Source organism: Rahnella sp. R3(2024) (assembly GCF_042920125.1).
Lineage (GTDB): Bacteria > Pseudomonadota > Gammaproteobacteria > Enterobacterales > Enterobacteriaceae > Rahnella > Rahnella rivi.
Window position 1 is genome coordinate 115,343 of record NZ_JBHGBU010000001.1, and the last position, 57,671, is coordinate 173,013.

At 53.1% G+C, this 57,671-nt stretch carries 53 protein-coding genes (2 of these 53 running past the window's edge); 17 read left to right on the forward strand and 36 right to left on the reverse strand.

Annotation, left to right across the window (positions count from 1 at the left end; genetic code table 11):
• The 16 genes from ABSH60_RS00440 to ABSH60_RS00515 all read right to left on the reverse strand — a co-directional run.
• Nucleotides 1–321, reverse strand: the 5' portion of a protein-coding gene (locus ABSH60_RS00440; protein WP_056770212.1) for an ABC transporter permease subunit. It extends 600 nt beyond the left edge of the window; only the first 321 of its 921 coding nucleotides appear in the window; the start codon lies at nucleotides 319–321; the stop codon falls past the left edge of the window.
• Between the two features lie 76 nt (nucleotides 322–397).
• Nucleotides 398–1,960, reverse strand: a complete 1,563-nt coding sequence (locus ABSH60_RS00445) for a glutathione ABC transporter substrate-binding protein (RefSeq protein ID WP_122095171.1) — start codon at nucleotides 1,958–1,960, stop codon at nucleotides 398–400.
• A 40-nt stretch (nucleotides 1,961–2,000) separates the two neighbouring features.
• Nucleotides 2,001–3,887 (reverse strand): ABC transporter ATP-binding protein, encoded by a 1,887-nt coding sequence (locus ABSH60_RS00450; RefSeq protein WP_217203530.1) that lies wholly within the window; start codon nucleotides 3,885–3,887, stop codon nucleotides 2,001–2,003.
• Between the two features lie 30 nt (nucleotides 3,888–3,917).
• Entirely contained in the window at nucleotides 3,918–4,883 is a 966-nt protein-coding gene (gene dgcA / locus ABSH60_RS00455; protein ID WP_056770202.1) for an N-acetyl-D-Glu racemase DgcA, read from the reverse strand.
• The gene (gene dgcN / locus ABSH60_RS00460) at nucleotides 4,883–5,893 is read right to left on the reverse strand and encodes an N-acetyltransferase DgcN (RefSeq protein ID WP_390972226.1); all 1,011 of its coding nucleotides are present in this window, start codon (nucleotides 5,891–5,893) and stop codon (nucleotides 4,883–4,885) included. The genes dgcA and dgcN overlap by 1 nt, the downstream gene beginning before the upstream one ends.
• 284 nt (nucleotides 5,894–6,177) lie before the next feature.
• The gene (locus ABSH60_RS00465) at nucleotides 6,178–7,245 is read right to left on the reverse strand and encodes a porin (RefSeq protein ID WP_056770197.1); all 1,068 of its coding nucleotides are present in this window, start codon (nucleotides 7,243–7,245) and stop codon (nucleotides 6,178–6,180) included.
• 772 nt (nucleotides 7,246–8,017) lie between these two features.
• Nucleotides 8,018–9,730 (reverse strand): ABC transporter ATP-binding protein, encoded by a 1,713-nt coding sequence (locus ABSH60_RS00470; RefSeq protein ID WP_056770194.1) that lies wholly within the window; start codon nucleotides 9,728–9,730, stop codon nucleotides 8,018–8,020.
• A gap of 104 nt (nucleotides 9,731–9,834) precedes the next feature.
• Complete coding sequence (locus ABSH60_RS00475) at nucleotides 9,835–10,140, reverse strand: hypothetical protein (protein ID WP_122095163.1); 306 nt, start codon at nucleotides 10,138–10,140, stop codon at nucleotides 9,835–9,837.
• Nucleotides 10,141–10,154: 14 nt separating this feature from the next.
• The gene (locus ABSH60_RS00480; protein ID WP_390972229.1) at nucleotides 10,155–10,679 is read right to left on the reverse strand and encodes a hypothetical protein; all 525 of its coding nucleotides are present in this window, start codon (nucleotides 10,677–10,679) and stop codon (nucleotides 10,155–10,157) included.
• Between the two features lie 159 nt (nucleotides 10,680–10,838).
• Complete coding sequence (locus tag ABSH60_RS00485; protein WP_390972231.1) at nucleotides 10,839–11,576, reverse strand: fimbria/pilus periplasmic chaperone; 738 nt, start codon at nucleotides 11,574–11,576, stop codon at nucleotides 10,839–10,841.
• Nucleotides 11,542–12,873: a fimbrial usher protein StbD gene (gene stbD, locus ABSH60_RS00490; RefSeq protein ID WP_217203525.1), complete on the reverse strand. Its 1,332-nt coding sequence runs from the start codon at nucleotides 12,871–12,873 to the stop codon at nucleotides 11,542–11,544. The genes ABSH60_RS00485 and stbD overlap by 35 nt, the downstream gene beginning before the upstream one ends.
• Nucleotides 12,874–12,890: 17 nt before the next feature.
• A complete protein-coding gene (locus ABSH60_RS00495) occupies nucleotides 12,891–15,449 on the reverse strand; it encodes a fimbrial outer membrane usher protein (protein ID WP_390975644.1) in 2,559 nt (852 codons plus the stop codon).
• A complete protein-coding gene (locus tag ABSH60_RS00500; protein ID WP_390972233.1) occupies nucleotides 15,433–16,188 on the reverse strand; it encodes a fimbria/pilus periplasmic chaperone in 756 nt (251 codons plus the stop codon). Before ABSH60_RS00500 ends, ABSH60_RS00495 begins: the two co-directional genes overlap by 17 nt.
• 108 nt (nucleotides 16,189–16,296) lie before the next feature.
• On the reverse strand, nucleotides 16,297–16,851 hold the full coding sequence (locus ABSH60_RS00505) for a fimbrial protein (protein WP_217203523.1): 555 nt from the start codon (nucleotides 16,849–16,851) through the stop codon (nucleotides 16,297–16,299).
• 730 nt (nucleotides 16,852–17,581) lie between these two features.
• On the reverse strand, nucleotides 17,582–19,111 hold the full coding sequence (locus ABSH60_RS00510; protein WP_390972235.1) for an EAL domain-containing protein: 1,530 nt from the start codon (nucleotides 19,109–19,111) through the stop codon (nucleotides 17,582–17,584).
• 21 nt (nucleotides 19,112–19,132) lie between these two features.
• Nucleotides 19,133–19,798, reverse strand: a complete 666-nt coding sequence (locus ABSH60_RS00515) for a response regulator transcription factor (RefSeq protein WP_136376404.1) — start codon at nucleotides 19,796–19,798, stop codon at nucleotides 19,133–19,135.
• 96 nt (nucleotides 19,799–19,894) lie between these two features.
• On the opposite strand from ABSH60_RS00515, the gene ABSH60_RS00520 reads away from it, so the two are divergent.
• A complete protein-coding gene (locus tag ABSH60_RS00520) occupies nucleotides 19,895–20,218 on the forward strand; it encodes a hypothetical protein (protein WP_390972238.1) in 324 nt (107 codons plus the stop codon).
• On the opposite strand, the gene ABSH60_RS00525 is transcribed toward ABSH60_RS00520, so the two are convergent.
• The 5 genes from ABSH60_RS00525 to ABSH60_RS00545 form a co-directional block, all read right to left on the reverse strand.
• Entirely contained in the window at nucleotides 20,209–20,448 is a 240-nt protein-coding gene (locus ABSH60_RS00525) for a hypothetical protein (RefSeq protein ID WP_056770162.1), read from the reverse strand. The genes ABSH60_RS00520 and ABSH60_RS00525 overlap by 10 nt on opposite strands.
• Before the next feature lie 95 nt (nucleotides 20,449–20,543).
• Nucleotides 20,544–21,224, reverse strand: coding sequence for a respiratory nitrate reductase subunit gamma (gene narI / locus ABSH60_RS00530; protein ID WP_056770158.1), 681 nt, complete (start codon nucleotides 21,222–21,224; stop codon nucleotides 20,544–20,546).
• Nucleotides 21,217–21,942 carry a nitrate reductase molybdenum cofactor assembly chaperone gene (narJ, locus tag ABSH60_RS00535; protein WP_122095147.1) on the reverse strand — a complete coding sequence of 242 codons (726 nt, stop codon included), beginning with the start codon at nucleotides 21,940–21,942 and terminating at the stop codon, nucleotides 21,217–21,219. The genes narI and narJ overlap by 8 nt, the downstream gene beginning before the upstream one ends.
• Complete coding sequence (narH, locus tag ABSH60_RS00540; RefSeq protein ID WP_056770152.1) at nucleotides 21,939–23,477, reverse strand: nitrate reductase subunit beta; 1,539 nt, start codon at nucleotides 23,475–23,477, stop codon at nucleotides 21,939–21,941. The genes narJ and narH overlap by 4 nt, the downstream gene beginning before the upstream one ends.
• Nucleotides 23,474–27,238 carry a nitrate reductase subunit alpha gene (locus tag ABSH60_RS00545; protein ID WP_183847290.1) on the reverse strand — a complete coding sequence of 1,255 codons (3,765 nt, stop codon included), beginning with the start codon at nucleotides 27,236–27,238 and terminating at the stop codon, nucleotides 23,474–23,476. Before ABSH60_RS00545 ends, narH begins: the two co-directional genes overlap by 4 nt.
• Nucleotides 27,239–27,622: 384 nt before the next feature.
• Here ABSH60_RS00545 and ABSH60_RS00550 point away from each other — a divergent pair, with 384 nt between their 5' ends.
• Nucleotides 27,623–28,642 carry a transporter gene (locus ABSH60_RS00550; RefSeq protein WP_122095141.1) on the forward strand — a complete coding sequence of 340 codons (1,020 nt, stop codon included), beginning with the start codon at nucleotides 27,623–27,625 and terminating at the stop codon, nucleotides 28,640–28,642.
• A gap of 7 nt (nucleotides 28,643–28,649) precedes the next feature.
• On the opposite strand, the gene ABSH60_RS00555 is transcribed toward ABSH60_RS00550, so the two are convergent.
• Entirely contained in the window at nucleotides 28,650–30,347 is a 1,698-nt protein-coding gene (locus tag ABSH60_RS00555; RefSeq protein ID WP_390972242.1) for a chloride channel protein, read from the reverse strand.
• Between the two features lie 222 nt (nucleotides 30,348–30,569).
• Between ABSH60_RS00555 and ABSH60_RS00560 the strand changes: the two genes are divergently transcribed.
• Together ABSH60_RS00560 and ABSH60_RS00565 are read left to right on the forward strand one after the other, a co-directional pair.
• The gene (locus ABSH60_RS00560) at nucleotides 30,570–31,037 is read left to right on the forward strand and encodes a GNAT family N-acetyltransferase (RefSeq protein WP_390972244.1); all 468 of its coding nucleotides are present in this window, start codon (nucleotides 30,570–30,572) and stop codon (nucleotides 31,035–31,037) included.
• Between the two features lie 146 nt (nucleotides 31,038–31,183).
• A complete protein-coding gene (locus ABSH60_RS00565) occupies nucleotides 31,184–32,293 on the forward strand; it encodes an AI-2E family transporter (protein WP_056770133.1) in 1,110 nt (369 codons plus the stop codon).
• A 56-nt stretch (nucleotides 32,294–32,349) separates the two neighbouring features.
• Here the strand turns inward: ABSH60_RS00565 and ABSH60_RS00570 are convergent, their stop codons facing one another.
• Nucleotides 32,350–34,107: an EAL domain-containing protein gene (locus ABSH60_RS00570; protein ID WP_390972246.1), complete on the reverse strand. Its 1,758-nt coding sequence runs from the start codon at nucleotides 34,105–34,107 to the stop codon at nucleotides 32,350–32,352.
• A 463-nt stretch (nucleotides 34,108–34,570) separates the two neighbouring features.
• Here ABSH60_RS00570 and iraP point away from each other — a divergent pair, with 463 nt between their 5' ends.
• Both iraP and ABSH60_RS00580 read left to right on the forward strand, forming a co-directional pair.
• Complete coding sequence (iraP, locus tag ABSH60_RS00575; RefSeq protein ID WP_056770126.1) at nucleotides 34,571–34,918, forward strand: anti-adapter protein IraP; 348 nt, start codon at nucleotides 34,571–34,573, stop codon at nucleotides 34,916–34,918.
• Nucleotides 34,919–35,061: 143 nt separating this feature from the next.
• Complete coding sequence (locus tag ABSH60_RS00580) at nucleotides 35,062–35,346, forward strand: YqjD family protein (protein WP_056770122.1); 285 nt, start codon at nucleotides 35,062–35,064, stop codon at nucleotides 35,344–35,346.
• 123 nt (nucleotides 35,347–35,469) lie between these two features.
• On the opposite strand, the gene ABSH60_RS00585 is transcribed toward ABSH60_RS00580, so the two are convergent.
• Nucleotides 35,470–36,228 (reverse strand): FCD domain-containing protein, encoded by a 759-nt coding sequence (locus ABSH60_RS00585; RefSeq protein WP_390972249.1) that lies wholly within the window; start codon nucleotides 36,226–36,228, stop codon nucleotides 35,470–35,472.
• Nucleotides 36,229–36,370: 142 nt separating this feature from the next.
• Nucleotides 36,371–37,480 carry a TIM barrel protein gene (locus tag ABSH60_RS00590; protein WP_390972251.1) on the reverse strand — a complete coding sequence of 370 codons (1,110 nt, stop codon included), beginning with the start codon at nucleotides 37,478–37,480 and terminating at the stop codon, nucleotides 36,371–36,373.
• A gap of 565 nt (nucleotides 37,481–38,045) precedes the next feature.
• Here ABSH60_RS00590 and ABSH60_RS00595 point away from each other — a divergent pair.
• The 7 genes from ABSH60_RS00595 to ABSH60_RS00625 all read left to right on the forward strand — a co-directional run bounded on the left by ABSH60_RS00595 (nucleotide 38,046) and on the right by ABSH60_RS00625 (nucleotide 44,282).
• On the forward strand, nucleotides 38,046–39,158 hold the full coding sequence (locus ABSH60_RS00595; RefSeq protein ID WP_390972253.1) for an ATP-binding cassette domain-containing protein: 1,113 nt from the start codon (nucleotides 38,046–38,048) through the stop codon (nucleotides 39,156–39,158).
• Nucleotides 39,159–39,183: 25 nt separating this feature from the next.
• The gene (locus tag ABSH60_RS00600) at nucleotides 39,184–40,233 is read left to right on the forward strand and encodes a PotD/PotF family extracellular solute-binding protein (protein WP_122095133.1); all 1,050 of its coding nucleotides are present in this window, start codon (nucleotides 39,184–39,186) and stop codon (nucleotides 40,231–40,233) included.
• A 9-nt stretch (nucleotides 40,234–40,242) separates the two neighbouring features.
• Nucleotides 40,243–41,070 carry an ABC transporter permease gene (locus tag ABSH60_RS00605; protein ID WP_056770107.1) on the forward strand — a complete coding sequence of 276 codons (828 nt, stop codon included), beginning with the start codon at nucleotides 40,243–40,245 and terminating at the stop codon, nucleotides 41,068–41,070.
• On the forward strand, nucleotides 41,063–41,884 hold the full coding sequence (locus tag ABSH60_RS00610; protein ID WP_056770104.1) for an ABC transporter permease: 822 nt from the start codon (nucleotides 41,063–41,065) through the stop codon (nucleotides 41,882–41,884). The genes ABSH60_RS00605 and ABSH60_RS00610 overlap by 8 nt, the downstream gene beginning before the upstream one ends.
• Before the next feature lie 38 nt (nucleotides 41,885–41,922).
• The gene (locus ABSH60_RS00615) at nucleotides 41,923–43,347 is read left to right on the forward strand and encodes a M24 family metallopeptidase (protein ID WP_056770099.1); all 1,425 of its coding nucleotides are present in this window, start codon (nucleotides 41,923–41,925) and stop codon (nucleotides 43,345–43,347) included.
• 1 nt (nucleotide 43,348) lies between these two features.
• Complete coding sequence (locus ABSH60_RS00620) at nucleotides 43,349–44,005, forward strand: flavin reductase family protein (RefSeq protein ID WP_122095128.1); 657 nt, start codon at nucleotides 43,349–43,351, stop codon at nucleotides 44,003–44,005.
• Nucleotides 44,006–44,084: 79 nt separating this feature from the next.
• Nucleotides 44,085–44,282, forward strand: a complete 198-nt coding sequence (locus ABSH60_RS00625) for a hypothetical protein (protein WP_136376529.1) — start codon at nucleotides 44,085–44,087, stop codon at nucleotides 44,280–44,282.
• 72 nt (nucleotides 44,283–44,354) lie between these two features.
• Here the strand turns inward: ABSH60_RS00625 and ABSH60_RS00630 are convergent, their stop codons facing one another.
• From ABSH60_RS00630 to ABSH60_RS00645, 4 genes are all read right to left on the reverse strand, one after another.
• Entirely contained in the window at nucleotides 44,355–44,804 is a 450-nt protein-coding gene (locus tag ABSH60_RS00630) for a YcgN family cysteine cluster protein (RefSeq protein WP_056770089.1), read from the reverse strand.
• A 106-nt stretch (nucleotides 44,805–44,910) separates the two neighbouring features.
• Nucleotides 44,911–45,567, reverse strand: a complete 657-nt coding sequence (locus ABSH60_RS00635; protein ID WP_390972258.1) for a fumarylacetoacetate hydrolase family protein — start codon at nucleotides 45,565–45,567, stop codon at nucleotides 44,911–44,913.
• 24 nt (nucleotides 45,568–45,591) lie between these two features.
• Nucleotides 45,592–46,776, reverse strand: coding sequence for a lytic murein transglycosylase (locus tag ABSH60_RS00640; RefSeq protein WP_390972263.1), 1,185 nt, complete (start codon nucleotides 46,774–46,776; stop codon nucleotides 45,592–45,594).
• Nucleotides 46,777–46,899: 123 nt separating this feature from the next.
• Nucleotides 46,900–47,172, reverse strand: a complete 273-nt coding sequence (locus ABSH60_RS00645) for a YcgL domain-containing protein (protein WP_056770075.1) — start codon at nucleotides 47,170–47,172, stop codon at nucleotides 46,900–46,902.
• Nucleotides 47,173–47,308: 136 nt separating this feature from the next.
• Between ABSH60_RS00645 and minC the strand changes: the two genes are divergently transcribed.
• From minC to minE, 3 genes are read left to right on the forward strand one after another with little or no spacing between them, the layout of a single operon-like run.
• A complete protein-coding gene (minC, locus tag ABSH60_RS00650) occupies nucleotides 47,309–47,998 on the forward strand; it encodes a septum site-determining protein MinC (protein ID WP_056770072.1) in 690 nt (229 codons plus the stop codon).
• Between the two features lie 24 nt (nucleotides 47,999–48,022).
• Nucleotides 48,023–48,835, forward strand: a complete 813-nt coding sequence (minD, locus tag ABSH60_RS00655; protein WP_056770068.1) for a septum site-determining protein MinD — start codon at nucleotides 48,023–48,025, stop codon at nucleotides 48,833–48,835.
• 3 nt (nucleotides 48,836–48,838) lie between these two features.
• Nucleotides 48,839–49,108: a cell division topological specificity factor MinE gene (gene minE / locus ABSH60_RS00660; RefSeq protein ID WP_056770062.1), complete on the forward strand. Its 270-nt coding sequence runs from the start codon at nucleotides 48,839–48,841 to the stop codon at nucleotides 49,106–49,108.
• A gap of 367 nt (nucleotides 49,109–49,475) precedes the next feature.
• Here the strand turns inward: minE and rnd are convergent, their stop codons facing one another.
• The 5 genes from rnd to ABSH60_RS00685 form a co-directional block, all read right to left on the reverse strand.
• Nucleotides 49,476–50,597 (reverse strand): ribonuclease D, encoded by a 1,122-nt coding sequence (gene rnd, locus ABSH60_RS00665; protein WP_122095123.1) that lies wholly within the window; start codon nucleotides 50,595–50,597, stop codon nucleotides 49,476–49,478.
• Nucleotides 50,598–50,693: 96 nt separating this feature from the next.
• Nucleotides 50,694–52,391 carry a long-chain-fatty-acid--CoA ligase FadD gene (fadD, locus tag ABSH60_RS00670; RefSeq protein ID WP_056770052.1) on the reverse strand — a complete coding sequence of 566 codons (1,698 nt, stop codon included), beginning with the start codon at nucleotides 52,389–52,391 and terminating at the stop codon, nucleotides 50,694–50,696.
• A gap of 229 nt (nucleotides 52,392–52,620) precedes the next feature.
• The gene (locus ABSH60_RS00675) at nucleotides 52,621–53,241 is read right to left on the reverse strand and encodes a Slp family lipoprotein (RefSeq protein WP_390972267.1); all 621 of its coding nucleotides are present in this window, start codon (nucleotides 53,239–53,241) and stop codon (nucleotides 52,621–52,623) included.
• 62 nt (nucleotides 53,242–53,303) lie between these two features.
• Complete coding sequence (gene tsaB / locus ABSH60_RS00680) at nucleotides 53,304–54,005, reverse strand: tRNA (adenosine(37)-N6)-threonylcarbamoyltransferase complex dimerization subunit type 1 TsaB (RefSeq protein ID WP_122095119.1); 702 nt, start codon at nucleotides 54,003–54,005, stop codon at nucleotides 53,304–53,306.
• 72 nt (nucleotides 54,006–54,077) lie between these two features.
• Nucleotides 54,078–55,991, reverse strand: coding sequence for an ATP-dependent DNA helicase (locus ABSH60_RS00685; protein ID WP_056770039.1), 1,914 nt, complete (start codon nucleotides 55,989–55,991; stop codon nucleotides 54,078–54,080).
• 145 nt (nucleotides 55,992–56,136) lie between these two features.
• Between ABSH60_RS00685 and ABSH60_RS00690 the strand changes: the two genes are divergently transcribed.
• On the forward strand, nucleotides 56,137–56,481 hold the full coding sequence (locus ABSH60_RS00690; protein WP_122095115.1) for a RidA family protein: 345 nt from the start codon (nucleotides 56,137–56,139) through the stop codon (nucleotides 56,479–56,481).
• A 63-nt stretch (nucleotides 56,482–56,544) separates the two neighbouring features.
• Here the strand turns inward: ABSH60_RS00690 and ABSH60_RS00695 are convergent, their stop codons facing one another.
• Nucleotides 56,545–57,186 carry a bifunctional 4-hydroxy-2-oxoglutarate aldolase/2-dehydro-3-deoxy-phosphogluconate aldolase gene (locus tag ABSH60_RS00695; protein ID WP_056770031.1) on the reverse strand — a complete coding sequence of 214 codons (642 nt, stop codon included), beginning with the start codon at nucleotides 57,184–57,186 and terminating at the stop codon, nucleotides 56,545–56,547.
• A 201-nt stretch (nucleotides 57,187–57,387) separates the two neighbouring features.
• Nucleotides 57,388–57,671 carry the 3' end of a glucose-6-phosphate dehydrogenase gene (gene zwf / locus ABSH60_RS00700; RefSeq protein ID WP_056770028.1) on the reverse strand. The gene runs 1,192 nt beyond the window's last position, so the window shows 284 of its 1,476 coding nt (coding positions 1,193–1,476); the start codon falls outside the window, past its right edge; the stop codon is at nucleotides 57,388–57,390.

The following is a 57,671-nucleotide window of genomic DNA, read 5'->3' on the forward strand; positions in this document are numbered from 1 at the left end:
TGCGAAGCCCGCCAGCGCCAGCAGCAGCGTTGGCATAAACCCACTTTGAATCACGTTTAACACCGGCTGGCGCGTGCGGTAAGTCGTGCCCAGATCGCCGTGCACCATGCCATCGAGCCAGTGCCAGTACTGCGCGGGCAAAGGATCGTTGAGGCCAAGCAGTTGTCGCGCTGACTCAACCGCCTCGATCGGCGCATCCTGTCCGGCGTAAATACGCGCAGGGTCACCCGGCAGCAGCTTGATAAAGCCAAACACCAGTAACGACACCACCAGTAAAACGGGGATCATTTCCAGTATCCGGCGGATAAAATAGGTCAGCATAAATACGTTTCCCTGAATCTGAATGGGAGAAGTGCTTACTCCTCCCCTTTGCAGGGGAGAGAGTTAATTAAAAAAATTACTTAAACTGTGCCTGATTAAAGATCAGCGAACCGTCAGCAAGCATGTAGACGCCGGTCAGATCTTTGCTCTTTCCGACCAGATTGTCCGGCACGCCAAGGAAGGCCACCGGGGCATCAGCCCACAGCAATTTCTGCGCATCCGCGTAAGCGGCCTGACGTTTGGCGATGTCGGCGGTTTGCAGGCCGGCGGTGATCGCCGCATCCACCTGCTTGTTGCTGTAATAAGAGACGTTATACGCCGACGGGATCCAGGATTCGGTGGCAAACAGCGGGCGCAGCGCCCAGTCTGCATCACCGGTCGACGCCGACCAGGCGCCGTAATACATTTCCACTTTGGCATCCGCCGGTTTCGGGGTGCTCCACAGACGCTGGTTGAGTGAACCGGAATCCATCGGCACCAGTTTCACCCGCACGCCAATCAGCGACAGCTGCTGTTTCAGGAACTGCGCACTGCGGATACGGTCAGTTTTGTTCGAGCTCCACATTTCCACATCGAAGCCCTTCTCATAACCGGCCTCTTTCATCAGCGCTTTGGCTTTGGCGATGTTGTAGCTGTAATCCGGCGTGTTTTGCTTCTGGTAGAACTGAACGTTTTTCGGCAACGGCGACGTTGAAGGCGACCCCATTCCGGCGAACCCGACTTTCAGCCACAGGTTACGGTCAACGGCATAGTTGATCGCCTGACGGACACGCACGTCGGAGAACTCTTTTTTCTGCGTATTAAACGCGATGTAATACAGGTAGATGCCCGGATTTTGCGAAATATCCAGCTTAGGATCGCTCTTCACGGTGTCCACCAGATCGGACGGCAGCGGATAAACGGCTTCCACACCGCCGGATTTCAGTTTCGCCACCTGCGTGGAATCTTCCGGCGTCGGGTACAGCGTCACGGAATCGACTTTCGGCCAGCCCTTCTGCCAGTAGTTGTCGTATTTCACCAGCTTGACGTCTTTGCCCTGCTGCCATTCCACAAACTTAAACGGACCGGTGCCGACCGGATGCACACTCAGATCCTGCTCGTTCGGATACTGTTTCAGCGACGCCGGGCTGTGCATCACCGCAGACGGATGCGCCAGGGTGTTGATCATCGCGCCAAAGGGTTTATTCAGGGTGATCCTGACCTGATAAGGCGTCACCACATCTACGGATTTAATCATGCTGAACAGCGAGTTACGTTTGAGATGATTGGCCGGATCCGCCAGGCGGTCGAGGTTGATTTTCACCGCCTCTGCGTTGAACGGCGTACCGTCCTGGAAGGTCACGTCGTGACGCAGGTTGATCGTAAACTCGGTGGCATCGCTGTTGCTGGTGTAATCCGTCGCCAGCACCGGCACGACGGCCATTTTGCTGTCGAACTGGAATAAGCGTTCAAAAATACCGCTCTGAATGGAATAGCTCAGCGTATCCGTGGTGTCGTGCGGATCAAAACCGGTCACGTCGGCATACATGGAAATGCGCAGGTCTTTCGCCTCAGCCGTAGCGCCGAAACACAGCACCAGACCGGCAGCCATCAGCGTTTTACGGAAAACCCGGGTGTTACCAAGAAATGTCGAATGCATGTACTTCTCCTGTGTGTTGCAAAAAAGAAAAGAAAGATCGTTATGCCTGCGGTTCCGCCACCCAGTGATGCGGGGAAACCTGGCTGTACCTGAGTTTTTCTATCTGTACACCGGCAGGATGCACCGGCGATTTCACTTCCACGTCGTCAAACTGACGCAACGCGCGCTGCGTCGGATCCGCCACCGGCACGGAACTGAGCAGGCGTCGGGTATATGCATGTTGAGGATTACTAAACACAGAATCCCGTGGCCCAATCTCAACAATCTGGCCGCTGTACATCACCGCCACACGGTTGGCGATGCGTTCCACCACCGCCATATCGTGTGAAATAAACAGCCAGGCCACGCCGGTATCGCGCTGCAGATCCATCATCAGATTGACCACCTGCGCCTGAATCGATACATCCAGCGCGGACACCGCTTCATCCGCGATGATCACCTGCGGTTGCAGCGCCATCGCGCGGGCGATAGCAATGCGCTGACGCTGCCCTCCGGAGAATTCGTGGGGGTAACGCCGGGCAAACGAGGGATCCAGCCCGACGCTTTTCAGCAACTGGTTTACCGTCGGGGTGGCTTCGGCCAGCGATTTTTTCAGGCCGTGCAGCAACAAGGGTTCAGCAATGGAAAATCCGACGGTCAGACGCGGATTAAGCGAGGCGTACGGATCCTGAAACACCATCTGAATCTGACGGCGCACCGCCTGAAACGGCGTGTCGCGCATCAGGGTGATTTCTTTGCCCTGAAGATGAATGCTTTCGGATTCGCTGCCGACCAGCCGCAAAATTGCGCGTCCGGTGGTGGATTTACCGCAACCGCTCTCACCCACCAGCGCCAGCGTTTCCCCCGGCCAGATGGAGAAATCGATCTGTTCAACGGCGTGAACTTCTTTGGTAATGCGCGAGAGCACACCGGAGCGGATCGGGTAGCAGACACGCAGTCCGCGCACGTCGAGGAGAGGCGGTGCATCGTAATTGGCGGTCTTCTGGTCGTCATCAGCCAGTAAAGTGTGAGGCTCATCACCTGCAACCGATTGCTTTTCTGCCGCATTTTTAGCCGTCATGACGGCACCTGCCTGCGTACTCAGCAACGGGAAACGGCGCGGCCATTTCAGCCCCTGCATATCGCCCAGTTTTGGCACGGCGGCGAGCAATGCGCGGGTATAAGGATGCTGCGCGTTGGCGAAAATCTCGGTCACGCTGCCCTGCTCCACCACCTTGCCCTGATACATCACCACCACGCGATCGGCGATTTCCGCCACCACGCCCATATCGTGCGTAATGAACAGAACCGACATATCCGTGCCCTGTTGCAGATCACGCAGAATTTGCAGAATGCGCGCCTGCACCGTGACGTCGAGCGCGGTAGTGGGTTCATCCGCAATCAGCAATGCCGGGTCGCAGGCCAGTGCCTGGGCAATCATCACCCGCTGGCGCATACCGCCCGAGAGTTCATGGGGATAACATTTGAGAATGCGTTCGACGTCCGGAATGCGTACCTGTTTCAGCAGTTCGCGGGCTTTGATCAGCGCATTGGCTTTGGTCGCCATGCCGTGATCGAGCAAGCCCTCTGTCAGCTGATCGCCGACGCGCAGCACCGGATTGAGCGAGGTCATCGGCTCCTGGAAGATCATCGACATTTCCTGACCGCGCAGTTTTCGGCGCGCTTCTGCAGACAATGCGGTCAGCGCATGGCGCGTGCCATTACGGCCAATAAAATCGATGCTGCCTGCGTCGATGTGCGCCGAATCCGGCAGTAATCCCATCACGCTCAGGGACGTGACGGATTTACCGGAGCCGCTTTCGCCGACCACCGCCACCACTTCACCTTTATTAATAGAGAAGGAAACGCCTTTCAGCGCCTGCGTTTTGCCTTGCCGGCCGGAAAACGTCACCGACAAATCGTTAATCTGCAAAATGGGCACTGTCATCAATAAACGCCTCCTTTATAAGTTGAACAGTTAAAGCCAGACTTCGCCGTTTTCATAGCGCAATGCCGGTTCGGCGTCCTGCGCCAGCCAGATCGGGCCATCGAGATCGACACGCTCAGCCTGCACCGCCACCGGCAGCGCGGCTTCCATCGCTAACGAGGAACCGAGCATACAACCGACCATGATGCGCAGGCCGAGGTGCCGCGCCTGCGCGGTCATCGCCAGCGCTTCCGTCAGGCCACCGCATTTGTCGAGCTTGATGTTGATCATCTCGTAACGATCCGCCAGCCCGGCAATATCCGCGCTGACATGGCAGCTCTCGTCGGCGCAGACAGGTACAGGATGCAAACAACGCACCAGATCCTGATCATTACCGGCAGGCAGCGGTTGTTCGATCATCGCAACGCCAAATTCGTGCAGTGCCAGAAACAGGCTTTCGAGATCCAGACCCAGCCAGGATTCGTTGGCATCCACCACCAGCGTCGCCTGCGGTGCCGCCGCACGGATGGCCGCCACTTTTTCGACGATCTCGTCACGGTCGAGTTTGATTTTCAGCAATTTCGCACCACCGGCGACCGCCACGGCGGCCGCGGCAGCCATGTTTTCCCGCGTATCCAGACTCAGCGTTTCTGCGGTGATCACCGACACCGGTGCCGCCATATCAAGCAGTTGCCAGACGCTCTTGCCCTGTTTTGCCGCATCGAGACGCCACATTGCACAATCAAGGGCATTGCGCGCGGAACCGGCCGGTAACGCCTGTTGCAGTGCGTCGCGGCTCAGACCCTGCTCAACCTGCGGGCGGATAAAGGCAAGTTGTTCACCCACGCTGTCGGCTGATTCCTGATAATGCGCCGTCGGCGTGCATTCACCGGTGGCGCTGAATTCGCCGTCGGTCAGCGTGACCCGCACCACGGTAACGGCGGTGCGGGTGCCGCGGGAAATCACAAAAGGTTTTGCCAGCGGTAACTCCACGGCACCAAAACTCATCTCAGTCATCAGCCGTTGTCCCTGATCCATTGCGCGATATTTTTGATGCCAAAACGCACCGGATCGGTGGCCGGTACGCCAAATTCTTCGCTGATGTCAGCCAGCGCCGCGATAGCTTCTTCTTCACTCACACCGGATGTATTCAGGGAGAAACCGGCGATCCTGACGTCCGGGCTGGTGAGGCGGGCTGCGGCGAGGTTGGTGTCGAGGCACTGACGCAGCGTCGGCATAAACTGGTGCGGCAGATGGCGCATGTGCGGGCGGCCCAGTTCATGACACATCACTAATAAATGGGCCTGCGCACCGTGGATCAGGCCCATGCTGACACCGGCAAAAGACGGGTGATACAGCGAGCCCTGACCTTCGATGATGTCCCAGTGATTGTCGTCGTTGGCGGGGGCTAACAGCTCCACCGCGCCGGAGATGAAATCGGCAATCACTGCATCAATCGCAATGCCTGCACCGGCCACCAGAATCCCGGTCTGGCCGGTGGCACGAAAATCAGCGTTCAGATCCAGCTCGCGCATGGCCGATTCCAGCGCCAGTGAGGTGTACATTTTGCCGACCGAGCAGTCTGTCCCCACGGTCAGAATACGTTTACCACTGCGTGGAATGCCGGTGCCGGTGTCCAGCTCAGGGCGCATATGGCGCACGTCGAACAGCTCAACATGGTGTTCTGCCGCCAGTTCGACCAGTTCAGGAATATCATTGAGGCCCTGATGCAAACCGTTCGCGACGTTCATCCCGGCGCGGATCGCCGTTTTGATGGAATCGATCCAGTGTTTAGGCAGTTTTCCGCCGGAGTTGGCCGTGCCCAGCACCATGGTTTTCGCGCCCTGCGCTTTCGCGGACGCGATATCCATTTCCGGTAATCCGAGGGACACCGAGTCCGTCGCCAGACGAATTTGTCCGACGCAAGATTCAGGGCGCCAAACGTGAATGCCGCGCGCTGTTTTAGCGGCCAGCGGGTCCATCACATCGCCGAGGAATAACAGGTACGGCATCGGTATTTGCTGCATGTCAGTTTCTCCGTTGAGATTTTTTAGAATGTGTTTTGGTGGTGCGTGCACAGACTATTCCATGCGCAGACACGGGTGACGAATACTTGTTTGGCGAGGGGGTATAACCTGAGGCTATAGGTTTAGTTTATTGAATTTAAAGTGGTTATTAAAAGTGGCTTAGCCGGAGAGGCTGACAGACAAAACGGGGAATTGCAGGCATAAAAAAAGGCAGAGCCAATGAACTCTGCCTTTGCGATTACCTTTTTCAGACACAGAATGGGGTAATAATTTTGTCCACTAACTTAGAAGCGGTAAGTCAGTGCTACAGCAACGATGTCATCAGAGCTTACGCTCAGTTTGTTGTTGTCATCGATCTGGTTGATCATGTAGTCAACATAGGTGTACATGTTTTTGTTGAAGTAGTAGGTTGCGCCGATTTCGAAGTATTTAACCAGGTCAGCATCGCCCACGCCTTCAACATCTTTCGCTTTGGACTGCACGTAACCGATTGACGGACGCAGACCATTTTCAAACTGGTACTGTGCAACTAACTCATAACCCTGAGTTTTGTTAGCGAAGCCGCCTGGGATAGACGCCAGGTTGCGGGTTTCGTTATACATTGCAGAGAGATAAATCTGGTTAGCATCGTATTTCAGAGCTGTTGCCCATGCAGAGGCTTTATCACCGCCACCGATGGCAGAGTTAGCTTGTGCATTGGTACGGTCAGAGGAAGAACCTGCGATAACCGCGCCGATACCTGAACCTGCGATATCTTCATAATCGATGGATGCGCCGTAACCGTCGCCGTTCGCTTTGTTGGACGCGCGACCGTCGTTTTCGTTCTTAGCCTGGTACTGCAAGGCCAGGTTCAGACCGGTGACCAGACCGAAGAAGTCCTGGTTACGGTAAGTGGCGAGGCTGTTAGAACGGCCAACCATGAAGTTATCGGAGTTAGCGGTATCACCACCAAACTCTGGCAGCATATCGGTGAAGCCCAGTGCGTCATATACCACACCGTAGTTACGGCCGTAGTCGATGGAACCGAAGTCTTTCACTTTCAGACCCGCAAAGCCCAGACGGGTTTTGTTGCCCAGGTCGCCCTGAGATTCAGCGTGGTTAGCCTGAATGTTATATTCCCACTGGCCATAACCGGTCAGTGTATCGTTAATTTGAGTCTCACCCTTGAAGCCCAGACGCGCATAAGTGTAATCGCCGTCAGAACTCTTATCGTCGGAGAAATAATGCTTGGCAGTCACGCGACCGTAGAGGTCCAGTTTATTACCGTCTTTATTATAAATCTCGGCTGCATTTGCGGTTGAACCCACTGCAATTAAAGAGACCGCTAAGGCCAGCACACTGCGCTTCATCATTATTTAAATTTCCTTGATTTTTTTATAAAGGATGTCTCATGCCCGCTTTCTTTTATATGACTGGAATATCAGGCTGTGAGTATTTGTACATGTTTTTAGATGCGTCTGTCTGTAAAACGACTTGAACCTTAACACTGCGCACAAAAAGTTAAAATGGAAAAGTTCGGCGATATGAGTCTTTTTTACGTAAAGAGATGTAACATTATGTTTCCATCATAAGCCGCTAACCCACTGATTATATGCGGTTTTCGCATAACGTTTTGCACCAGCACAGTGCATCGCATCAATTTGGTGCAAAAAGGGTCTGAGTTTGTAAAGTAGTTGCAAGCCAGATCACCATTCTCAAACGTTTTTTTCTGTTAACAATCGTTAAGGAATTATCTGAAAAATCGTGCCTGTTGCCTTTTAATAGTGCATAGCAGGATAATTATTTTCATTGAAATTTCATTATCTAAAAAATAGAAAATGCAGCCATAAGAATTTTGTACTACTCAATTTTTTGGCCTTTAGGATTTTTAATAAAGGCGCTGATTAAATTAAAACCAAATTTAAGATAAATATAATTACGCGGGTGATTAAATTGAACGAACTTGCCTATTTCTAAATGACCGTCTGGGTTATTTTATATTCAAAACGGGCTTTTGTTTAAAATAGCGATAGGGGAACACAGAGAGTTGCATGGAGGTTTGGGCGTTTTTCGGGGAGAAATTTTTGGTGAAGTGGCGGTGAATCCTCCACTTCAGCCCTCCCCGTGAGAGGAGGGCGTCAGGAATCAACGGAACTGTGCGGCGTGAAGTTGGGCGTAGCGCCCCTGAAGTGAGAGCAGAGATTCATGCGTGCCCTGCTCGACGATCCCTTCTTTATCTACCACCACAATACGGTCTGCATTCTGGATGGTCGCCAGACGGTGAGCGATAACCAGCGTGGTACGCCCCTGAGAGAGTTCAGCCAGTGATTGCTGGATGGCCTGTTCGGTGGCGGTATCCAGTGCTGACGTTGCTTCATCAAGGATCAGGATCGGCGGATTCTTCAGGAAAATGCGCGCAATCGACAGCCGCTGCTTCTGGCCGCCGGAGAGTTTGACGCCGCGCTCCCCGATCACCGTGTCCATTCCCAGCGGTAACGCCCCGATGACTTCATCTAAACGCGCCCGGCTGGCGGCCAGGCGGATTTCCTCTTCGCTGGCATCGAGCTTGCCGTACGCAATGTTCTCGCGGATTGTGCCGCCAAACAGGAAAACGTCCTGCTGCACAATGCCGATGTTATGGCGCAGCGAGGTTTGCGTCATGTCGCGGATATCGATGCCATCGATGGTGATGCTGCCGCTGTCCAGCTCATAAAAGCGGGGCAACAGCGAGCACAGCGTGGTTTTCCCCGCGCCGGACGGCCCGACAAACGCCAGCGTCTCACCGGCATTAATAGAAAGCGTGATGCCGTTGAGGATTTTTCCGGCGGGCGTGTAGCCAAAGGTCACGTTGTCATAATGAATGTCGCCACGCAGATGGCTGACGTTCTGCGCGCCGGGGCGATCCACGATATCCGGGGCGGTATCGATAAGTTGCGTAAAGCGTTTAAAACCGGCAATGCCTTTCGGATAGCTTTCCAGTACCGAACTGATTTTCGCCACCGGACGGAAGAATACTTCCACCAGCAACAGGAAGCCGACAAATCCGCCGTAGGTCAGCTGATCGTTAATCACATACCAGGTGCCGGCGATCATCACGATGATCTGCACCAGGCGGGTACTGAGATAACTCAGCGTCAGGCTGGCAGTCATGATTTTGTAGGCTTTCAGCTTGGTGATGCGGTAGTTGTTGTTATCCGACGCGAACAGCTTTTGTTCGTGCTCTTCATTAGCAAACGCTTTCACCACCCGGATGCCACCAATGCTTTCTTCTATACGTGCGTTGAAATTACCCACCATGCCGAACAGCCGCCGCCAGGTGTCTGTCATCTGCGCGCCGTAACGGCTGACCATCCAGGTCATGGCCGGAACAATAATGATGGTCATCAGCGCCAGCTGCACATGCACGGTCGCCATCAGAATGAACGCGCCAATAAAGGTCATCACCGCGATAAACACATCTTCCGGACCGTGGTGGGCGATCTCCCCCACCTCTTCCAGATCTTTGGTCACGTGAGTGATGATGTGCCCGGTTTTGGTATTGTCGTAATAACGGAAAGAGAGTTTCTGTAAATGGCTGAACGCCTGACGACGCATGTCAGTTTCAATCCCGACGCCCAGCGCGTGACCCCAGTAGTTCACGATCGCCATCAGCAAGGTGTTAATCACATAAATCAGCAGCAAGCCGACGGTTGCACCGATGATCAGCACCCAGTCATGAGCAGGCAAAAGTTTGTCGATAAAGGTTTTGATCGCCATCGGGAAGCCCAGCTCCAGCAGCCCGGCCAGAATGGCGCATCCGAAATCGAGGAAGAACAGCTTTTTATAAGGAACGTAATAAGAGAAGAAACGGCGGAGCATCAGGCATCCTCATAGAATCGGCCCGCAGCGGGCAAGTCCGTCAGTCTAAATGAAAATAGTTATCGATAAAGATAATTTTAGACTTGCCCGCCTGAAGACCGTTTTCACAGAAGTTTGCGCACGCCGCTCAGAATCACGGTAAACGCCGCGTTAAGCGCCTGCCAGGCGATCTCCGTCGTGATCGCTTCATAGGTGGTCAGCACCGCCACAAAGGTGGATTTTTGAGTCGCCAGCAAAGACTCATATTCCCCCGAGCGGAAATCGCTTTTGCCTTTTTCAATCTCCCATGTCACCTGTAACAGGGCTTCAATCTGCGGAACGGCACTGTTTGCCACCGTATTCCAGTTTGCCCCCAGTGAAGCTTTTGCCGCCGCAATGGCACTGTCTTTTACATCAAAAATATCACTCATCTTTATCACCTTTATTATTTATTCGCTGTGCCTGTGCCATTTTTTAATACCAGCTGATACGTCAGCATTGACTGTAAAATCACGTTGACCTGTTTACGCTGGATATTGATATATGCCGGAGAGTCTTGTTGCGAACAATGCTGCCTTTTATAACGGACCTGATAGAAGATATTTCGCAGACCAAACATCTGCTGATCAATCGCAGGGTTGTTATTTAAGGTTTTAGTGCGTGATTCAATCAGTGTTAAATCCGTTTCCGCGGAATTAAAAAACTGACTGTCAGGTTCTGAAGGGGCGGATATCAGCGAAAGTGCCTGCCCTGCCGCCACGGGCGCGGCCTGACAGGCCACCACCGGGATAACAGGCGGTGGATTATCCGCCATTGCCTGTGCGGTCCAGGCAACAAACTGCCGGTCAGCTTTTAGCTGAAAATCGGTGATTTGATTATCTAACGTGGGATCGTATTGATGTGTGGAACACCCGGCCATTGTCATCACGATAATACACATCGCGACGCGGGCTTTAATGATTGAGTTCAAAATGCCTCTCCTGTGACTGATTCAGAGGGCGGACAGTATTCCATTGTCCGTGCCATCAAAAATTAGTCACAAGAGAGGGGCGACGCAATCAACCGGTTAATCATTTTTAATAAAATGATAAGGCCATTTTTCTCATTGGAATAAAAAAGGCGTGGGTGATTATTTTAATTTCTGGCTGCCCTGCCATCGCGTGCCATTATCATTGATAACGTCATACTCCACTTTATCCGCCAGGGTTTTATCTGCCGTAATTTCCACCCGCTCTGAAGTGAACGGCGCCACCATCACACCGGGTAACGCCGTCTTTCCCGAGCGAAGGGAAGAAAGCGTCAGGTGCCACGGCGTCGGATTTTGTATCAACAGTGTTTTATTGCCCGACTCACGGTCGATGCTGAACTGCAATTTTTGCGCATCATTTTCCTGCAATTCACCGATTTTTTCCGGCCTGACAAACACTTTCATGCGGATTTTTAATGGCAGTACGATCTTTTTCTCACCTATATGCTGTGTTTCGGTATTTGGCGGGATCTGATAGATATTCAGCCAGTAAATACTTTCACGGTCCTGCGGCAGACTTCCTGCTGACACCAGCAGCAGGCGAATATTGCGGATCTCCCCCGGTTTCATTTTGAATACCGGCGGGTTAATCACAACCGGCGTGTGTACCTGATCCGGGCTGACGGTCGGGTCACCGTTGTCAGTCCACACCTGCACTACCACCGGTTCTTTCTCGGAATTCACTAATGACAGTGATTCGGCGATGCTTCCCGAGTTGAACACCACACGGGTCTTTTCCGCATTAACCACCGCGCTGGCGTGAAACGCCGTGCAACAGAGCATAATGCTCGCCGCAACGGTGACTTTATTGAAAACTGACCACCACTTGTAACTGCGCATTGACGCTCCCCGCCGTAACTGTTTCGCCACTGATTGCCTCCAGAGACGCCGTAAAATTTCCGGTGTAGGTTGTGACACCGTCCGTTGAATCGCCCTGACTGGTGGTCAGATCTTTATAGGCGTACCAGCCGCCCGCATTTCCGGTCGTCGCCGTTTTACTCGAAAGCAGGTTTAATGCATTACCACTTTCATCATAGATACGAATTCCCACCCCTGAAGCGACACCTGAACTGCCGTAATGAGTGTCCAGTAAATGAGTTAGCCCGCTGGTTGTGGTCAGACCCAGAGTTGTCGCGGCGGTGACCGCTGTTGACTGATTGACTAAGAAACCCATCGCAACATTTGAGGATGAGGTCGATGACTGGCTCACACTGGAAACAGCCCCATCTTCACAACTCAGACTTATGTCAAAAGTGTTTTGACTTGATTCTCCGCTATTAAGTAAAACAGTGGATATTGTGGGTAGCAGAACGACCGTCGGATAATCCTTGACCAAACACATCGCACCTTTAACAATGGTGACATCATTATAAAGCGCAATTTGACCCGGCCAGTTTGGTGACCATCCGGCATAGTTATTACCTTCTAAGTTACCCTCAACTAATGCGTTCATTCCAGGCCCTACAAAAGTAATAAAACCGGACGCCATATTGTTGGCCCAAGTGTAATAACTTCGAGATGCTGCAGCCGCACTGTTTGTATAGACGGTGGAAGCCGTTTTGAATACTTCTACAAAAACATCGCTGAATGCACTCGCAGGTATATAGATTGACGTACTGTCAGTGATATATTCGTCTTCTGTTATTTCCCGCTTCTGCCAGTAACCGTTGAAATAATTACCTGTTTTTAAATTGGTCAATCTTATTGCCAGACCATTGTAATAGGTATGGTATGCGCCTTCGATATCACTCGTTTCATTCAGACCGGCGAGTGCAGAATAGGATTGCGTGGCATAAAATTCATAAAGTGAACCTGCATCGGCTAAGGCACATTTATAAAGAATTTGATTTGCCGTGAACGCAGTGCTTGCCGCTGCTGTAAGAAAATTGGCCGTCGAGCTGGCCAGTAATGTTCCGGCAGGCATAAAACTGTCGCCTGAACTCATAGAGATAACCGATGGTAAACCAATATTACCACCCGTGCCGCGGCTCGTGCCCACCCAGCTTGTTGCTGTATAACCCGCGGCAATAATCTCACTAGATAATGCTGAAGTACTGGTGACCTTTGAACAAGTTGCATGAGATACAACAGGGAGCATAAGCATCAGTGAAGTTATAAGACCTTTTACACTAGACATTTTTCTTAACCCTAATATTAAATTCGACAATGCAGCGTCAGCTGTAAAAATTCATTATCATCACTCTCTGGTAACTGATAATTAATCCGACACTGCTCTGCATTCGTTTTACCCCATGAAACAAACAGCACGCCGGAACGATCATTAATACGTGCGTAAATCTGCCCGGCCTGACCGACCATGCCTATATTATTCCCGTCTTTATCGGTAACGTCCGCGCCCATCGGGATCATCTGATCGCCATCGAGCGTAGTGTTAATTAATACCTGTTTACCCGAGACGGTTTCAAAATTAACCTGAACAATGGCACCGGAATAAGGCACGACCTGCTGACTTCCGCCCTGAATATCCACACTGGAATTTAGTCCTCTGGGGTCAAGGCTGACGGTATTATATTGATAAGGCGATAACGAAGGCATAATGGCATAACCGAAGCTGTCTATTTTTGCGCCCTGCCCGTTTTTAATCTCTGCCCCTTTGGCGCCTTTGGCTTTGACCAGCGCAAAGGTATCACTGACATAAGGTCCGTAGGTCACACCGCCAGAATGAATAAGCAGCGTACCCGACGTGCCAAATCCATACTGTTTATAACCGGTGCCCTGGGAATAAGATCCCCGGAACGTTCCTTTGGAGGTATTTTGTTGCAGTGACCCACCCCAGGTCATTTCATTACCGTTTTCCTGGTAATTTTCTACACCGCTGTATACAGAATAAGATGAATTACTCTTCTCACCAAAGCTTCCCGATACGTTGGTGGTTGCGGACTCAGAGCTTTTATTTTTCGCCACGTTGAATGCCACGTTAGAACGTGAACTCCCCCAATCCAGCGGCATTGAGAAACCGATGGAAATAGTATTCTCGGTATACTTCTGGCGATTTGTCGTGTCTTCCGGTTCGCTATAAAAATTATTGCGGGTGGTATAACTGGTTCTTTGCCTGCCCACGTTAACGTTATAACTGATTCTTTTGTAGCTGTTGCTGTATCCCAGCTGTAACTGAGTGATACGTGAATTATTGCTGTAGTAATCCGATGTGCTGGCATTGAGTGACAGTGAGCCAAAACTGTCAAAGCCCTGCGCAATCGTGGCACTGAACTGATTTTTCTGGTTCAGAGTATCGGAATAATAGTTTGTCGTACTTTCCGCAGCCCTTCTTACACCCAGCACATCCTGCAAATCACGAAAACCTTTTGTTGAATAGCGATAAGCCGCCAGGGTCAGACTGGTTCCCGTGGTAAAGGTTTTGCTGTAACTGGCTTCAGCCCGCCAACCCGACTGGGTTTTATTATTTTCAGCGATGGCATGTGAATACGTGGTGTTAAGCCCTATCGCACCAAACTGCGTCGCCATCACACCGCCAAGCAAATAAGCTTCATAGTCTTTCGCCAGCCGCACACCCGCATTACCGGTAAAACGATTACTGAGCCCGCGCTGAATAACCCCTTCCACGAACTCATTATCTACATTGTAATAATTGCGCACCTTGCCGAGGGCAAACTCGTAATTCCACATACCAGGCCGGATAGAGTCTGGCACGGCAGAATACGGGACAGTGAAAGTTGACGTCTGCCCGTTCGCCTCAATAATCTGCACCTGCAAATCACCCTGCCCACGGGTGTTGCTCAAATCATCAATGACGAACGGTCCCGGTGACACCACCGTTTCATAAATGGTTTTGCCTAGCTGGCTGACCACAACGCGGGCCGTGGTGCTGGCAACACCCCGCACTTCGGGCGCATAGCCACGTTTGCCCTGCGGCATCATTCGGGTATCGCTGGCGAGTTTGACGCCATTGAAAGACAAGCTGCCAAAGAGGCTGCTGTTGGTATAGCTGTCGCCCAATGTAACGACTGAATCAAGCGATGCCAGTGGCCGTTGCGCATAGGTGCGTATGCTGCTCAGCTTATGCCGGGTGCGGCCATTGGTTTCGTTATATGTCAGGTTTGATTGGTTCCTCAGTTGCCATAAGCCGATGTTGGTACCGTTGTTCAGTCCGCTCCAGAAGTTTCTGGTGGTGTATCCGCCGGTGTTTTTGGTTTCATAATAATTGGTGTTGTGTTTAATGAATAAACCCAATGTCCCGCTGTCCCATTGCGAAACGGGAATATACCCGCGCGGCTGACGGTACAGTGAAGCCTGCGGAATGAGTAATTTCAGGTGCTGCGTTGATTGTTCAAACTCCCATGAAGAGCCTTTAGAAAGTGCAGCAAAACTGACACACTGATCATTAAAAGGCAGCAACGAAACCGCATCGGCTTTAAGTTGAATAATTTTAATCTGGTCTGCATTCAAACAGGGTTGTGCATTTTGACCATCAGCCTTATCTCTGAAGTTAATTTCAACATTCTCTTTGACCAGTTTATTATTAACATACAGATCGACGCGGTAAACGCCGGCATCCAGCACTGGCTCTTTTTCATTTAATTTAGCCAGATTGACTGCAACGCCCGAACCCTCAAGCAAACCCGGATCAAAATAGAATTCTTCAGCCATCGCTGCCGATAAATACGTCGATGCAATACATAATGTTAAAAATGAAACAGAGGGAACAAAAGCTTTATTACGGATTGATACCATATTCATAACTCACAATCGCTCCCTGATCGTTGACATACTCAATGACAGCAGTGTCATTTTTCATTATCTGCATTTTTTTGAATTCCACATTCCCTTGCGAGAACGGCGCGAGCATATCGGCAGTCTGTGAATAAATCTGATTTTTATTTTTTATCTTCACACTGGCAATTGACAGATAAAACGGTGAATTGTTTTTAATCTGCAACGTGGTTCCGGCAGCCTTTACTGAAGAGGTAACACTAATATGTTCAGTTAACTGTCCGATTTTTTGCGCAATCTCTGCCGGGCGATAAAATACCTTAATACGGTTTTTCAGCATCACCAGCATTTTGTTTTTTTGCTGACTGTCTTCTCCGGCAGCATTCACCGGCGGAATTTGCAGAAAATTAAAATAGAATAGTGATTCGCGATCCTGCGGTAAGTTTTTCTGGCCAGTATATGAAATCCTCAAAACCTGCCCGTTATTTGATGCGATTTTAAATATTGCCGGTGAGGCAATAAATGGCGCTTTGCCGGTTACCGGGGTTGATTCATTGTCACCGTCATCCAGCCAGGTCTGAACAACGTAGGGAAAGAGATCTTTATTGCTGAATTCAACGTTCATGGACGGCGCATCGGAGGGATAAATTATCCGGCTACCCATCATAGTGACGCTGGAAAATGCGAATGCAGGTAAAAATAACGACACCGCCAGCATTGTATTTAAAATTTTATTAACTCTTTTTTTGCTACACGACATTGATATTACTCTTATCATTAATATTACGATGTGATTAAAGAAGACATTCTCACTGGAATAAAAATAAGATGGCAGTCTGTCTGCCATCTTATAATCGGTGATGTTTACTTAGAGGTAGCTCACTGCATACTCAACGGAACCCGCAACAGTTCCCGCCTCTGCTGCACCGGTGGCATAATAACGAACGCTATATGTCGCGCTGGAAGACGTTTCCCCTGCCTCGATGGCAAGTTCATTATTGGTACTGGTCCAGGTTGAACTCAGGTCAATAGGCTGGTTTGCTGAGTCAACTAACTGAAGATTAACGTTAGTCGCCGTACCGGTATTTGAAAGCGTTCCAAGGTTCGCCGTATCCACCAGATTGCCAGAGAATACCGCATTGACGTTGGTGACGGTTTCAGCAGTAGAACAACCGGACAGCGCCAGTTCAAAGGTCGTAGCCCCGGCAACATTTCCCAGAGCAGTCAAAGCAGAAGTGGAAACCGTAGGTAATAACACCACCGGCGCTGAATCACTGTTTACAGTTACGGCACATGTTTGCGTGGAAACTTCACCCTGAAATGAAATGGTATTATTAGAAACAGCTGACGCCGTCATTGAAAAAGCTGCTACCAATGCACCACAAGCCACTACAATTTTCTTATTCACGTTTTGTCTCTCCATTAGATTAATTTCCTTCTGACGCAACTGGCCTTCAGCCGTTCAATCAGAGTGGATAATCATAATGTCGTGACAAATTTTGGTAAACAATCACATCAAAAACAGATAAATCAGTGAATTATTCCATTTATAATCACGTTAACATCATTTTTGTGCTGAAATTGATGTGAATACAAAAATCACTTAGAGTAATAATCTGCAATTTTTGACAATGTTTTGTTACCAGGTGCGAAACTTACATATTCTTAACTAGGAATATTCTCACTGCAATTAAACACGGGGTAATCTCACGGGTTATTTAACGCAGGTTAAATGGCAGGTTTGAATATTATTTATTCATTCCATCGCTAAATTTTCGATATAAATTATTCACTCAGACAAATACCTGGGTAATGTTATGTCATCAATTCGTAAATATTGATTTGGCACATAAATAATGCGCGATGACTTTTGGCTCCCGCTGATCCTCATCAGGTTCTGCCACCGATGCCTGGAACAAAAAGACGTGGTTTGCGCTGATTAGCCCGCACAGGAAAATGCAGACGATTTTATCGAATGAACTGCCAGGGATTTTAAACACAGGTGCTCACCACATCGCGCCGGTGTACGGCACGCGGATGAAGTTTAAGAGGGTGAAGATTGGAGGGATAAATTGAAGGGATAAAGAGAAATCAGCAGGTGCCGGGTTAAAAGGCGGTTCAGGGGCTGCCAGCCCCTGTCTGTGGGGTTCAGGTCAGAGTTTTTCCACCTCCACCGGCCTGCCATATAACCAACCCTGTCCGACCACTGTCGGCGAATGGCTCAGTAAGAAATCTGCCTGGAGCTGCTCTTCAATCCCTTCCACGATGATGGTTGCGCCGGTGTGAGTGAGCATTTCGAGCATCATTTTTAGCATGTTGAAGCTGACCGATTCTGTGCCGATGGCATCGGTGAATATCTTGTCTATTTTAATAAAATCAAAAGATAATTTGCTCAGATAATCCAGATTGGAATAACCGGTACCAAAGTCATCCAGCGCAATCCGGTAGCCGTACTCTCTCAGCCTGACCAGCGCGTCTTTCAGCACCCGGTGATCTGCCGTCGAACGCTCCGTGATCTCCAGTACAATTTGCTGCCGTTCAACCCCCGCGTTGTCGAGTTCTTCTTCGAGAAACACTTTAAAGTCCGGATCTGTCACATCCGCCGTGGTGATATTAATACTCACGAACAGCGCTTTATTATGGCGCAGATGCGGCCCTATATCTTTCAGCGCGCGGGAGACGACAGAACGGGTCAGCGCTTTAATCTGATGAGTGGACTCAGCGAGTTTGATAAAAATATCAGGCGGGATATTGTCGCCGTGGGTATCTTTCCAGCGGGCTAATGCTTCGTAGCCCATCACCTTGCCCGTCGACATCTCGATAAAGGGCTGAAAATTGATATAGATATCATCATGGCTGATCGCCATTTTGAGTTTATTCTGCATTGAACGGTTATTGCTGACATATTGCACAAGTGCAAATGTAAACATGCCGCCGGCGACCAGACCGGCCAGAATAATAAAGACAATGGCGGTCACCGGCAGGGAGAAAATGCCAATCTGAGTATTTCTTGCCAATACGCAAATATCATATTTTTTGCTGCATTCGGTGAAAAAGGCCCGATGCGACCAGGCCATACGCCCCGGTTTGGTGGCGCCCTCCACCAATCCTGCCGTTTCTCCGAACAACCGGAACACGTGGTTGTGCTGGTGGTTGGTCAGCACCGCACCAAATCCCTTGTATGGAACATAAATGTCGCGAAAAGCCGCCGGTGTGGGGAACAGCAGCACGTTTCTGGATTCCATCATATCGGCGGTAATGCGCGGATCGACAATGCCGCTGAATGACGTCCAGATGCGCTGCCCGTAAAGGGTCACCGCATCAGGCACAGACATGGTCACCGGCTCCGGCAAGCGGCCACGCATCGCCGTACATTTCAGCTGGTGGTCCTGGGTGTATCCAATATCCGAGATAAACACCGAGGTAAACGAAAGATAGCGAATTTCATCAAGAAATCTGTCACTGCAGGGCTCTAACCGTAACGAATTGACATTACTGACAATATTGTGGGATTCATCAGCCACTTCCAGCCCGCGCGCCATGATATGTCGGGCGTAAGAAGCCAGATCGTCGCGGTCATACGCGGCGATAGCGAAATGGGTCATCACCAGAGTGAGTGCGGCCACCAAAACAGTGCTGAACAGAATGAACAGGGGTTGGCCAAAAGGTTTCGCGGTCTTCATTGTGTACCTGAATCTGAAAGGTTATTGGCCCGGTGCGTTCAAGGATACGGGCGGATAGTCGCCAAATTTACTGCCGGCCAGCGCCATCAGCTGACTGAATGCCACATTGTTACTGACTTTCAGTTTTTTCATCATAGCGTGTTTTGTCCGGCTGATACGGCGATAGTCCGTTTTCATTTCTGTCGAGATAGTGGTAATACTCATTTGCTGGCTGAACATAATAAGCACCTGCCATTCGAAGTCGTTCAGCATACCGAAATCGTAATGACGTTTTCGGTCTTCATAAAAAAGAACGCTGACCATACTTTCGGCATTTAATATTTGAGCTGCAGAGGCACGGCAGCCCTCGACGCCTAATTGTTTCATATAAATAGCGTCAGCATTACTTTGGATCAGCAGGGCTGGAATTTCTATTTCGGTGTGAACGATAATATCTATCGCGGGAAACTGAGCTTTGAGTTTCCTGAGGAAGTCCAGCCCCTGAATAATAGACGTATTGGCGTCATACACTTCGCTAAAAATGACATCGATCTTTCTTAATTCCAGCAAAGATTGCAGTGATAAAAAACTTGAAAGTGTGCCCTCAATAATAACCCCGCCCTCTTCTCTTAAAATCTGCGACATGACATCGCTGACCATAGAAAGGGGTTCCATAATTGCCACTTTCTCTCTTCTTTTCCACGCCATCTTTATTCCTTACTTTGATGAAATCCTCGTTTTATTTTATCAATTGATTTTGGGATTTTTGATTTGGGAATATATTTTTAGATTAGGTCAATAATCATGAAAAAACCAGTATGGCCGTGGAATACTTCAGCTAATGTCAGGTATTTGTATTATTTCAGAATAAATCTCTGTCAGGATCCTGACAGAACAGTGAATACACAAAGTGGTAATAGTTTGGCAACTAAGAATAATCTCATTAAAATTAAACCGGAACAGGATCAACGCCACGGGCGGCAGCGCGCAGTGAAAGAGCCGGAGATTCTTAAGAGGCCCGGCGACAGGCGCCTCTTAAGGCCGGTTTGGGTGGCAACCCTGGGATTTGAAATTAAAGCTGAAGTTGAAGTTGAAGTTGAACGTAAACAAACAACAGATCAGATCTGACCTTTCTTCTTTTTATTACGGATCACCAGCCAGCTGATCCCGCCCATTACCGCACCCATAAAAATAAACCAGATGCCAAGCAGCAATTGCGGCGCCATTTCTCCCGGCGGGGTTTCAGGGCTGCCGACGATCAGGCCGTGGAGAGTGGCAACGATGCCGATCACCAGTAAAATCATGCTGTTGCGAAGTAAACGGCGGGCTACGGTCATTGGAGGTCTTGGAGTGGCCATTAATGCGTCCTTGAGCAATAAAAAAAGATAAGGGCGCATCATAGCGCCCTTCGTTTTTATGTCAAAACAGACAGTTCACAATCTGCTGAGGTCAATCAGCGACGATTGCGTACCAGCTGATAGCGGCGGGTGAGATATTCCACCGGTGCGCTCCAGATGTGTACTAAACGGCAGAACGGGAACAGCAGGAACAATGTCATCCCCAGGACCAGATGCACGCGGAAGATAAAGGCCACGCCATCGAGATGCGCCGCCGCGCCGCCACGGAAGGTCACCACAGACTGCGCCCAGCCGACCAGTTTCATCATTTCGCTGCCGTCAGTATGCTGCGCGGAGAAGGGAATGGTGCTCAACCCCAGCGCGCACTGGATCACCAGCAACGCGATGATCATGATGTCACCGAAGCTGGAGGTCGAGCGCACGCGTTCGTTGCTCAGGCGTCGCCACAGCAGCAGACCGCCGCCGATCAGCGTCAGCACGCCACAGGCGCCGCCTGCCCACATCGCCATTTGCTGTTTCACCGGCACCGGCAGGAAGGATTCATACATCCAGTGCGGAGTCAGCATCCCGAAGGCGTGACCCGCGATGATGCCAAGAATCCCCACATGAAACATCGGCGAGGCAATGCGCAGGATTTTCTTCTCAAGGATCTGGCTGGAACCGGCACGCCAGCTGTACTGACCATAGTCGTAACGCAGCCAGCTGCCCACCAGAAAGACCGTGCCACACAGGTACGGGTAGATGTTAAAGAAGAAGTTATTGAGGAAGTCAGTCATTTGCGTGGTTCCCCGCAGGTAGGTCGTCAAGGTTCAGATACTGTGGCGCGACCGCGCCGGCAAAGCGTTTCTGGTGCGCGGCTTCTTCACCTGTCGCACAGCTTTGCTCACCGAGGAACTTGATTTGTTCCTCTTCCCATACCGCATCCAGCGCCGCAGGTGTGTCGTCACGGGCTTCCTGTTTGATCCCGGCGCGCACGGTGTCGGTGGCGATATCACTGCCGGACAGCGCCAGCAGCAGATCAAACAGTTGCGCGTAGTGGCTGTCGCGTTCCTGCATACGGGCGCTCAGCAGCGCGAGGATGGGTGCGATATCACGCAGGCCGTCTCGCGCCTGCGTTTCATCACGGGTGGTCAGATACTCCAGATACAGCGGCAGATAATCCGGCAGCTCGCGGCTGTCGATCTCCAGACCGGCGGCGCGGTATTGCTCCATCAGGTCAACCATCGCCTGACCCCGATCGCGGGATTCGCCGTGCACATGCTCGAACAGCAGCAACGAGGTGGCGCGGCCACGGTCGAACAACCCGGTGTACGCCGACTGCGCATCCAGCAGGTCCTGTTTGCAAAACGATGTGATGTACAGCGCCAGATCAAGGCGCTGTTGAGGGTCCAGTTCCGGGGAGTCGGTCACCGCTTCCAGCAGTTCGATCTGGTGTTCCCAGAGATCGGCTGAAGGATAATCGAGCAGTAATCCTATGAGTCGTAAACTGTTCATTCGCCCTTCCTTTCCGTTTTCGCGCCGATGTCGATGGCGTCGATACGTTTACTGTTGAACAGGTTGAATTTGCTGTCGCTGCCGTGGCAACCGTCACCGAAGCTGAAACCGCAGCCTTTGGCTTCCGGGAAGGCTTCGCGTGCCTGTTCACGGTGGCTGGAAGGCACCACGAAACGGTCTTCGTAGTTGGCGATCGCCAGATAGCGATACATTTCTTCCGCCTGCGCCGCAGACAATCCGACCTGTTCCAGCGCGCTGGTGTCCGTCACGCCGTCCACGGTTTCAGCGCGTTTGAAGTGGCGCATCGCCAGCATACGTTTCAGCGCCCGCAATACCGGCGCGGTGTCGCCCGCGGTCAGCAGGTTCGCCAGGTATTCCACCGGAATACGCAGGCTTTCGACGTCCGGCAGCACGCCGCTGTGCGGCAATGCCCCGGCGTCGGCGGCTGACTGAATCGGAGACAGCGGCGGCACGTACCAGACCATCGGCAGTGTGCGGTATTCCGGGTGCAGCGGCAGTGCCAGCTTCCATTCAATCGCCATTTTGTAGACCGGCGACTGACGCGCGGCGTCCATGACGGAAATCGGAATGCCGTCTTTTTCAGCCTGGGCAATCACTTCAGGATCGTTCGGATCGAGGAAGATGCTCATCTGGCTTTCGTACAAGTCTTTGTCGTTCTCAACCGATGCCGCTTCGGCGATACGGTCGGCGTCATACAACACCACGCCGAGATAACGGATACGGCCGACGCAGGTTTCGGAACAGACCGTTGGCTGGCCCGCTTCGATGCGCGGATAACAGAAAATACATTTTTCTGATTTGCCGCTTTTCCAGTTGAAGTAGATTTTTTTGTACGGGCAGCCGGTCAGGCACATGCGCCAGCCGCGGCATTTGTCCTGGTCGATCAGCACGATGCCGTCTTCGCCGCGTTTATAAATCGCGCCGCTCGGACAGGTCGCCACACACGCCGGGTTCAGGCAGTGTTCGCACAGACGCGGCAGGTACGCCATAAAGGTATTTTCGAACTCGCCGTACATCTCTTTCTGCATGTTGGCGAAGTTCTGATCGGCAGAACGTTTGCTGAACTCCGTGCCCAGATCGTCTTCCCAGTTCGGGCCGCCGACAATTTTCTTCATGCGTTTGCCGGTCAGCAGCGAACGCGGACGCGCCACCGGCTGATGTTTACCGTCTTTCGCGGTGTGCAGATGCTGATAATCAAAATCGAACGGTTCGTAGTAATCATCGATTTCCGGCATGTGCGGGTTAGCGAAGATTTTATGCAGCAGGTTGGCTTTGTTGCCCATGCGCGGCTGCAGTTTGCCGTTGATTTTGCGGATCCAGCCGCCCTTCCATTTTTCCTGGTTTTCCCAGTCATGCGGATAACCCAGACCCGGTTTGGTTTCCACGTTGTTAAACCACGCGTATTCCATCCCTTCGCGGCTGGTCCAGACATTTTTACAGGTCACGGAACAGGTGTGGCAGCCAATGCATTTGTCGAGATTCAGCACCATGCCGACTTGTGAACGAATTTTCATTTGGCTTTCTCCTGTTTGACCGCGTCCTGCACGTAGTCGTTACCTTCGTCATCCAGCCAGTCGATGCGGTTCATTTTGCGCACAATCACGAATTCATCGCGGTTAGAACCGACGGTGCCGTAGTAGTTAAAGCCGTACGCCAGCTGGGCGTAGCCGCCGATCATGTGGGTTGGTTTCGGGCACACGCGGGTGACGGAGTTGTGAATACCGCCGCGCTGCTGGCTGATTTCCGAACCCGGAATGTTCACGATGCGTTCCTGTGCGTGGTACATCATGGTCATCCCCGCCGGTACGCGCTGGCTGACCACCGCACGGGCGCTCAGCGAGCCGTTGGCGTTGAAGGCTTCGATCCAGTCGTTGTCTTCGATGCCCAGTTTTGTTGCATCGTCTTCACTCAGCCAGACAATCGGGCCGCCGCGACCTAAGGTCAGCATCAGCAGGTTGTCGCTGTAGGTGGAGTGAATGCCCCATTTCTGGTGCGGCGTCAGGAAGTTCAGCGCCATTTCCGGGTTGCCGTTCGGCTTCGCGTTCAGCAACGGCTGCGCCGCGCGGGTGTCGATTGGCGGACGGTACACCAGCAGGCTTTCACCGAAGGCGCGCATCCACGCGTGATCCTGATAAATCTGCTGACGGCCTGACAGCGTGCGCCACGGGATCAGCTCATGCACATTGGTGTAACAGGCGTTGTAAGAGACGTGTTCATCTTCCAGACCAGACCAGGTCGGGCTGGAGATGATTTTGCGCGGCTGTGCCTGAATATCGCGGAAGCGGATTTTCTCGTCTTCTTTATTCAGCGCCAGATGCGTATGGTCGCGGCCGGTGTTCTGGCTCAGCGCCGCCCAGGCTTTCACGGCCACCTGACCGTTGGTTTCCGGTGCCAGCGTCAGGATGACTTCCGCCGCATCAATCGCGGTGTTGATCATCGGCTGGCCTTTGGCGGTACCGTCCGGTTTGGTGTAATTCAGTTTTTTCAGTAAATCGACTTCGCTGTCGGTATTCCAGCTGATGCCTTTACCGCCGTTACCGAGTTTTTCCAGCAACGGACCGACCGAGGTGAAGCGCTCATAGGTGTTCGGATAGTCGCGTTCAACGGCCATCAGATGCGGCGCGGTACGCCCCGGGATCAGGTCGCATTCGCCTTTCTTCCAGTCTTCCACGCCAAACGGCTGCGCCAGCTCAGCGGCGGAATCGTGCTGAATAGGCATCGTGACCATGTCGGTTTCCACACCCAGATGGCCGACGCAGACGCGGGAGAACTCTTTGGCGATACCTTTGTAGATTTCCCAGTCGCTTTTTGAATCCCACGCCGGGTCAACGGCGGCTGACAGCGGATGAATAAACGGATGCATGTCCGAGGTATTCATGTCGTCTTTTTCGTACCAGGTGGCGGTTGGCAGCACGATGTCGGAATACAGACAGGTGCTGGACATACGGAAATCAAGCGTCACCACCAGATCCAGTTTGCCTTCGCCGCCCTGCGCCTGCCATTCGACTTCTTCCGGCATCACGCCGCCCTGAATACCGAGATCATCTCCCTGAATACCGTGTTCGGTGCCCAGCAGATATTTCAGCATGTACTCGTGGCCTTTACCGGAAGAACCCAGCAGGTTGGAGCGCCAGACGAACAGGTTACGCGGGAAGTTCTGCGGATTGTCCGGCTGTTCGGCGGCAAAGCGCACGCTGCCGTCTTTCAGGGCTGCGACGGTGAAATCGGCAGGCGATAAGCCGACCGCTTTCGCCTGTTCCGCGATGTGCAGCGGGTTAACGTTGAGCTGCGGCGCAGACGGCAGCCAGCCCATACGCTCGGCGCGCACGTTGTAGTCGATCATGCTGCCGGTGAATTTGGATTTATCCGCCAGCGGAGACAACAGTTCCTGCGGCGCGACGGTTTCGTAACGCCACTGGCTGGAATGGTTGTAGAAGAACGAGGTGCTGTTCATCTGGCGCGGCGGACGCTGCCAGTCCAGACCAAACGCCAGCGGCTGCCAGCCGGTTTGCGGACGCAGTTTTTCCTGCCCGACGTAGTGTGCCCAGCCGCCACCGCTCTGGCCGACGCAACCACAGAAGATCAGCATGTTGATCAGACCGCGGTAGTTCATGTCGAGGTGATACCAGTGGTTCATCCCGGCACCGACGATGATCATCGAACGGCCATGGGTTTTGTTGGCGTTGTCGGCAAATTCATGGGCGATACGCGCAATGTTCTGCTGAGAAACGCCGGTTATTTTTTCGGCCCAGGCTGGCGTATAGGCTTTGATTTCGTCATAGCTTTGCGCGCAGTTTTCGTCGTTCAGGCCGCGCTCAATGCCGTAGTTCGCCAGCGTCAGATCGTAAACGCTCGCCACCAGACCGGTGCTGCCGTCTGCCAGTTGCAGGCGTTTGACCGGCAGTTTGTGCATCAGGATTTCATCCAGCGCCACGCTGTTGAAATGCTCGCTGACCGCGCCGCCGAAGTACGGATACCCGACGTTGACCACGTCATCGTGATCGTCGAGCAGGCTCAGCTTCAGGCTGACCTCTTTATGATCTTTCCCTTCGCGGGATTCCAGATTCCACTGGCCTTTTTCGCCCCAGCGGTAACCGATAGAACCTAACGGTGACACCAGTTCGCCGGTGTTTTCGTCAAAGGCGATGGTTTTCCACTGCGGGTTATTTTCCTGACCCAGATTGTCCACCAGATCGGACGCGCGCAGCATACGGCCTGCGGCATAGGAGCCGTCTTCGCGCGGTTCGAGCATCACCAGCATCGGCATGTCGGTGTAACGACGCACGTAGTCGGTGAAGTACTGGCTTGGGTTATCAATATGGAAGGATTTGAGGATCACATGGCCCATTGCCAGCGCCAGTGCGCTGTCGGTGCCTTGTTTCGGTGCCAGCCACTGGTCGCAAATCTTGGCGATTTCGGCGTAATCCGGCGTGATCGCAACGGTTTTGGTGCCTTTGTAGCGCACTTCGGTGAAGAAGTGGGCATCCGGGGTGCGGGTCTGCGGAACGTTTGAACCCCAGGCGATAATATAAGAAGAGTTGTACCAGTCAGCGGATTCAGGGACGTCGGTCTGCTCGCCCCAGGTTTGCGGAGAAGCCGGTGGCAAATCGCAATACCAGTCGTAGAAGCTCAGACACACGCCGCCGATCAGCGACAGATAGCGCGCGCCGGAGGCGTAAGACACCATCGACATCGCCGGAATTGGCGAGAAACCGATAATGCGGTCCGGGCCGAAGGTTTTGGCGGTATAAACGTTGGACGCCGCAATCAGCTCATTCACTTCCTGCCAGCTTGAACGCACAAAGCCACCGCGACCGCGTGCGGCTTTATATTCTTTGGCTTTTTCCGGCTGATTGACGATCGAGCCCCAGGCATCGACCGGATCGCTGTATTGCAGTTTGGCTTCGCGCCATAACTGGATCAGCTTTTTGCGCATCAGCGGGTATTTCAGGCGGTTAGCACTGTAGAGATACCAGGAGTAGCTGGCGCCACGCGGGCAGCCACGCGGTTCGTGGTTTGGCAGATCAGGACGGGTGCGCGGGTAGTCAGTCTGCTGGGTTTCCCAGGTGACCAGACCGTTTTTAACGTAAATCTTCCAGCTACAGGAACCGGTGCAGTTCACACCGTGCGTGGAACGGACCACTTTGTCGTGCTGCCAGCGGCTACGGTAGCCGTCTTCCCAGTCACGGTTGGTATTCAGCGTCTGGCCGTGGCCGTCAGCGAAGGGTTCAGCTAGCTGTTTGAAATAGCGAAACCGGTCAAGAAACTTGCTCATCCGGGAATCTCCTGTGCAAAGGCCTGTGGCGCTTTGTCATTATGTGAATGGCGGGGAATACAACTACATTGCTCAAGTTGGCCTCAGGGTATGCACCCCACACGCGCGTCTACTTGATTGCGATCAACGCCGCGTCGTCGTATAAAAATTCACATAACGATAAATACCCCTTAAGGGGTATTCGGCCATTTCTTAATAATTGCTTGTTTTTAAACGGGTAATTTCTGAAAAACACCCCAAAAGCCCATCAGGAAGCCGGAGAAGGAAAATTGGGGGTAAGGCGGCGGGAATGTGACGGATTTGTGAAATTAGCGGGTGGCATATTGTATTTGTGCCGATGTCTGGCGTAATGGAGAAACCTGTTTTCTCCGCCAGAAGCCTTTAATGCAGACAGAAAAACCCGTCGTACTCAATTTCAATGATGAAGTCACCGGAATGATTTACGGCTTCGTTTTTCGGCCAAACCGCCCTGCCGAGCGCGTCTCTTCCCAACAGGTTCAGGAAGCCTATCAGCAGATCTGCCATGACCAGGGGTTTGTCTGGATCCACGTCAATCTCAATCACGCCATGGCAGAAAAATGGCTGAAAAAGCATTTTGCGGTCGGGGATGTGTTTTTCGAAGAAATCCGTGAAGGGTCGCGCAGTACGCGCATAGAACGGGTGGATGACACCTTACTGGCAGTGCTCAACGACGTGATTTTTCGCCCCGATGAAACCAGTGATGAAGCCTCCACCCTGTGGCTGAGCTGTCATCAGCAACTGGTGGTGACCGCACGCCACAAACCGGTGCGGCTGATCGAGCGGCTGTTTAAACGGCTTGATCACCTGAACATCGGCTCGCCGACCGCGCTGCTGGTGCATCTGCTGGAAGAACAGGAGGAGTTGCTGGAGCAGATCGTCCGCCGCGCCAATCAGTACGTGGATACCATTGAAGAGCGCCTGCTCAGTCATCACGTCAAAAAGAACCGCGCCAGTCTGGGCAGGCTGCGGCGAATGCTGATGCGTTTTCAGCGGTTGCTGGCGCCGGAGCCGACGGCGCTGTTTCGCCTGCTGAACCGCCCTCCCGCGTGGATCGCGCCCGCCGTGGTGCAGGATTTACGTCAGTTTGCCGAAGAATTTTCCGTGGTGCTCAATGATCTGATCGCACTGACCGAGCGCATCCGTTTGCTACAGGAAGAAATTACCTCGCGCCAGATGGAGCAAAGTAACCGCACGCTGTACGTGCTGACGGTGATCACCGTGCTGGCGCTGCCGATCAATATTGTGGCGGGATTTTTTGGCATGAACGTCGGAGGCATTCCGCTCGCCGGCAATCACCACGGTTTTATCCTGCTGGTGGTGATTGTCGGCGTCTGTACCCTGCTGGCGGGCTGGTACGCCTTCAGGCGCAGCGACGAGAACTGAGGCAAGGTTACAGGAAGTGGCTGGCCTTATTTAACAGCGCCGCCTTGGTGATCACGCCCAGCAGGCGGCGCGACTGTGCATTTTCCAGTACCGGCAAACGTTCGAGCGGCGACGTGCTGAACATCGCCCACGCCTGTTCGTAGCTGGCCTGCTGGAACAGCGTGGTGAACTCCTGTTCGATAAACCCGTCGATCGGGCTGTCAGATTGCAGGCTGCCGTCAATAATGCCGCTCGCCAGCACGTTGGTCGGCACCACGCCGAGGAACCGCTCTTCTCTGTCCACCACGTAAACGTAGCGCGTGCGCTGCTTCAGCCCTTCGCTGACCACCTCGGAGAGTGAGGCGTCCACGTACATTTTCGAGCAGGGCGTCACCAGTGAAGCCACGGTGCTGTACTCAAACTCATTCTTCGCGAGGAAGCGGGCGTTGTGTCGCGTCAGCACCGGGTAGGTCCCGCCCTCTTTCAGACGGGAGGCAACCACGTAGGAAATCGCCGTCGCCAGCATCAGCGGGAACAGCAGCGAGCTGTTGAGGGTCATTTCAAACGCCATCATGATCGACATCAGCGGCGCATGGCTGGTGGCCGCCAGCAGCGCACTCATGCCGATCGCCGCATACAGCCCGACCGGACCGGGATCAAAGCCCAGCCATTGCAGGAAAGTACACACCAGCGCGCCGCCCGCCGCGCCGATCAGCAGTGACGGCGTAAACAGCCCGCCCACCGCGCCGGAGCCGATGGTGATCGCCGTGGCGACAATTTTCAGGATCAGCAAGACCAGCAACGACGTCTGTAAATCGCCGTTGTTGAGGATTAAATCGATCACCTCAAAGCCGTTGCCCAGCACCAGCGGGGAAATCATTGCCACCAGCCCGACACCCAGCCCGCCAAGGCCAAGACGCAGCGCCGGATGCGAAATGGGTTTCATCCACAGGCGCACTTTGTCGATGGAGGAGATAAACAGTGGCCCGAGCACGCCCGTCGCCGCGCCGATGATCAGCACGGTAATGATCGCGCCAAATGACGGGCTGAACGTCGCCGAGGAGTAAAGGTAGAGCGGCGCATAATCGGTCAGCGAACGCACAGTAAGCACCGCGACCGAGGCCGAGATAAACAGCGGGATCAGCCGCTGCACCGCCGTCACGCCAAAGGCAATTTCCGCCACAAACAGCGCCCCCGCAAACGGTGCGTGGTACACCGCTGCCAGCCCGCCAGCCGCCGCCATGGCGATGATATCGGACTGATGGACGCCTTTAAAACGCGAGAAGCGCCCGACCAGACTGCCGCTCAGCGCAGAGAGTTGCACCATCGCGCCTTCACGCCCAATCGACCCGCCGCTGGCGATACTGGCGAGCGACGACAGCCCGCGCAGCACGGTGCTGACCACCGGAATGCCCGGCAGACGCTGGTCGATCACATCGAGGTAATCCGGCATTTTGCCGTGCTTTTCTTCATGGCGCAGCGCCCACAGCAAAATGAAACCGGCAATAATGCCGCCTGCAGTCGTGATCAGCGGCCAGACCAGCCGGGGGTATTCGTTAAAGGCTTTGGTAATGTCGCTGCCGTCGGCAAACATCAGGCCGTTAATGCCAGATATCGCGCCGCGAAACGCAATAGTGACCAGTGCGGCAACAATCCCGGCGGGGATTGCGATCAGCAGGTTAATCCAGTCATCCTTTTGCAGGGAATCAAATGCTTTCAGGCCCATCAGGTTCTCATTATGGAAAGAGGCTGACGGGGAGAATACCATTTCAGCGTGAGTTTCTCATGCCCGCACTTTGCCGGGTGATTTCACGCTTTCGGTGCCGTCTCAGGGGCCGGAGGGAGATTTTCGGCGGGAAAATAAAGGGGTTTTTGAAAGTTGGCCGGTATTCCTATAAAACATCCTCAGTACCTTCAATTCTGATTCCTGTTTAATAAGGGCCACGCCATGATAACCGTTGAGAAAGCAGATTTTTTCTCGCCCGAATCGCAATATTTAATCGAAAAGTTGTCATCAGAACTTGCCGCGATCACCGGTAACAGTGGCAAAAGCCATTTCACGGCAGATTCACTCGAAGAGGAGCGCTCGCTGTGGGTACTGGCAAGAAACCAACAAGGTGAAGCGATTGGTTGTGGAGCGATAAGGCCGTTAACACAACATATCGCCGAACTGAAAAGGATGTTTGCTGACCGAAGTTCACCCGGCATTGGTCAGGCTTTACTCGATTTTCTGGAAACATCCGCAGCACAGCGAGGTTATACCGAACTCTGGCTTGAAACCCGCCACGTTAACGTCAGGGCTGTCCGTTTTTACCTCAAAAATGGCTACGGACAAATTGAAAATTACGGCCCCTATATTGGCCGGGAAGAGGCGGTATGTTTCTCGAAAACATTGCGGCCCGCTCATTTGGCATAAATCGCAGGCAACGCCCCATCCGGCAGAAAAATCCGCCCTCAGCAGGAGGCTGTTGCGCAGATTATCCGCAGCCAGGAACAAATTTTTGCAAAAACGAAGATGCACTCTATGCTTCGTGAGCAACAGAATTATTCAAAGGAATTAAAATGGTGGTTAAAGGTATTTCCAAGGGGTTTTTTCTTACGATTCTGGTCATCGTAACGTTGGCTTTTTTTGATGTTTTACGGCCTTACTACTCTTCCGTTTTATGGGCGATTATTCTGGCAGTGATTTTCAATCCATTAAAAAACCGTCTCAAACTTTACGTCGGCGATCGCAACGGCGTGGTTTCGCTGATCACGGTGTTGATCATTTGTCTTATCGTCTTCACCCCGCTGGCAATTATTATTTCCTCGCTGGCGATTGAGTTCAACGCGGTGTACGTCAAGTTGCAGGGAAATGAAACACAGCTGCCGGTGATCCTGGCGGATGTGATTCATCATCTGCCTCGCTGGGCGCGCCATTTCCTGTCCGATCACGATCTGGACAGCACCACTGAAATTCAGAAGAAACTGTCTGATGTGGCATTGCAGGGGAGCCAGTATCTGGCAGGCAGTGTTTTCGTTATCGGTAAGAGCACCTTCGGGTTTGCGCTCGGTTTCGTCATCATGCTGTACATCCTGTTCTTCCTGATCAAAGACGGCGCTTATCTGGTGAACCTGACGCTGGCTGCCCTGCCGCTGTCGAGCTACGTGAAACACCATCTGTTCATGAAGTTCGCCGCCGTGGCTCGCGCAACGGTAAAAGGTACGGTGGTGGTGGCTATCGTTCAGGGTGCGCTGGGGGGGATTGCGTTTTACATCGCTGGTCTGGAAGGAAGCCTGCTGTGGGGCGCGCTGATGGCGTTTCTGTCCATCATTCCGGCCGTGGGTTCAGCGATCATCTGGGTACCGGCGGCCATCTATTTCTTTGCTTCCGGCATGCTGTGGAAAGGCATCTTTATTGTGGTGTTCTTCGTGGTGATCATTGGTCTGGTGGATAATATTCTTCGTCCGCTGCTGGTCGGCAAAGACACCAAAATGCCTGACTATCTCATTCTGATCAGTACATTGGGCGGAATGGAAGTGTACGGCATTAACGGATTTGTTATCGGCCCGCTGATTGCGGCGCTGTTTATCGCCTGCTGGAATATTCTTTCCGGGCGCGATCATCGCGATAACATTGAAGAGATTGACGAGGATTTTATCGAAGAAGGTAAAAACCATCCGGGAGCCTGACGGTTCCCGGCACTAATCTGAACATGAGCGGCCTGCGTGCCGCTCATTTTTTTTGCTTATCCCGCCGCCCGCTCTTCACACCAGCGTTCGAACAAATCAGGGTTGAGTGGCATCGAGTAGTAGTAACCCTGCACTTCGTCACACCCCAGCCCGCGTAAAATATCCACCGTCTCCTCGTTTTCCACCCCTTCCGCCAGCACTTCATAATCCAGCTGTTTGAGCAGACGGATGACGTTTCTGACGATCACCAGACTGGCGTGATCGGTAGAAATGGTGCCGACAATGGAACGGTCGAGTTTGATGGTATCCATAGGGATTTTGCGCAGCACGTTGATGTTGCTGTACCCCGACCCGAAATCGTCGAGTGAAATCTTAAACCCGCGCAGCTTGAGCATTTCGAGCCCGGAAAGCGCATCCGGGCTTTCGAGCATTTTCTCGGTTTCCAGACATTCCACGCTGAGTAAAGCCGGCGGCAGCGTGTGGCTGAGCATCTTCTCTTCCAGCGCATCGGCAAAACCAGGGCGGGAGAAATCGCTGGCCGCCAGATTGATGGACACCGGCACCCGCAGGTTTTTGTCGACCCACAGGCTGAGCTGCCGGATAGCGTGCTCGATAACCCAGTCGGTCAGCTCACTCATCAGGCTGGTTTTTTGCACCAGCGGAATAAACTGCCCCGGCATGATCTCGCCGAGCAACGGGTGTTTCCAGCGGATAAGCGCTTCGGCGCCGGTGACCTCGCCGGTGGTGAGGGAGATTTTCGGCTGATAAACCAGGTATAACCCGCTGCGCTCGTGCAGCGCTTTTCTCAGTTCGGCCAGCAGCTGGAAATCATTGCGTTTTTTGTCATCGATGTCGGCGTCATACGTCATGAACCTTTTCTTCTGACTGATCGCCTCATGCAGAGCACTGACCGCCCTGCGCAGAATTTCCGCCGGATTGAGCTGCGGGGAGAATTCACCGGAATCACCGATATGAATGTCCAGATTAAGCGGGATCTGATTATTCAGGCTGGCCTGCGTGCCAGTGAGCTTTTCACTGATCGTTTGCAGGCAAGGGGTATCGCTGTCTTTAAGGAAGAAGGCGTAACGCCCGACGGCGACTGCGTATAACAGCCCGTCGAGTTTCAGGCGGGCTTTCAGTTGCAGCGCCATATCCTGCAGCAGGCTTTCCACCGCGCCCATCCCCATGGAACGTGCAACTTCATAGGCAAAGGCAATATCCAGACAGTCGATAATGACCAGCGTACTGTCCGCACCGTTGAGGTAGGACATATCCCGCAGCAAACGCTGGCGGTTAGGCAGCAACGTGACAATATCGACGTAACCGACCGCATGCCAGGTTTCCAGAAACACAGACATCAGCTCGGCAATTTTCTCAAACGTTTCGATTTGCTCATGGGTAAACTCACGCGCCTCGCTGTCCAGCACGCACAACGTGCCGACGATCACCCCTTCACGCGTGCGCAGCGGGCATCCGCCGTAGAAGCGGATATAGGGGGCTTCGTGAACCAGGCGGTAATGCATAAAGGTTTCATCCTGCAGCGTATCGTTGCAGATGAGGGTTTGTTCGCTGCGAATGGTGTGTGCGCAAAACGCATCGCTCAGGCTGGTTTCAGTAAAAGGAACGTTCTGGGCTGATTTAACAAATTGTTTTTCATCATCTAAAACGGACACAAAACACATCGGCACATTGAGCAAGCGACAGGCAAGAAAGGTGTATTTTTGCAGCGTCTCGTCACGGCCTCTGTCATCTGCCTTAAGAGCATCGATCGCCGCATGCCTTTTTGCTTCATTGTTACTTAAATTGGTCAGCATGGTTACACTCTTAAAATCAGAAATTTTTCTAATAATATTCTTATACCCTTTGGCGAACACATTCGACCAATACTGGCTCCACGTGGTTCCAGAGGGATAAAAGCCGTTAATTTTATTTAATTCAGCGGAGAAACTGTTAAGAAAAGCCAATCTTTCCGCTTTTGACACGCGGCAATGCAAGGTTAATGAATACAAGTAAAATAACAAGGAAAATGCCGAAATACTCACATTTCGCGCTTCTGCAGCGCTTGTCCTTATGCATGTCGTGGATTATCTGTTTTAGTATGTGCTAGCCTGCTGTGAGAAATCTGATGTGTCGGGAATAAGATTTTCCTGCCCCGCCAAACAGACTCTTCAAAAAATGATTAACTTATTGATTATCTGAATATTACAGACAGTCGTTGAACCAGGCGAAGAAATAACGAGCGGGTAACACTTCTCTCTCTGTAGGAGCCATAACAAAATGAAAAACATTATATTAAGCATGATCGCCAAAATCTCCCGGATGGAAGCAGACGCTAAGCAATTGACTGCACAGGTAGAAGCGCAGTCACTTCTTTTAAGCGCACTGTTTTTAACGGTGGGTAAAAATGGCGGTCCGCAGGAAATTATTGAGAGCGTAAATAAAGCCATTAATTCCGTGCTCGACTCGGACGATGATGCAATTAAATCCGACGCTTCACTTTTATTCGAGCAATTTCAGGCAATTATTTCGACCACACGCTTAATTGATCAGGCCGACCCGGAACTGAATGCTGAAGCACTGAACACGCTGAACGGTACCAGCCCGGATGCTGTTACTGAATCATAACATTTGATTGCACACGCAGCCCCTGTTTTGCTCACACGTTTGGCATCCGGGCTGCGTTCAGAAAATTCTCGGAATGTGCCCCGGTGAGTGCAAGGACAGAGATTCCCTACTACGCTTTAAGTCTGCAAACAAAGGAGAATACGATGTCATCACAAGATTACGATAAAGACCTGAACAAAGACGCAAACCGTCTGGCTGATAAAGTTGAAAACAAAGCCAATGAATTTGCCGGTGAAGCGCAGAAGCAATTCGGCAACTTTGTTGACTCGCCAAAGCACCAGATTGAAGGCGCTGCCCGTAAGTTGTCCGGACAGGCAAGTGAAGCCCTCTCCGGCGTGGCTGACAAGGTGAAAGATAACCCGCTGTCTGGTCTTATCGCCGCAGGTGCCATTGGTGTTGTGCTGGGTTTACTGCTTGGCCGTAAGTAATAAGCCGTAAGTCGTAAAACTTACGCCTCAGGGCCGGGAAACCGACCCTGATAAAAATCCGGAGACTTCAGGTTTCCGGATTTTTTTTGCGTGCAATCGGGAGAAGAGGCAAAGCAATCAGGCTCAGGAGAAATTTTCCAGCACCGACAGGAAGGAGTGTCTGTCGCCATGCCCCTCGGTGAGGCGCACGCGCCCTTCGATATCGGCCAGATGGTGATCCATCAGCTGCCGGGCTTTGTCCAGATCTTTTTCTTTCAGTGCCGCCACAATCATGCGGTGATGATCCGCCCCACAGTCGTCTTTTCTTTTTTCCTCATACAGCGACATCACCAGCGAAAGCCGCGCCACGATTTTCGCCAGCATTTCCGTCAGTACAGGATTTCCCGCCAGCTCTGCCAGCACAATGTGAAACTTGCCGGAGAGCACGGTTTTGGATTTTTCATCGCCGTGAGAATGGGTGTGCTCTTCTTCGTCTGCCAGTTTCTCCAGCGCGCTGAGCTGTTCAGGCGTCGCGCGCTCAATCACGAATTCCAGCAACAGCGCTTCAATTCTGCGGCGCGCCTCAAACAGATTTTTGGCTTCTTCAATGCCCGGCTCCGCCACAAACGTGCCCCGGTTCCTTTTGCGCTCCAGAAGATGATCGCTTTCCAGCACCCCCAGCGCGCCGCGCACCACGGTGCGGCTGACGCCAAAATGATCGGCAATCGCTTCTTCGAGTATTTTGGTGCCAGGGGTCAGCGCGCCCTCGCCGATCGCCGCCGCCAGCGTGGCGCGAATACGTTCGGACACATCGTCATTGCTGTCCGACTGGGTCACCGGTTTTTTGGCCGATGTTGCGGCTTTGCGAACCGGTACGCGCGGTTTGCGGGTTGTCTTTTCCACATCTGACCTCTTCTGGGATAAATTCGCAGTAACTGATGATGTTGTAATTATCTCGATAATAATATTGATTCGCCAATACACAATAGCCACGTGCAACCGGCTGCCGTGGCATTGCGTGGCGATCGGCCCGCCACAAGCCGCTTTATGACGCCTGCAACGGGATCCCTTTTTCGACACACAGGGAGCGGATGTGGTGTGCAGATTTTTTGATGAAATGCACTGCCTCGCTGAAACCGTAAGATTGCTGTTCATAGGCAGGGTAGCCATAGTTCAGGGTTTCATAGGTTTCCCAGTCTGCGATTTCACCGGTTTTCACTCTCCGCTCAAACGCGTCCACCATCGATAAATACGCCTCAAGCTCTTGTGGCGACAAATCCGGATGACCGGCGCGCCACAGCGGATCGTCGAGCTGAATACACTGACGCGGATTGGCCTGACGGCGGTTGTCATCTGTCGACTGGGCGATTTCCAGCGAGAGATTCAGCGTCGGGTTGACCTTTGCCAGAACCGGCAGTATCGCGGCAAAATCGACGATGCCCTCACCACACGGGCGCGGCTGGAAGTCAAAACCGCCCGGCGCTCTTGCCACGTAAGCGTCTTTGATGTGCGTCTGACGGACATAAGGCGCCAGTCGCTGCGTGGCCAGCAGCGGATGTTCACCGCGTTGCAGCATATTTGCGGTATCGAGCACCACGCCCACGCAGTCCTCACCCACCGCTTCTATCAGACGTAAGATCTCGAAAGACGTGATTTCGTCATGCGTTTCGATATTCATATGAACACCACAGGCACGCGCCGCCGGTGCGAGTTTTCGCAGCACGTTTTCGATGCCCAGCAATTGCTCGTCCCAGGTGACATCTGTCCGAAAGCGGTCCACGGCCAGCCGCCCGCGATAGGCAGGTTTAAAATTGCCCGGCGACACCCACAATTCCCGGCAGCCGTTTTCGGCGCTGGCTTCCATCATCCTGATCAACCCGGCGATAATGTCCCCGCCCCCTGTCGCACGCAGTTCGGGGGATTCAGCACTGCAATAGGGGTTAATTTTCCCCAGCCCGCTTTCCAGATAGAGCCCCAGATCATCGGCTTTTGCGCGGATATCACGCAGCAACCCCCTGTCGAGATCAGGGCTCATATCTAAAACGCTGCTGAAGAAGATGCCCTCCAGCCCCAGCGCTTTTACGTGATCCAGACTCGCCAGCGGTCCGCGTTTTTTCACTTCGGGTAATTTCAGCCCGTCAATGCCCAGTCTCATTCATAACTCCTAAACAGTGTGGAACGACCTGTCATGTGCTGCAAGGGTCATGCCAGCAAAGATAAAAAGGCCGTGACCATAAGTTCATCCCACTGATTTAATGCGATTTTAGGGTGAAATTAATATTATTATAAACTTTCGTATACTTTTACGAATCATAAATCCCCCACAGAAGATCAACTTACGCAGCGGGTTCCGGTGATGCTGCAAAATCCTAATAAATTATTAACCTACTGAAAAAGAAGGTTTTTCATTCTTTTCTTCTTTTTGGCCGGGAACAACGCTGTTATCAGGGCGCTCCAATTTTGTTTGTTTATTGCACCATCACGACCCGTTTATCGCACCAAAATGGCGAAAACAGACTAAAAATTAATATTCGAATATTTCGTATTATGTTTGTGATTATTAATGTTCGGATATTAAAAAATTAATTATCACTTTACATTCAATGCATTAAAAAACTTTCCTGCTTAAAAATTCATACTGGCATGCCGTTTGCTCTTTCCTTTTCCATGCACCACAACCCAAAACCGTCCATGACTGCGACGTAGGATCAGGAAGCAATATGTCATATATGCAAAACAGCGCTGAAACCAAACGCCTGAAAGTTCAGGGTCTTACTCACAGCTACGGCGGGAAAAACGCGATCGACAATGTCTCCTTCAATATTGAAGCCGGAGAAATTGTGGCGCTGCTCGGGCCGAGTGGCTGCGGTAAATCGACGGTACTGCGGGCCATCGCCGGTTTAATCCAGCCGAAAGCGGGTCGTATTGAACTCGGCGGGCAGGATCTCAGCGTCGTCTCGGCCAGAGCGCGCGGCATCGGGATGGTGTTTCAAAATTATGCGTTATTCCCGCACCTCACCGTCGCCGAAAACATCGCTTACCCTCTGGCCTGCCAGCAAGTTTCGCGGGCGGAACGCAAACAGCGCGTGGAGGAAATGCTGGCGCTGGTAAGACTCAGTGATTTTGGTAACCGCCTGCCCCGCGAACTTTCCGGCGGGCAGCAGCAGCGTGTCGCGGTGGCACGCGCCATTGCCGGCCGCCCTTCACTGCTGCTGCTGGATGAGCCTTTTGGTGCGCTGGATCGCGCGCTGCGTTTTGATCTGCAGGTGGAATTGCTGCATCTGCAAAAAACGCTCGGCATCACGACGCTTATCGTTACCCACGATCAGGAAGAAGCGCAGAGCCTGGCTAACCGTCTGGTGCTGATGAACAAAGGTGAGGTGGAACAAATCGATACGCCGATGGCGGTGTATGACACGCCTAAGACGCTGTTCGTCAACACCTTTATCGGGCAAACCAATATGCTGCACGGCACGGTATCGAGCCTCGGCGAGAACACCACGCTGATTAGCCTTGCCAATGAAAAGACGCTGCGCCTGCCGCGCCGTCTGAATTTCACTCAGGGTTCGAAGGTGACCCTCACTTTCCGCCCGGAAGAAGTTCGCCTCACGACCCAACCCAGCGACAGTGCCCAGCCGGTGCGGATGACCGTATCCGTTCCGCTGGGGCCGTCGCTGGTGCATGACCTGGCCTTTGAGGATGGCACCCGTCTGCGGGCGTCGGAACTCAGAGGCCCGTCCACCCGGATCCCGCCACCGGGCGCACAGCTTTTTGCCGAGATCGACACCGCACGGTGCCACGCTTTTCCGGCTGAGCCGGAATTCACACGTTAATCACTGACTATCAGAGGTAGAGACAATGAAGGACTTTGAAATAAGTCGTCGCCGGTTCGGTTATCTTGTGGCGGGAGTAGCGGCATCGACAATGATGCCCTTTTCTCTGCGCGCCGCGGCTGCCAGCAAAAGCAGCGCCGTGGCAGCAACCTTTCCCGGTAACTGGGAAGACGCCTACCGCACCGTAATCACGCCGGTGCTGCAAAAAGAGGGCTACGGACTGACCATCGCGCCGGTCATGGCACAGGATCAGCTGGCAAAAACGCTGGCAAGCCCTGGCCGCCCGCCTTATGACACGTTGCTGATGTCGCCGGGGCAAACAACGATTGCCGTTGAAAAAGACCTGATCCAGAAGATTGACCCTGCCCGCCTGAAAAACTGGGCCTTGCTCGACCCGTCATTTCAGGGGGAATACGGCCCGACGGTGACCATTGAAGTCAACGGCATTGCTTACAATCCCGATCTGGTTCCGCGCCCCAAAGGTTACCGGGATCTGTTTGAAAATCCGGCTTACAAAGGGCTGGTGTCGTGGACCGGTTTTGAGTCGAACACTGCCGTCATGGCGTATACCGAGATCGCGAAAATCTTTGGTTCCGGCGCGCAGGACATGCAGGCAGTGTTCGATTTGTTCAAAAAGCACCCTGAGCAACTTAAGGCGATCGTCGACAGCACCAACCACCAGATGACGTTATTCCAGCAGGGAGAGATCGCGGTCTTCATGTGCAGCACCAACAACGTTGCCCGCCTGAAAAGTCTGGGAATGAACGCGGAGTTTGTGCATCCGGAAACCGGCTCTCCGGCGGCACCGGTCAATATTCACCTGACCAAAGGCGCCGCGAACCTGGATGCGGCCTACGCCTACATGGACGCGGCCATTTCACAGAGCGTTCAGCAGCAACTGATGCAACCGCCCACCGACATGTTCCCGACCAACCGGACGGTGGCGCTGACCCCGGCGATTGCCGCGTACCTGACGCGTGATCAGATCAAAACGCTGGTCTACCCGGACTGGGCGGCCATCAATAAAAACCGTGACAGCTGGATCCGCCAGTTCGATACGCTTGTGGCGGGCTAAGGTGAAAACATGAAGCAGAGCGGCTTTCCCTATGTGATACCGATGCTGGTACTTTCGGTGGTGTTTTTCGCCACGCCGCTGGCGGTACTGGTCGGATACAGTTTCGCCGGTGCCGGTGGCATGACCCTCAGCCACTACGGCCAGTTTTTCGGGGACGCCTTTAATTTTCGCGTCCTGATTAACACGGCCCGTCTTGGCATCGAAACGGTGATCGGCACCACCTTGCTCGGCGTTCCCGTGGCTCTGCTTTACTGGCACAGCGGCAAGAATGTGCGCCAGGCGATCGTCTTTCTGACGCTCATTCCCATGCTGACCAGCAACGTGGTACGCACGTTTGCCTGGATAGTCATCCTCGGGCGTCAGGGGCCGATCAGCCAGACGCTGTTCTCACTGGGCATTACCGACGTGCCCACCAGCCTGATGTTCACCGAACTGGGGCTGGTGATGGCGATGTGCCAGATTGATTTACCGCTGATCATCCTGCCGCTGATTGCCGTGCTTTCGCGCACGCCTTATCAGCTGACGGAAGCCGCTCAGGTTTCCGGCGCCGGTTCCTGGCGCATTCTGTTTACCCTGCTGGTGCCACTGATGCTGCCGGGGCTGCTGGCCGGCTGGATCCTGGTGTTCGCCAGCACCAGCAGTTCGTTCGTGACTCAGGCGGTGATCGGCGGTGCGCGTAACGTGTACGTACCGCAGCTGATTTACCGCGAAGTGGGGACGCTGTTCAACTGGCCGCTGGCCTCCGCCATTGCCGTGGTGCTGCTGCTGACCACCGGCTGTCTGCTGGTCGCACTGACCATGATTTCACGCCACAGGAGACTGGTCGGCCATGCATAAACATCGCGAAAACCCGCTTCCGTCTTTGCTGTATAAGATTTTTGTTTTCGGCTTTGGCACGCTGTGCGTCATCTATCTGGTGGCGCCGATCGTGATCGCCCTGATGATGTCGTTCACCTCGGGGCAGACGCTGAAGTATCCGCCGCAGGGCTTTTCCCTGCGCTGGTATGAAGCGCTGCTCGACCCGGTGAAATCGGCAACGGAGCACATTGCGGCCTGGAACTCGCTGAAAATTGCCGGTCTGGCGGTGGCTGGCGCGCTGCTGTTTGCGGTGCCTGCCACCATCGGTATGACCCGCATGAAACGCCGCAGCGTCAATACGCTCGAGCCTTTGCTGCTGGCACCGCTGGTTCTGCCAAGCCTGGTTTATGGGCTGGCAGCGCTGATCGTCGCCAATTTTATCGGCTTCCCGCCTTCTCTCTGGCTGACCGTGACCGGGCACGTGGTGGTGTTCGGGCCGCTGATGTACCGCGCGGTGTCGGTGGTTGCACAGGGCATGAATCCATCGCTTGCCGAAGCCTCGACAACCCTGGGCGCCAGCTGGTTTATGACGCTGCGACGCGTCACGCTGCCGCTGCTGACGCCGGGCATCCTGGCCGGTGCCTTTTTGGTGTTTATCCAGTCGCTGGATAACGTCACAGTGTCACTTTTTCTGGCTGACGCGCGCACCACCGTTCTGCCGTTGCGCATGTTTGCGCTTATCGAAGAATCACTCGACGTCCGCGTGGCGGCAATGTCAGGAATATTGATCGCCGTGACATTGCTCGGCCTGCTCGTTGCCCGGCGGGTGCTGACCCCTGCGCGACAGCCTTAACACGCCATTTTCATGATCTTATTTGAAAGGAACACCCTATGAATACTCGTGCGACACCTGCCGCTGGCTATCGCATCGGGTCGTTGCTGGCCGGTTTCGAGCCAGATTTCGACTTCTCCGCCCCGTTGCCTCTTCCGCTGGAGGAGTTTGAGGAGCGCCTGCGCAAAATCAGACGTCAGGCCGTTGAGGCCGGGCACGACGCGATCGTCGTTCATGCCGGCAGCGTGGGCTGGTTCCATGCCTCTAATGCCTACCTGCGCTACATTTGCGACTGGATGCGCGAAGGGGTCCTGATTATCCCGACGGACTCAGATAAACCGCTGACCCTGCTATCATTCTTCACCCAGTCGGTACTGCTGCCGCCGGGCGGTGAGCCTCTGCTGGTGGAAGATATCTGGCAGATTGGTCCGGTGGGCCGCGAGTATGCCGATCGCCCTGGCGATGCGGTGTTAAACACGGCAGAAAAGTGCGCAGACATCCTTTCACGGCTGGGCATGAAGAATGCACAAATTGGCAGGATCGGCGACCGGACCTCCCTCACCTTTTGGGCCGCACTCAGCGTGCGGTTACCCGGCTGTCAGTTCGTTGCCGACAACGCCATTCTCGACCGGCTGCAAAAAGTCAGGTCACCGCGTGAAATTGAGATGTTCCGCGCCGCGGCGCAGTTGATCAGCATCGGCACTCAGGCGGCTTATCACGTCGCCAGACCCGGCGTGACCGATCACGAAATCTTCGCCGCGTTTACCGCCGCACAAATGGCTTTTGGCGGCGAAACCGGCGACGGCTATCAGATTGGCATTAATGAATTTGGTACGCACTGCGGAAAACCTTACGGCCACGTCGTCCGTCCCGGTGATCTGATTAATCTGTACATTTCGAACGTCACCTGGCGGGGATATACCGCGCAGACGGCGCGTATGATCGCCGTCGGCGAGATCACCTCGCGCCAGGAAGAGGTGCTTGCTGCGTGCACGCAAGGCGTTAAGCGTGCCGAGCAACTGATAAAACCCGGCGCACTGATGCGGGATATTAATAATGCCGCGTTTGGCCCGATGATAGAGCGCGGCATGCTGACGTCACCGGAAGCGCGCACCATGCCTTACAACTGGTCGCCGGAGTCAGACGGTTCCGCAAGACTTATTCCGCGTCAGTATGTGCGCGATATCGACTGGGAAGCGCAGGGTCGGACACTGATGCACGTTTATCCGGCAACGCACGGTCCGCACAACCCTAATCTCGGCCATTCCGTTGGCATGGCGGGCGCGCAAAACAGTTTTAATATTTCATCTCATAACTACGATCGCCTGGAAGAAGGCATGGTGTTTGTGCTGCACGCCCAATGGCTGGAACCGCTGTCCGCCGGATGTAATATCGGCGATTGCTACGTCGTCACCCGGGACGGGTTTGAGAACCTCAGCCGTCATACCCCGCTTGAGACACATCGCATAAAAACCGGAGCCTGAGATGAACAGCAAGACATCCCATACCTATTTTGATTTTGCGACGCTGACTGAGAGGGAACGCTACAAAATTTTGATCGGCACCGTGATCCCCCGCCCTGTCGCGCTGGTGACGACCCTGAGCACAGACGGCATTCCGAATGCGGGACCCTTCAGTTTTTTCAATGTGCTCACTCACGATCCGGCAATTGTGGCGATTGGCGTGGAGAATTATGCCGACATGCGTTTTAAAGACACGGCGCGCAATATTCGTGAAACCGGTGAGTTTACCGTGCACATTGTCGACGATGCGCTGGTCAGCCAGATGGAAATTTGTGCCATCAAATTTGGTCCGCAGGTCAATGAACTTGATGAGGCGGGGCTTGAGACAACGCCCGGTGAACGGGTGCGCAGCCCGCGTATTCTCGCCGCACCGGCCGCGCTGGAGTGTCGGCGACATACCATTTTGCAGGTGGGCGCCGCCCGTGAAATTATTCTGGGCGAAGTGGTGGGGGTTTATGTGCGCAGCGATGCCGTGAACCCGGAGAATTTACACATCGACCAGCAACTGATGGATGCGGTCGGTCGCATGGGCGGCAACACTTATTGCAGAACGCGGGAGCAGTTCGATGTAAAAACCCTCACCCCGGAACAATGGGAGGCGCGCAGGCTGGCACAATAATCGGGGAAATATGCCAAATCCTAATGAATTGACTCACATAGGCTATTATTAAGGTTTAGCTGAGAATGAGGAAACAACCATGACTCCAGTTGCCAGTTACACCGGTGCCGCAGTGTTTGTCCTGATTGGGATAGTGATGATCGTCATATTGTTCCGAAATCACAGAAGCAAGAATAACAGCAAGTTCCTGACGCCCGGCAATTGCCTGTTATCGGCTCTGGCGGTGGTGTCGTTCGTGATTGCCATCATCTTTGTGGGATCGTCGTCAGCCATGTGACGGCACAGTGATGCGGCGGCCTGCCGCATCGCTTTCCATCAGCAGTTCACTTCAGATGGTTACTTCAGACAGTTACTTCGCCCAGCTTGGCTTGTTCAGGATGTGATCCTGCCAGTCTTCCACGTCATCTTCGCGTACAGCGATATAACGCACGGAGATCTGCGCGGTGTGCATCGCGGATTTTGAGGCTTTGTTCAGCAGCGGGTGCCACGGAAACAGCGGTTTACCTTCGCCAATCAGACGGTAGGCACAGGTCGGCGGCAACCAGTCGAAGGTGGTCAGGTTTTCGCGGGTCAGTTTGATGCAGTCTTCTTCAAGCGTAAAACGACGCTCGTAGTTGCGGCACTGACAGGATTTGATGTTCAGCTGATTACAGGCGACGTTGGTGAAATAGATTTCATCCGTGTCTTCATCTATCAGCTTGTGTAAACAGCATTGCCCGCAACCGTCGCACAATGCTTCCCATTCTTCGTTAGTCATTTCAGGCAGCGTCTTTTGCTGCCAAAAAGCGGGTTCAGTCATAGTGTGCATCCGGTAGAAGTAAAATGAGGGTGCTTATATAGACGCTTTGCGCCGCAGATGCAAGCAAAGCCGCCGGAAACGCACTCCGGCGCAGAGGGAAATTATCTCAGATCACGCGGGTGGTGACGTCCTTACCGTTCAGTGTAGCGCAGATTTCATCCCCCGCTTTTAACGGGCCAACGCCATGCGGCGTACCGGTCAAAATAATGTCACCGGCGCGCAGGGTGAAGAAACGGCTCATGTAGGCGATCAGCGGCAGGACAGGCGTCAGCATATCGCGCGTGTTCCCCTCCTGATGCAGTTCGCCGTTAATCAACAGGCGCAGCTCCGCCTGTTGGGCATCACCAAACTCACTCACCGGTATAAAACCGCTCATCGGGCAGGAACCATCGAAACCTTTGGCCTTTTCCCACGGCTGACCGGCGGCTTTGAACTGGCTCTGCAAATCGCGCAGCGTCAGATCAAGCGCAAGGCCGTATCCGGCAATGGCGTTGGCGACCCTGTCTGGCGTCGCCTGTTTCAATGGCGTGCCGATAAGCACCGCCAGTTCGATTTCGTGATGTACCGAACCCAGACCTGTGGGCAGCGCGATGGGCTGGCGGATATCGCACAGCGCCGTTTCCGGTTTGATAAACACCACCGGCTCCGCAGACACCTGACTGCCCATCTCTTTAATATGATCGGCGTAGTTATTGCCGACACACACCACCTTGTTCACCGGAAAATCCAGTAATGCGCCCTGCCAGTCTCTGTGTTGGTACATAACGTGACTCCTTGTTAAAAAGCCTTAGCCGCTGAACGGATTATGCGGCGCAGGTGCCAGTGGTGCGGACGGCGCTGAAGGCGCAGGTGCCAGCTCGCCCGAAGCTACCGGTGCCTGTGTCTGTGTCTGCGCGCCCATAATGCCGTCAGCCATCATTCCGATGCTCAGTGCAAAATAGGTTGAGCGGTTCCAGTGCATGATGGTGCGGAAATTATCGTAAACCAGGAACGCGCGGCCCTGCACATCATCCGGCGTAATCACCCATGCACGTGTGGCGGTGGAAGCCAGCGGGCTGCCGTCTGCCTGCGTAATGCCCTGCTGCTGCCAGTAGCTGGCCGGATGCATCTGGTTGTTTTTCAGACCCGCCAGGCTGGCATCAAAGTTAGCCGGAAGTTTGACTTCCTGACCCCATCCCTGATTATTCTTCCAGCCTTCTTTTGATAAGTAGTTCGCGGTAGAAGCAAAGACATCGTCGGTATTTTTCCAGATATCGATTTTGCCGTCGCCATTGCCGTCAGCGCCGTAGTTCAGATAAGAACTTGGCATGAACTGCGACTGCCCCATCGCGCCTGCCCAGGAGCCTTTCATCATGTCGCTGGTGGCGTGACCGGAGTCGACGATTTTAAGCGCCGACATAAACTCTTTGGTGAAGAAGGCTTCGCGGCGCCCCTCAAAGGCCAGCGTCGCCAGCGCAGAGAACACGTCCTCTTTACCCTGGATCTTCCCGAAGCTGCTTTCCATTCCCCACAGCGCCACTATGTACTGAGGCTGCACGCCGTAACGCGCGCTTGCCTGTTTCAGTGCTGGCAGGTTGTTCTGATACTGCTCCTGTGCGGCTTTGATTTTCCACTCAGGCAGAACGCGGGTCAGGTAATCGTCGAGGGTAATTTTCTTTTCCAGCTGATTACGGTCGGAATTGATGACGCGATCCACGAAATGGATATTGGCGAAGGTGCTGTCGAGGGTTTGCTGGCTGATGCCTTGCGCCAGTGCCTGGGCTTTCAGTTGTTCGACGTAAGCCGGAAATTCTGCCGGATCCCTTCCCTGTTCTGCCAGTGAGGTTTTGGCAGGGGCGGCTGGCGGCGTTGATGCGGGTGCCTGAGCGGCAGCCGCTGGCTGTGTGGCGGGTTGCCCGGAGGTGGCTTTCTGCGCTGCGCAACCGCTAAGGATAATCAGGGGCGTTAATACTGCCAGTGCCGACAATTTCATCAAACTCTTCCTTTTGACATTCTAAAAATGATTCATCGCTGTAAGCTTTAGATACTACAACGATGAATGCAAGTTATGAGGTCCGAAAGTTCGGGAAATGCCGAAACTAATGTCAGGAAAGGATTATTTATTGCTGTCGCTGAGGTGCATGTTCAATAAACTTTCAACCGGTGGTGGCACTTGCAAATAATAACCTTGTTCTTCGAGTGCCTGACGGACTTTGGCAATATCCGCCGTGGCCAATTTTTCGCGGTTCGCCAGATTGAGCATCATTGAGAACTGTGGCACGCCAAAACCTTTAAGTAATTCTTCAGGCACGCGAGAGAAATCGTCTTTTTTTTCGACATACAGATAAGTCTGGTCGCGTTTAGTACTTCTATAGATCACACAAAACATTTTTTTAACTCTATTTAATTGAAACGGCGGCTTGCGGAGATATAACTGTAACTATACCATGCTTAATGTACATCGGAATATCGCCCCCCGAGTGGTATTCCGGGGATTTAGAGTTGCTGAGACTGAGTCAGGATAGATGTCACAATCGCCAATAGAACTAAAAGGCAGCAGTTTTACCTTATCGGTTGTTCATTTACATAGTTCACAACCTGAGGTTATTTACCAGGCATTACAGGAAAAAGTGGAGCAAGCTCCGGCCTTTTTGAAAAATGCCCCTGTTGTTATCAACGTTGCATCACTCAGTGGTGACGCAAACTGGAAAGACATTCAACAGGCTGTCGCTTCTGCAGGCTTTCGCGTTGTTGGCATCAGTGGTTGCAAAGACGAAAAGCAAAAACGCGCACTTTCCCGCACCGGTTTACCGCTGCTGAGTGAAGGCCGTGCACAGCGTATCGCCGCCGAGCCGCCCGTCCCTGTCGTACCCGATAATGCCCCGGCTAAAACCCGCATTGTCAGTACGCCGGTCAGATCCGGCCAACAGATTTATGCCCGTAACAGCGACCTCATTGTGACGAGCAGCGTCAGCGCAGGTGCGGAACTGATTGCCGATGGCAATATCCACATCTACGGCATGATGCGAGGAAGAGCACTGGCAGGTGCCGCAGGGGATGCAAATTGTCAGATTTTTTGCACACTGCTGGGCGCTGAGCTGGTTTCTATCGCAGGGCAGTACTGGTTGAGTGATCAAATCCCGGCCGACTATCTCGGTCAGGCCGCGCGCCTCAGCCTGATAAATAACGTGTTAACCATACAACCTTTAAACTAAGCCCTTTTGACAAGGAATCCATTCATGGCACGCATCATAGTTGTTACATCGGGTAAAGGGGGCGTTGGCAAGACCACTTCAAGCGCGGCCATCGCTACCGGTTTAGCTCAAAAAGGCAAGAAGACTGTTGTTATCGATTTCGATATTGGTTTGCGTAACCTGGATCTGATCATGGGCTGTGAACGCCGCGTGGTGTATGACTTCGTTAACGTTATCCAGGGCGATGCCACGCTGAATCAGGCGCTGATTAAAGATAAGCGCACCGATAACCTGTTCATTCTTCCGGCTTCTCAAACGCGTGATAAAGACGCGCTGACGCACGAAGGCGTCGAAAAAATCCTCAATGATTTAAACGAAATGCAATTTGACTTCGTGGTGTGCGATTCCCCTGCGGGCATCGAAACCGGCGCGCTGATGGCGCTGTATTTTGCCGATGAAGCGATCATCACCACCAACCCTGAAGTCTCTTCCGTTCGTGACTCAGACCGCATTTTGGGCATTTTATCGTCTAAATCCCGTCGTGCGGAGAAAGGCTTAGAGCCTATCAAAGAACATCTGCTTCTCACTCGTTATAACCCGGGTCGCGTAAGCCGTGGCGATATGCTGAGCATGGAAGACGTGCTGGAAATTCTGCGTATTCCACTGTTGGGTGTGATCCCTGAAGACCAGTCAGTGCTGCGCGCGTCCAACCAGGGCGAGCCGGTGATTCTGGATCAGGAATCCGATGCAGGCAAAGCGTACGATGACACCGTCAGCCGTTTGCTTGGTGAAGAACGTGCGTTCCGTTTTATTGAGGAAGAGAAGAAGAGTTTCCTGAAACGCCTTTTTGGGGGATAAACCATGGCCTTGTTAGATTTCTTTCTGTCCCGTAAAAAGCCGACAGCCAATATAGCCAAGGAACGGCTACAGATCATCGTAGCAGAGCGACGCAGGGGGGACAGCGAACCCTCCTATTTGCCTGATCTGAAACGTGATATTTTGGCGGTGATCTGTAAATACATTAAGATCGATCCGGAGATGTTGCAGGTTCAGTTTGAGCAAAAAGGGGATGATATTTCAGTGCTTGAGCTGAACGTCACCTTGCCTGAATCGGAAGAAACGCCTAAATGACAGCAGTTGAGTTGCAGGTTATGACGGTGTATTTACCAGGTTAATGTCCCCCTGCTCGCTCAGGGGGTTACCTGAACATGACGTTATTTGTTAAACACTGTATAACCACCCACTGTTTAAATAAACACGCTTTCCGTTTTACCCTGCTTTATTTCTGTTTTTCTGACGATCTTCTATTAAGACTCATCCCATTTAGCCTGGCTGATATTCCCTTTACTGTGGCTTAATGCCCCTATTCTAAGATGCACTTTCCTGTCCATTATTCCGGCGTTTGCGGAAATAAAATGCACAAATAAAAAAAGGACGAAATTAATTCCGCCCTTTTTATTCATCAACTGAATTTAATTACCGTTACGGGAATGATGACTCAGTAATCTTTCAGTATTTCCGCCAGCCTTTCGCCTAACAGTTTACCGCGCCAGCCGCTGATTAATTCAGGCTGGGATTCTTTGGTTTTTAACTGCCAGTGGCTGCTCAGTAATTGATTTATCTGACGACGCGACGCCAGAAGTTCAACACTCAGTCCGCTCTCTTCGCTGACGGTCTGGATAAGCGCTTTAATGTCTTTGAAGACTTTGCGATAGCCCGACTGATCAATCAGGTTCTGGATCGGCGCGGGCAATTCAGACTCATCCAGCGCATTCGACTCTTCAACCAGCGCCAGCAGTGTGCGCCCGTGATAGCGGATTTCCGGGCCGCTCAGGCCCAGGGACTCAAGCTCACCCAGTGAACCAGGCTGATAGCGCGCGACCTGCCACAGATTCTCTTCACGTACCACGAAGTTAACCGCCAGGTCACGCTGACGGGCCTGGTTAAGACGCCATGCTGCCAGCAGTTTCAGACAACCCAACTGACGCGGGCGCAGCTGGAAGGCATTGGTGATCTCCAGATATGCCAGTTCCGGTTGCAGCACCTCTTTACGTCGGCGGCACAGCGCCAGACATTCATCCAGCGCGGCATCCATCCACCCGGCTTCTTCGGTTTCTTTCATCAACTGGTCAGCAAGCGGTAATAAATACCACACGTCAGCGGCAGCGTAGACGCACTGTTTTTCGCTCAGCGGACGGGCGATCCAGTCGGTGCGCGATTCACTTTTATCCAGCTCAACGCCGGTCGTTTCCGCTACCAGACGTGCAAAACCGCAGGACAACGGACGCCCGCTGAAGGCCGCCAGGATCTGCGTATCAATCAGGGGTGTCGGCATTACGCCAAAGGCGTTGAGAAACACTTCCAGATCTTCGCTGCCGGCGTGCAGGAATTTCACGACATCAGGATTGGTCAGCAGATCGATAAAAGGCTGCCAGGCCGTGATCGGTAACGGGTCGATCAGCGTCAGCTTCTCGCCGTCGAATAACTGGATCAGACCTAGTTGCGGATAATAGGTGCGGGTGCGGACAAATTCGGTATCCAGCGCAATTTTACTGTGCGCTTTCGCCTGGAGGCAAACCTGCTCCAGCGCGTCATTGGTGGTAATTAACTGATAATTCAAATCTTATTTCTCTTAATCATAACTGCGTTATAACGTGACAACGCCGGACATCGCCGGCGTTTGGAGTCTGACCATCACTGAGTGGCATGCTAACCGTTATGCGGCGTCCTGTTTGGGGTCGGCTTTCGGTTTAGTCTGTTCATCACGAAGCTCGCGTCGAAGAATTTTTCCGACATTAGACTTCGGTAATTCATCGCGAAACTCAACTATCTTCGGTACTTTGTAACCGGTTAATAACCGGCGGCAATGCGCCAGGAGTTCTTCGCTGGTCAGTGACGGGTCTTTCTTCACCACGCAAATTTTGACGATTTCACCGGACGCGTCATTAGGTACGCCAATAGCAGCGACCTCCAGAACCTTGTCATGTTGTGAAACCACCTCTTCAATTTCGTTAGGGTAGACATTGAAACCTGAAACCAGAATCATGTCTTTTTTACGATCGACAATCCTGATAAAACCCTGCTCGTCCACTGTAACGATATCGCCCGTCGATAACCAGCCATCTTTTAGCACCTCATCGGTGGCGGAAGGCCGTTGCCAGTAACCGAGCATCACCTGCGGGCCACGAACCAGCAACTCACCCGGCTCTCCGGGTGCGACGTCCTGACCGTTGTCATCGACCAGACGTATTTCCGTGGAGGGCACCGGTATACCGATGCTGCCGCTGTAGTGCTTCAGATCGTACGGATTTCCCGCCACCAGTGGCGAACATTCGGTCAGACCGTAGCCTTCCAGCAGATGCTTGCCGGTGAGTTTTTCCCATTTATCCGCCACAGATTTCTGCACAGACATTCCGCCGCCCACAGAAAGGCGCAGCGTCGAGAAATCCAGCTCGCGGAAATCTTCGTTATTCAGCATCGCATTAAATAACGTATTCACGCCACTGATGGCGGTAAACGGATATTTCGCCAGCTCTTTCACCATTCCCGGCACATCGCGCGGGTTGGTGATCAGCAAGCTGCGCCCGCCCATTTCGAGGAAAAGCAGGCAGTTTACGGTCAGTGCGAAGATGTGGTAAAGCGGAAGCGCCGTCACCACCAGCTCCTGGCCGGGGCGCAACAGAGGCGCATAAGCCGCTTTCGCCTGCTCCAGATTTGCCTGCATATTACGGTGTGTAAGCATCGCGCCTTTGGCCACACCCGTGGTACCGCCGGTGTATTGCAGAAACGCCAGATCGTCATTAATCACATCGGGTTTGATGTATTGCAGACGGCGTCCGCGTTGCAATGCTGTACGGAAAGAGATCGCGTTCGGCAGATGGTATTTCGGCACCAGGCGTTTGATATATTTAACGACGAAATTCACCAGCGTGCCTTTGGCTGCAGAAAGCTGATCGCCCATACGGGTGAGGATCACATGCTTGACCTGCGTTTTGTACACCACTTTTTCCAGCGTATGAGCAAAGTTGGAGACAATGACAATCGCACTTGCGCCGCTGTCATTGAGCTGATGTTCCAGCTCGCGAGGGGTATAAAGCGGATTGACGTTAACCACCACCATGCCTGCGCGCAACACCCCAAACAGGGCAATCGGGTATTGCAGCAGATTCGGCATCATCAGCGCCACGCGGTCACCCTTTTGCAAACCCAGCTCATTTTGCAGGTAGGCAGCAAAGGCCCGGCTGCGCTCTTCGAGTTTTCGAAAAGTCATCACCTCGCCCATGTTGATGAATGCCGGACTGTCGGCATAACGCAACGTGGCGTTCTCAAACATCTCGACCAGCGAGCTGTAGCGATCGGGGTCGATGTTCTCAGGAACATCTGCCGGATAACGTTTTAGCCAGACCTTTTCCAAGGTATTACTCCTGAATCTGTTGCCATCTCAATGCGACGAGTTTTATTACGTCTTTAACAATATTTTAACTCAGCTTACCAGTTGCGTTTCAAACAATGTCGAGGTTGAGAGGCATATCACTATTTCCACGCCGTCCGTGGCTAAAAAAGAAAAAGGCGGCAATTAAGCCGCCTTAACAACGATCTTGTCTGAGTGTTATGTCTGCGGCGGAGGCCTGCGCCGCAGTGTTTTATTCAGTAACGACACTCTCGACCCGTGCAGGTGTCGTGTCATACCATCCCGGCCCAAACCCTCGCCCCCAGGAATCATAAGGACCACCGTAGCCCCAGCCCCAAGGGCCGATGGGTTGCGGAGGCATGACTACCTGTTGCTGGATCCGCCAGCGTTTATAGCTGTTGACGTTCACGGTCACAAAATCGTAGGACGATTCGCCAATCTTGCCCTTTTCAACGCCGGTGATAGGCCCGACAACGGTCACCAGCTGATTGCGATAATCGACAGGATCAACGAATCCGTTGATGTACGCCAGAATACGCCCGCGCGAGGCCGCGCCTAAGATCGGTCGCGCGCCGTCATCCAGCGGAACAGTGGCAATTTCGAGGCGAGTTTTGTTTTGCAAATTGGTCACAGCGACCACTTTGCCGCCAAAACGCGACTCCTGACCGACGTACAGGCTCGGTGCGCCCTGCACCGCCTGTAAATTCATCTGCGGCGTTGCGGTGGTGCCGCGAATATCGTCCGGCACCGTGACACATCCTGACAACACCAGAACGCTCAGTGCGACGGCACTCAACGCCCATTTTTTACTTTTTCCCGCTGAGAACTGCTGAACTTTGGACCACTTACGCATTGCGATGACTCCTGTGCATACTCTCAACTATGACCACTCTTTCAGATGCAAGTTGCCTGTACTTACCGGCCCGGCAGCTTTTTCCACGTCACTTCATTACGCAGATAAGTCGGTTCAGCGTCTTCCGGTTTGACGCGAACGCCTTTTTCCCAGAGCTGGAGCGCCAGCGGCAACATATCTTCCGCCTGCGGCAGTAACATTTTGCCATCAAATAATTCTGTAGCCGGAGATTCACCAAGCAAATGCGGATAGGTTTCCCAGCCGGTACCAACGGTAGCAAAACGCCCGGAGAGTTCTCCGGCGCGGGCCAGAAGTTGTTCCGGCTTGATCACTTTTTCGCTGCTTTCGCCTTCCCAGATACCCTGAGCATTGCGGGTAAACTCCCCCCAGTACACTTCGCCCATGCGGGCATCAATGGCGGCCAGCACCCGTTGCGCACCGGTCTGGCGGCAGGCACCCTGCGCCATGGTTTGTAAGGTCGATACCGGCAGTAACGGCAGTTCTGCGCCAAAGGACAACCCCTGCGCGACGCCAATGCCGATACGCACGCCGGTAAAACTGCCCGGCCCGCGGCCAAAGGCCAGCGCGTCCAGCTGATTGAGGGTCAGCCCTGCTTCGGCGAGGATCTGCTGCACCATCGGCAGAATGCGCTGCGTGTGTTCACGGGCGCAAAGTTCAAAATGGGCGAGCGTTTCGCCCTGATTGTATAGCGCAACCGAACAGGCTTCTGTCGCCGTATCAATTGCTAAAATTCGTGTGGACATGCCAAACCTCAGGCGGGGAATTGAATGAGTTAAACCCTTTTTTGCGGGCAGGATCCTAGCATAAACAGCGGGCTATTTCTGCTCTTCAGCGTTTTGCAGAAAGCGGATCGCTTGCGCCAGATCACGGGTACGTGGTGCCGGTGGAAGACTGTTGAGAAAAACTTCGCCATAGGGCCGCATCACCAGCCGGTTATCGCAAATCACCATCACGCCGCGATCGTCGGTATCACGGATTAAACGCCCTACCCCCTGCTTAAGGGTGATCACCGCATCCGGTAATTGTACTTCATTGAACGGGTCGCCGCCGCGCAGCCGGCAATCTTCAATCCGTGCTTTGAGCAAGGGATCGTCCGGCGAGGTGAAGGGTAATTTGTCGATGATCACGCATGACAGCGCATCGCCGCGCACATCCACGCCTTCCCAGAAACTGCTGGTGGCAACCAGCAACGCATTGCCCGCTTCCACAAACTGCGCCAGCAGCTGGCCTTTGCTGGTTTCGCCCTGCAATAAAACCGGCAGGGTCAGCGTTGCGCGGAACTCTTCCGCCAGTTCGCGCATCATCTGGTTAGAAGTACACAGAAAGAAACAGCGGCCTTTGTTGGCTTCAATCAGCGGGCGCAACATGCGCGCCAGCTGTTTTGAAATGCCGCGCACATTGGTTTCCGGCAGAAAACGCGGAACGCACAGCATGGCCTGTGTGGCGTAATCAAAGGGGCTTGGCAGCAGCAAGGTTTCGGCGTCATCCAGCCCCAGGCGGTCAGTAAAGTGATGCAGCTGATCGTTCACCGACAGCGTCGCCGAGGTGAAAATCCACGCCCCCGGTTTTTCTTTCATCATGTCGCTGAATTTGTCAGTCACCGACAGCGGCGTAAGCGCCAGCACAAAGTTACGTGAATTGCATTCGTACCAGTAGCTATAGCCGGGAATGGAGACATCTTTCAGACGCTTGAGGCGATTGCGGTACAGCGTGGCGCGTTCGAAGGCGGCATCCAGCAAGGCAGAGCGCCCCAGGGAGAGTTTGACCACGTCGTAACAGAGTTCAAGCGCGTCATCGAGCAGTAACAGCGCGCGCTGGATCGCCGTCTGGCTGAGCACGTCACGCAGGTTGCCGCGAAAACCCGGCTCGCCGAGCGCCAGACGGAAATCCATCGTGCTCTGGCTGAGGCGGTCGGCGCTTTTTTGTAACTGGACGGAATCACGGACTTCGGTGCGGTAAGCGATGTTGATGTCTTTCGCCATATCCAGCAACTGGCGGCTGGTCAGTTGCTGGCCGAAATACTGACTGGCGATATCAGGGATCTGATGTGCTTCATCGAAAATCATCACATCGGCCTGCGGAATAAGTTCGCCAAACCCACTCTCTTTCACCACCATATCCGCCATAAACAGATGATGGTTAACCACGACCACATCAGCATCCATCGCTTTACGGCGGGCTTTAACCACGAAACATTCTTTGTATAACGGGCAGTCGCTGCCGAGGCAATTGTCGTTGGTGCTGGTCACCAGCGGCCAGACAAAACTGTCTTCCGGCACCACGTTACAGGTGCTGATATCGCCCTCTTCCGTGCTGCTTGACCAGTGACGCAGATGCGCCAGTTCGCTGAGTGCCTGGCTGGCAAGATCGCCACCCGCCAGCGATTGCTGTTCGAGACGTTCCAGACACAGATAGTTTGAGCGGCCTTTCAGCAGCGCCAGACGGCCTTTGAATTTCAGCGCGCTGGCGACCCGTGGCAGATCGCGGGAATAGAGCTGATCCTGCAAGTTTTTGGAACCGGTGGAGATAATGACTTTTTTGCCCGAGCGCAGCGCCGGAGCAAGATAGGCGTAAGTTTTGCCGGTACCGGTTCCGGCTTCCACCACCAGTCCCTGCTTTTCGCTGATGGCTTTGCTGACAGCCTGCGCCATCAGACGCTGAGGTTCACGAGGTTTAAAACCTTCAATTTTCTGCGCCAAAGCGCCGTCTGTTGCAAAATCGTCTGTCACGCTGTCTCTCTACCTGTACGGATCAGCAGTGATTATGCCAATCCCTTGCCCTGACTACCACCGCCTTCTGCCAATCCAACGCATTCAACCTTTGTGATACCCTTAACGCCATCAATGAAAAGTGACTAACAGGAGCACACAACGTATGACCATCGAACGGATCCGGCCTGAGCCACGCATGTCCGATGTGGTAATCCACAACGACACGATTTATTACACCGCAGTGCCGGAAAATCTGGAGGCGAATGCCAAAGATCAGACCGCTGAAACGCTGGCGATCATTGACGCCGTGCTGACGGAAGCCGGTTCAGACAAAAGCAAAATCCTCGATGCCACGCTGTTTCTGGTTCACAAAGAAGATTTCCCGGCCATGAACGAAGCCTGGGATGCGTGGGTATCGCCGGGCAATGCGCCGGTACGCTGTACGGTTCAGGCGAACCTGATGAACCCGAAATACAAGATTGAAATCAAGATCATCGCCGCCCGCTAAGCGCCGATCGCCAGACGAAAAAAAACCTCCGAACTGGAGGTTTTTTTATTTCTGAGCGATAAATCAGCTGGCAGCGCCCGACACAGCTTCTTTCGCTAATTCAGTAATGCGTGCGTAATCGCCGCTTTCCAGCGCGTCAGCAGGCACCAGCCACGAACCGCCAATGCACAGCACGCTTTTCAGCGCCAGATAATCGCGGTAGTTCTTCGGTGTGATCCCACCGGTCGGGCAGAAACGCACCTGCGGGAACGGCCCGGCGATTGCCTGCAACGCTTTCACGCCGCCGTTAGCTTCCGCAGGGAAGAATTTGAACTCACGCAGACCAGCGTCCAGACCCATCATCAGTTCAGACACGGTGCAGATACCTGGGATCAGCGGAATCGACCCGGCGTTTGCAGCTTTCAGCAGCGCATCGGTCAGGCCCGGGCTGATGGCAAACTGCGCACCGGCTTCGGTCACTTCGGCCAGTTGCTGAGGGTTAAGCACGGTCCCCGCACCAATGATCGCTTCCGGCACTTCTTTCGCAATAGCACGGATAGCATCCATCGCACAGGCAGTACGCAAGGTGACTTCCAGCACACGCACGCCGCCAGCAACCAGTGCTTTGGCCAGCGGTACCGCGTGTTCCAGCTTATTGATAACAATCACAGGAACAACCGGCCCTGAGGTCAGAATCTGTTCCGCGCTTGTTTTCCAGTTTTTCATCTTGTTCTCCGTTCATGCCCGCAGGCATCGTTGTGATTGATGGCGCGCCCCTGCCACAGGGTCCGGCAACTTTTTCTGAATGAAAAAATCAGCGGAAACCGACCACACCCGATTGGACAATACTACTATTCCTAACTGCTAAAAGACTTGATGTGTCATAAAAAAACGCTGCATAAGCAGCGTTTTTCTGGTGAAGAGCGTTTACTCGAACTCATTCCATGAACGACCATCTCGGGTGATCATCGCAACGGACGCCACCGGACCCCATGTCCCTGACTGGTACGGTTTTGGTGCTTCACTTTCCGCAGCCCAGGCATTCATGATGGAGTCGACCCATTTCCAGGCTTCTTCTACTTCATCACGACGTACGAACAACGCCTGGATCCCGCGCATGGTTTCCAGCAACAGACGCTCATAAGCATCAGCAATATGCTGTTCGTTGAAGGTTTCGGTGAAGCTCAGATCCAGCTTGGTGGTTTGCAGAC

Excerpts from the sequence above, each read along its gene's own strand:
- ABSH60_RS00445 (WP_122095171.1), bottom strand. The coding sequence starts at position 1,960 with ATGCATTCGACATTTCTTGGTAACACCCGGGTTTTCCGTAAAACGCTG.
- ABSH60_RS00450 (WP_217203530.1), bottom strand. The coding sequence starts at position 3,887 with ATGACAGTGCCCATTTTGCAGATTAACGATTTGTCGGTGACGTTTTCC.
- dgcA (WP_056770202.1), bottom strand. The coding sequence starts at position 4,883 with ATGACTGAGATGAGTTTTGGTGCCGTGGAGTTACCGCTGGCAAAACCT.
- dgcN (WP_390972226.1), bottom strand. The coding sequence starts at position 5,893 with ATGCAGCAAATACCGATGCCGTACCTGTTATTCCTCGGCGATGTGATG.
- ABSH60_RS00465 (WP_056770197.1), bottom strand. The coding sequence starts at position 7,245 with ATGATGAAGCGCAGTGTGCTGGCCTTAGCGGTCTCTTTAATTGCAGTG.
- ABSH60_RS00470 (WP_056770194.1), bottom strand. The coding sequence starts at position 9,730 with ATGCTCCGCCGTTTCTTCTCTTATTACGTTCCTTATAAAAAGCTGTTC.
- ABSH60_RS00475 (WP_122095163.1), bottom strand. The coding sequence starts at position 10,140 with ATGAGTGATATTTTTGATGTAAAAGACAGTGCCATTGCGGCGGCAAAA.
- ABSH60_RS00485 (WP_390972231.1), bottom strand. The coding sequence starts at position 11,576 with ATGCGCAGTTACAAGTGGTGGTCAGTTTTCAATAAAGTCACCGTTGCG.
- stbD (WP_217203525.1), bottom strand. The coding sequence starts at position 12,873 with ATGTCTAGTGTAAAAGGTCTTATAACTTCACTGATGCTTATGCTCCCT.
- ABSH60_RS00495 (WP_390975644.1), bottom strand. The coding sequence starts at position 15,449 with ATGGTATCAATCCGTAATAAAGCTTTTGTTCCCTCTGTTTCATTTTTA.
- ABSH60_RS00500 (WP_390972233.1), bottom strand. The coding sequence starts at position 16,188 with ATGTCGTGTAGCAAAAAAAGAGTTAATAAAATTTTAAATACAATGCTG.
- ABSH60_RS00505 (WP_217203523.1), bottom strand. The coding sequence starts at position 16,851 with ATGGAGAGACAAAACGTGAATAAGAAAATTGTAGTGGCTTGTGGTGCA.
- ABSH60_RS00510 (WP_390972235.1), bottom strand. The coding sequence starts at position 19,111 with ATGAAGACCGCGAAACCTTTTGGCCAACCCCTGTTCATTCTGTTCAGC.
- ABSH60_RS00515 (WP_136376404.1), bottom strand. The coding sequence starts at position 19,798 with ATGGCGTGGAAAAGAAGAGAGAAAGTGGCAATTATGGAACCCCTTTCT.
- ABSH60_RS00520 (WP_390972238.1), top strand. The coding sequence starts at position 19,895 with ATGAAAAAACCAGTATGGCCGTGGAATACTTCAGCTAATGTCAGGTAT.
- ABSH60_RS00525 (WP_056770162.1), bottom strand. The coding sequence starts at position 20,448 with ATGGCCACTCCAAGACCTCCAATGACCGTAGCCCGCCGTTTACTTCGC.
- narI (WP_056770158.1), bottom strand. The coding sequence starts at position 21,224 with ATGACTGACTTCCTCAATAACTTCTTCTTTAACATCTACCCGTACCTG.
- narJ (WP_122095147.1), bottom strand. The coding sequence starts at position 21,942 with ATGAACAGTTTACGACTCATAGGATTACTGCTCGATTATCCTTCAGCC.
- narH (WP_056770152.1), bottom strand. The coding sequence starts at position 23,477 with ATGAAAATTCGTTCACAAGTCGGCATGGTGCTGAATCTCGACAAATGC.
- ABSH60_RS00545 (WP_183847290.1), bottom strand. The coding sequence starts at position 27,238 with ATGAGCAAGTTTCTTGACCGGTTTCGCTATTTCAAACAGCTAGCTGAA.
- ABSH60_RS00550 (WP_122095141.1), top strand. The coding sequence starts at position 27,623 with ATGCAGACAGAAAAACCCGTCGTACTCAATTTCAATGATGAAGTCACC.
- ABSH60_RS00555 (WP_390972242.1), bottom strand. The coding sequence starts at position 30,347 with ATGGGCCTGAAAGCATTTGATTCCCTGCAAAAGGATGACTGGATTAAC.
- ABSH60_RS00560 (WP_390972244.1), top strand. The coding sequence starts at position 30,570 with ATGATAACCGTTGAGAAAGCAGATTTTTTCTCGCCCGAATCGCAATAT.
- ABSH60_RS00565 (WP_056770133.1), top strand. The coding sequence starts at position 31,184 with ATGGTGGTTAAAGGTATTTCCAAGGGGTTTTTTCTTACGATTCTGGTC.
- ABSH60_RS00570 (WP_390972246.1), bottom strand. The coding sequence starts at position 34,107 with ATGCTGACCAATTTAAGTAACAATGAAGCAAAAAGGCATGCGGCGATC.
- iraP (WP_056770126.1), top strand. The coding sequence starts at position 34,571 with ATGAAAAACATTATATTAAGCATGATCGCCAAAATCTCCCGGATGGAA.
- ABSH60_RS00580 (WP_056770122.1), top strand. The coding sequence starts at position 35,062 with ATGTCATCACAAGATTACGATAAAGACCTGAACAAAGACGCAAACCGT.
- ABSH60_RS00590 (WP_390972251.1), bottom strand. The coding sequence starts at position 37,480 with ATGAGACTGGGCATTGACGGGCTGAAATTACCCGAAGTGAAAAAACGC.
- ABSH60_RS00595 (WP_390972253.1), top strand. The coding sequence starts at position 38,046 with ATGTCATATATGCAAAACAGCGCTGAAACCAAACGCCTGAAAGTTCAG.
- ABSH60_RS00600 (WP_122095133.1), top strand. The coding sequence starts at position 39,184 with ATGAAGGACTTTGAAATAAGTCGTCGCCGGTTCGGTTATCTTGTGGCG.
- ABSH60_RS00605 (WP_056770107.1), top strand. The coding sequence starts at position 40,243 with ATGAAGCAGAGCGGCTTTCCCTATGTGATACCGATGCTGGTACTTTCG.
- ABSH60_RS00610 (WP_056770104.1), top strand. The coding sequence starts at position 41,063 with ATGCATAAACATCGCGAAAACCCGCTTCCGTCTTTGCTGTATAAGATT.
- ABSH60_RS00615 (WP_056770099.1), top strand. The coding sequence starts at position 41,923 with ATGAATACTCGTGCGACACCTGCCGCTGGCTATCGCATCGGGTCGTTG.
- ABSH60_RS00620 (WP_122095128.1), top strand. The coding sequence starts at position 43,349 with ATGAACAGCAAGACATCCCATACCTATTTTGATTTTGCGACGCTGACT.
- ABSH60_RS00625 (WP_136376529.1), top strand. The coding sequence starts at position 44,085 with ATGACTCCAGTTGCCAGTTACACCGGTGCCGCAGTGTTTGTCCTGATT.
- ABSH60_RS00630 (WP_056770089.1), bottom strand. The coding sequence starts at position 44,804 with ATGACTGAACCCGCTTTTTGGCAGCAAAAGACGCTGCCTGAAATGACT.
- ABSH60_RS00635 (WP_390972258.1), bottom strand. The coding sequence starts at position 45,567 with ATGTACCAACACAGAGACTGGCAGGGCGCATTACTGGATTTTCCGGTG.
- ABSH60_RS00640 (WP_390972263.1), bottom strand. The coding sequence starts at position 46,776 with ATGAAATTGTCGGCACTGGCAGTATTAACGCCCCTGATTATCCTTAGC.
- ABSH60_RS00645 (WP_056770075.1), bottom strand. The coding sequence starts at position 47,172 with ATGTTTTGTGTGATCTATAGAAGTACTAAACGCGACCAGACTTATCTG.
- minC (WP_056770072.1), top strand. The coding sequence starts at position 47,309 with ATGTCACAATCGCCAATAGAACTAAAAGGCAGCAGTTTTACCTTATCG.
- minD (WP_056770068.1), top strand. The coding sequence starts at position 48,023 with ATGGCACGCATCATAGTTGTTACATCGGGTAAAGGGGGCGTTGGCAAG.
- minE (WP_056770062.1), top strand. The coding sequence starts at position 48,839 with ATGGCCTTGTTAGATTTCTTTCTGTCCCGTAAAAAGCCGACAGCCAAT.
- ABSH60_RS00675 (WP_390972267.1), bottom strand. The coding sequence starts at position 53,241 with ATGCGTAAGTGGTCCAAAGTTCAGCAGTTCTCAGCGGGAAAAAGTAAA.
- tsaB (WP_122095119.1), bottom strand. The coding sequence starts at position 54,005 with ATGTCCACACGAATTTTAGCAATTGATACGGCGACAGAAGCCTGTTCG.
- ABSH60_RS00690 (WP_122095115.1), top strand. The coding sequence starts at position 56,137 with ATGACCATCGAACGGATCCGGCCTGAGCCACGCATGTCCGATGTGGTA.
- ABSH60_RS00695 (WP_056770031.1), bottom strand. The coding sequence starts at position 57,186 with ATGAAAAACTGGAAAACAAGCGCGGAACAGATTCTGACCTCAGGGCCG.